The sequence below is a fragment of the Streptomyces resistomycificus genome (assembly GCF_001514265.1).
In the GTDB taxonomy this organism is placed as follows: Bacteria; Actinomycetota; Actinomycetes; order Streptomycetales; family Streptomycetaceae; genus Streptomyces; species Streptomyces resistomycificus.
The window spans coordinates 57672-114418 of record NZ_KQ948994.1 but is presented as its reverse complement, the minus strand read 5'-3'; the positions used below and the strand labels follow the sequence as shown (position 1 = coordinate 114418).

Below are 56747 nucleotides of genomic sequence, written 5' to 3'. Positions count from 1 at the left end.
TTGGCGTCGACCGCCATGCCGATGGCCAGGACGAACCCGGCGAGGCCGGGCAGGGTGAGGGTGGCGCCGAGGGCCGCGAGGGCCGCGTAGGAGATGAGGCCGTAGCAGGCCAGGGCCACGGTGGCCAGGGCGCCCACGAGCCGGTAGACGGCGATGATGAACAGCGAGGTCACAGCGGTGCCGATGACGGCGGCCCAGGCACTGGCGGTGATGGCCTCAGCGCCCAGGGTGGGGCCGACGGTCCGCTGCTCGATGGTCTCGACCGGCACCGGCAGGGCGCCGCCGTTGACGAGCAGGGCCAACTCCTTGGCTTCGCTGCTGTCGAAGGTTCCGGTGATCTGGGTGGAGCCGCCGCTGATGCCCGACCGGCATGCGACGGACGGGTCGACCTGCGGCGAGGAGACGATCTTGTCGTCCAGGACGATCGCCACCCGGCGGGCCGGGTCCCCGGCCGGGTGGCAGGCCGCCTCACCGGTCAGGCGGGCCCATCCGTCCCCTCCTGATCCCTTGAAGTCGACGGTGACGTGCCATCCGGTGCCGCTCTGCTGGTCGAGGCGGGCGGCCGCCTTCTCGACGTCCTTTCCGGTCATGGAGGCCGCCTCGAGGCGCAGAAGTCGGCCTGATTCGTCGGCCATCACCTGCTGGTGGGATCGTTCGGGCAGCGGGTCGTCGGCGCCGGCCGCGGTGCCGAGTACCTGGTGGAAGGTGAGCTGGGCGGTGCGGCCGAGTACGTCGGCCGCCTCCCGGGGGTCCTGCAGGCCGGGCAGTTCGACGACGATCCGGTCGGTGCCGGAGCGGGCGATGGTGGGTTCGGCGACGCCGAGCGCGTCGATACGGCCGCGCAGCACCTCCACGGTGCGGTCCGTGGTCTCGGCGCCGGCGTCGGTGTCGGCGGTGGGGCGGGTCTCCAGCACGATCTGGGTGCCACCCCGCAGATCGAGTCCGAGGTGGACGGGCACGGTGAGCGCGACGTACAGGGACAGGACGACAGCAGCGAGGGCGATCAGCCCTCTGATGGGCATGGATCGGTTCACGGTGGGCCTCCGGCAGGCACACCGCGGCCAGCACAGTGGCCGCGGTCAGGAAAGGAGAGAAGAGATGTGGGTGCCGGAGAGGGAAGGCGGGGCCCGCACGCCGTGACAGGCCGCCGGTTGCCGCGAGCGAGGCGGGCGGACCGCCGACAGCGGGGTTCGCGCGGACTGGAGGAGGCCGACCGCGGTGCGACTCGGCTCGTCGGGGGCGGGGACCGGCGGAACATGACGCTCGCCGGTGACGTCCCGTTGGATCAGGACGGCGGCGGTGCAGACCACTGGGTCCGCGTGCTTCACGAACGGCTTGCACGGTGCCGACGTGATCTCGGCGGCGGACACCGCGCCACTTGGCGCATGAGGGTGCGAACTGCCGAGCACAGGCGGGCTGAGCAAGGCGACGAGGACGGCGAGCAGGGAGAGGAGAGCCGCCACCGGACGCGGTCCGACCGCGCGCGGGACGGTGCGCGTGCAGCGTGCCATGCCACCGTCCCCCTTCCGTGTCGGCGGTCCGCCCTGAGCAGCCCGACGTTTCACAGCCCCGGGTGGCAGTATGCAGCCTGAGCCCGCGTCAGTCAGCCGGATCAGGCTTCGATGAGCCCGGCGCGGATCGCGTAGCGGGTGAGCTCCAGCCGGTCACGCAGGCCGAGTTTGTGCAGCAGGTTGGCCCGATGCCGGTGGACGGTCTTGATGCTGATGAAGAGTATCCGGGCGATCTCCTTGGAGGAGTGGCCCTCGGCCACGAGCTTGAGGACCTCCTCCTCACGCGCGGTCAGCACCTGGTCGGGCGGCTCCTCGCCGTGGCGGACACGGTCGAGGTAGTTGCGGATCAGCGCGGTGACCGCGCCGGGATACAGGAACGGCTCGTCGCGCATGGCGGCCCGGCATGCCGCCACCAGGTCGCGGTCGGCCACGGACTTCAGCACGTATCCGCTGGCGCCCGCCTTCAGCGCCTGGAAGAAGTACTGCTCGTTGTCATGCATCGTCAGCATCAGCACCCGCACTTCGGGCTTCAGCGCGACGAGTTCGCGGGTGGCCTGCAGGCCGGTCATCCGGGGCATGGCGATGTCCATCACCGCCAGGTCCACCTCATGGGTGCGGGCCAGGTCGATGGCCTGCGCGCCGTCCCCGGCCTCGGCGACGACCTCGAGGTCCGGCTCCCGGTCGAGGATGAGCCGCACCCCGCGACGTACCAGCGCGTGGTCGTCGGCGAGCAGGATGCGGATCGCGGGTGTGTCGGGCGTGGTCATGGCTGCTTCCTGAGGAGTGGCACGGTCAGCCGGACCGTCGTACCGGCCTGCGGCTGGGAGGTGACGTCCAGCGTGGCCCCGATCAGCAGAGCGCGCTCGCGCATGCCGCGAATTCCCGCTCCTTCGCGCGCGACGCCGGTTCCGCGGCCGTCGTCGACGACGGCCAGCACCACCGCTTCCCCGGCGTGCTGCAGGCTCACCTCGACCTGGCCGGCCTCGGCGTGGCGGGCCGCGTTGGTCAGGGCCTCCTGGGCGACGCGGTACAGCACCAGTTCCGTCTGCTGGTCGAGGACGGGCAGGCCGGTGTCGAAGCGGCGCACCACGCGCATGCCGACATGGGTGGCGAACTCGGTGGTCAGCGAGGTCAGGCCACTGACCAGACCGAGGTCCTCCAGCACGCCCGGCCGCAGCCGACGCACCAGCCGACGCACCTCGTCCAGGCTCCCCCGGGTGATCTCCTGGACCTGCCGCAGTTCACCGCGCAGGGGCTGGTCCGCCTCGTCGGCGGCCCGCTCCAGCGACAGCAGGATCGCGGTCATGCTCTGGCCGACCTCGTCGTGCAGTTCCTGGGCGATGCGGCGCCGCTCGGCTTCCTGGGCGAGCAGGACCCGGGCACTGCTGGAGGCCCGTTCGTGTTCGAGGCGCTCCAGCATGGCGTTGAACGTGCGGATCAGTTCGGCGGTCTCGGCGCGGCCGTGCTCCGGCAGTCGTTGCCCGGGCCGCAACAGGTCGACGGTGGCCATCAGCCGGGTGAGCCGGTCGAGCGGGGCCAGGCCGATCCGCAGCAGGGCCGCGTTGGCCACCAGCATGACGGCCAGGCCGGCCACGAGGATCACCGCCTCGGTCAGCACCACCGGCACGGAAACGGTCACCGGAGCCCACAGCAGCAGCGCGGTGGCGCTCCCCAGCACAACCGCGTTGAGCGCGAAGATCCGCCAGAACAGGGACACCGGGATGACGCCTTCCTCTGCGTGACACGGCTGTGTCTCTACTGTCGGTCACCGCGCACCCCGAGCGTGAGCTGCGGCCACTGGTCTCGACCGGCCTGCCGCCAGCGTGCCCGCTCCCGGCTCCACCGTCGATGGGCTCCAGTACCCATTTCCCGGACCTGGCCTGCCCACCCCGCGATGGGCTCCGGGTCACGCCGGAGATGGGTATCGCGCCCGATGGGTTTCGCGCTGCGTCGCGGCCACGGTGGAGACACGGACCGCCACCCGTGATTCCCGGCCCTCGTGCCCCTCTGCCCTGCCCGCCGCGACCCGACCAGTCGAAAGAAGGACCCGCCATGTCGCTCGACACGTCCCCGACCGAAACCCGCCCGGAGCGACTGACGGCACACGAGGCCCGCCGGCGCCTCGAACACGAACGTGCCACCCGCCTCACCCAACTCCAGGTCATCGACGAGAGCGGGCCTGACGCGGAGGAACAGGTGATGGCCGCGCAGAAAGACACCATCCAGCGGGTCCTCACGGAGGTCGAGGCCGCCTTCGCCCGCGTCCGGGACGGCAGCTACGGCGTCTGCCGGAACTGCTCCAAGCCCATCCCTGTCGAACGCCTGGAGATCCTGCCCTACACGCGTTTCTGCGTCCCCTGCCAGCGCGCCACCGCCTGACAGCCGTCCGTCCGACCTCCGTCTCCCGCCCTGCCCGAGGGGTGAACCGGTGAACCATCAGACCATCGACGACCGCCACACGACTCTGTCGATCGAGGACCTCGCCGCACTGCGCGAGAACCTGCACGAGCAACGCGTCTTCCGCAAGGAACAGCTGCAGCAGCTCTCAGCAGCCGCCACGCCCCGCACCGACGCGTTCCTCGACCGGCAGGCCACCTCGCAGATCGAGGTCCGCGTCAAGCTCGCCGCCTCCGCCCGCATGGTCCTCGCCGACGTCGAAGCCGCGCTCACCCGGATGGACCAGGGCCGCTACGGCACCTGCCATCTGTGCCGAAGGCCCGTCGGCCGCGAACGCCTGATGATCGTGCCGCAGGCCCGTTACTGCGCCCGCTGCCAACAGGTGAGGGAGGCCGGCCGGTGACCACCCCGCCCAGGCCCCGACCCCGTGCCCGCACCGGGCCTCGGCAAGCGCCCGGTGAGGCTGCCACGCGCCCTAGCGCCCACGCACATACGGAAGGAGAAGCACCGTGGTCCGCGCGACACCCCCGGCCCACCCTCCCGAAGGCCCCCCGCGCGTCCTGCTGTGGCGATGGCGGCGCAACCCCCTGCGCCGCCGAACGGATCTCGCGCAGGCATGGATCGCCGTCGCCCTGATCCTGGCCGTGCCGGCCGCCACCCTCACCGCCATGTTCCTGGTCGGCGACACCGCCTACCGCCACCACGAGGCGACCGCCCAGCACCAGGCCGCCACCCGGCACCACACGACCGCCGTACTGCTCGACGGCTCCCCCCGTCACCCGGAACCGGGATCGGACGAGGCGAAGAAGGCGCTGTACCCGGTCCCCGTCCGCTTCACCGACCCCCGGGGACTCACCCGCACCGCGGAAGCCGACGTCGAGCCCGCCCTGCCCGCCGGCAGCACCGTCCGCGTGTGGATCAGCACCGAAGGAAAGGTCACCGACCCTCCCCTGACCGCGGAACAGGTCCGCGACCGCGCCGTGGGCTACGCCGTCCTCGCCACCCTGGCCGTCCCCCTCCTCGGCGTCGCCGCGTACGGCTACGCCAACCGCAGACTGGAGCGGCACAACCTCGCGCGGTGGGAAGCGGCTTGGGCGGATACCGCGCCCCGGTGGACCACGTCTCGCTGAGCCGCCGGCCCGCCATCCTGACCCCCGGAACGGTGCTCCATGCGCAAGTCCTTGGTTCTGGCAGCCGACCCCGTCCACTCGATCGCGCCCCCCGACGATGTGAGCGGGTCACCCCGGTTCAGGGCTTGGCGAGGAAGTCCAGGAGCACTCCGTCGAGTTCGGCGGCTCGGGTGAACGGGATGCTGTGGTGCGATATGCCGGGGAGTACGGCGGTTTCGGCGTCTGGCAGGTCCCGTCGCGCCGCCGCCTCCACACGCCGAACGTCATGTGCCCTGCTGTCCCCCGCGAGCAGCACCAGCGTGGGGACCGTCGAGCCCCGCAGTCGCCGGGGCCGCGGGCGTCTGCCGACGACGACCTTCGTGTGCGGGAACTCGGCGGCCCGTGCGTACAGCTCCAGCCACGCGGGGTCGACATCGGCGCCGTCGGTCTCCCAGGCGATGAACGCGCGGGCCCGTCGGGCGGTGGGCCGGATGAGGGTGGGGAGGGCGCGCAGCAGGTACGTGGCCCTGAATCCGGCGAAGCACTGGGTGGGGTCGAGGAGAGCGAGCTTGCGGACCCGGTTCGGCGTACGCAGCGCACAGGTGAGGGCGATCCAGGCGCCGTAGGAGTGGCCGCACAGGTCGGTGCTGCGCAGGCCCAAGCCGTCGAGTACGCCGTCCAGCCAGTCGAGGAGGTCGTCGACGGACCGGACGGGACGGTCCCCCGGCCGGCTGCGGCCTGCCTCACCGATCCGGTCCACGGCGTAGACGCGTCGGGTGCGACTCAGGTCGCCCACGTTGGCGAACCACACCGCCGAGGTGGCCCCGCCACCGTGCAGCAGCACCAGCGGCTCGCCACCGGCGGGGCCGCACGCGGTGACCCGGGTCGTGCCGTACTCGGACGTCAGGTCCATCCGGTCGACGGGCACGGGCCATTGGTCCAGGACGGCGTCGTACGCCGCCAGGAAGTCGGTCAGGTCTTCTGCCATGGGACACCCTCGGAGAAATAGGTCGCTGAGCAAGTATCTCGCCGAGCGAGATACTATGTGGGTGGGATCGATCCCGGAAGGGCGGAGTGGAATGGTTGAAGGAGAACCCGGGCTGCGGGTCGTGCATCAGCTACGCGCCATCACCGTCGAACTCGACCTGCTCGGAGCCGAGTTCGCGCAACGCAACGGCCTGCACCCGACCGACGTCCGTGCCCTGATCTGCCTGCTGGACGCCGCTCGGGCGGACACACTCGCGACGCCCGGCTGGCTCGGGAGACAGCTCGGCCTGAACTCCGCGGGCACCACGGCCCTCGTCGACCGACTCGAGAGACTCGGTCACGTGCGGCGCACACGCGACAGCCGCGACCGACGCCGTGTGCTGCTCGAGGTCGACGATCAGGCAGTCGCGCTCGGCCAGTCGTTCTTCGGTCCGCTGATCACAGAGGTCGTCGCCGCGACACGGGCCTTCTCCGGCACCGAGCTGGCGACGGTCGAGCGCTTCCTCCAGAACGTGCGCGAAGCCGTGGCCGAGCAGCGAGACCCCTCGGCCTGACTCACCCGAACTCTCCTCAGCGCTCGCGGAGGTACGCCTCCAGCTCCGCGGCCCCGGTCAGCATCGCCCGCCCACGGGCGGACAGCCGACCGTGCCAGTCACGCAGTGCGGCCTCCAGCGGCTCCAGCCCGCCGGCCGCCCGTACCCGCGCGATCAGCGGGGCGATCTGCTCCAGCAGATAGCCACCCCGCCTGAGCTGGTGGGCCAGCCGGGCGTCCCGTACGTCGGCCTGGTCGTAGACGCGGTACCCGGTCCGCGGGTCGCGGCGCGGCCGTACCAGCCCCGCGCCCTCCCACTTGCGCAGCGTCGCGGGCCGGATTCCGAGCTTCTCGGCCAGCGGCCCGATGAACATGCCGCCCGGCCCGGACACCGCACCCGGCTTCACACCCGGCTCGGGTGCCGTGACGGGCTCCAGGTCGCTCAGGGCGCTCTCCACGGCCTGGAGGGTCCGCCGGTCGTCGAGGAGTTGGGCGTGGCTCTCGTCGATGAGACGGAACGCCTCCTCGACCGCGCCCTGGTTCACGGCCCGCATGATCTCCGTCGCCGTCCGGTGGCCATGGCCGGGCAGCAGGGCGAGGAACGCGCGCAGGGCCCCCGCGTGCAGCGAGGTGTAGGTGCGGTAGCCGTGGGGCGTGCGACCAGCGGCCGGAAGAATGCCGGCCTCCTCGTAGTTCCTGATCGCCTGTGTGGACAGACCGTGCCCTCGCGCCAGGTCGACCGGCCTCAGCCGCTCACTGCTTTGAAGGTTTTGACCCATGCGATCCACGCTATCGCGGCGATGTCGGGAAAAAGTTTCAACCGAAAGTTCAACGATACCGTTGAAGGCATGGATGTTACCGACATCAAGGACACCGCTCGTGCCGTCGATGCTGCCGCCGTCATGAGGCTGCTCCCGGCCCGGCCTCGGCTGCTCGCCCTGGGCGAGCCCACCCACGGCGAGGACACTCTGCTCGACCTGCGCAACGACCTCTTCCGGCAGCTCGTCGAGCAGGAGGGTTACCGGACGATCACCATCGAGAGCGACTGCATGATGGGCCTGACCGTGGACGACTACGTCACTTCGGGCACGGGCACCCTCGACGACGTCATGGACAGCGGATTCAGCCACGGGTGGGGCGCGTCCGCGGCCAACCGCGAACTCGTGCGTTGGATCCGGGCCTTCAACGAAGGCCGCCCCGCGTCCGAGCGGCTCCGCTTCGCCGGATTCGACGGCCCGTTGGAGATCACCGGCGCCGCGAGCCCCCGGCAGGCCCTCACCGCACTCCACGACTACCTCTCGGCACGGGTGGGCGCGGACCTTCTCCCCTGCACCGCGGACACGCTCGACGGCCTGCTCGGTACCGACGACCGGTGGACCAACCCCGCCGCGATGACGGACCCTGCCCAGTCCGTGGGGCAGTCCGCCGAGGCCGGGAAGCTGCGGTTGCTCGCCGACGATCTGGTGGCGGTGCTCGACACGCAGACACCGCACCTGATCGCGGCGACCTCGCGGGACGACTGGGACCGGGCCCGCCTGTACGGGCGCACCGCGACCGGCCTGCTGCGCTACCACTACTGGATGGCCGACACCTCGCCGGTCCGCATGAGCCGGCTGGTGGGTGTGCGGGACCAGATCATGGCCCACAACCTCCTCGCCGTCGCCGAACAGGGCCCCGCACTCGTCCACGCCCACAACTCCCACCTCCAGCGGGAGAAGAGCTCGATGCGGATGGGCGGTACGGCGCTGGAGTGGTGGAGCGCCGGCGCGCTGGTGAGCGCCCGACTCGGCGAGGCGTACGCCTTCGTGGCCACGGCGCTCGGCACCATCCGGCACCAGGGAGTGGACACACCGCCGCCGGACACGGTCGAAGGTCTCCTGTACGCACTCCCGGAGGACCGCTGCGTCATCGACGCCGGGCGGCTGGCCACCGCCCTCGGCCCCACGCGGCCGTCCCACCGGGTATCCCCCTGGTTCGGCTACGCCCCGTTCGACCCGGCCCACTTGGCGGACAGCGACGGCCTCGTGTTCGTCAAGGACGTCTCGCGGAGTTAGTGCCCCGTCAGCGGTTGCGCGGGGCCACCAGCCCGGACTCGTAGGCGTGGATGACGAGTTGGGCGCGGTCACGGGCTCGGAGCTTCGTCATGGCCCGGTTGATGTGCGTTTTCGCGGTGAGCGCGCTGATCACCATGCGGGCGGCGATCTGGTCGTTGGAAAGGCCCTGCGCGACCAGGGCGACGGCTTCGCGTTCCCGGTTGGTCAGCTCTTCCAGCCCTGCGCTCGGGCCGGTGTGGAGTGGCTGGTCGACGTACCGGTTGATCAGCTTGCGGGTGATCGACGGCGCGAGCAGGACGTCGCCGCGCGCGGCGACGCGGACGGCGTGGAGGAAGTCTTCCGGCACGATGTCCTTGACGAGGAATCCGGCCGCGCCGGCGCGCAGCGCGTCGAACACGTACTGGTCGAAGCCGTAGTTGGTCAGGATGACGACGTGAACCCCGCTCAGGTCCGGGTCCGCGGCGATGCGCCGGGTCGTCTCGATGCCGTCGACGACGGGCATCCGGATGTCGATGAGAGCGACGTCGGGCAGGTGTTCCCTGGCGAGGGAGAGGCCCTCCTCCCCGTCGCCGGCCTCGGCCACCACCTCGATGTCGTCCTCCAGGTCGAGGAGCGCGCGGAATCCGCTGCGTATGAGTGGCTGGTCGTCGACCAGCAGGACACGGATCATGACGTCTGTTCCACGGGCAGTTCGACCTGGACGGTGAAGCCGCCCGTCTCGCGCGGCTCCGCTCGCAGCCGGCCGCCGAGGGCGGTGACACGTTCGCGCATCCCGAGCAGCCCCACGCCGGGCTCCGGGGCGGTGTCCGGTGTGGCCTTTCCGTCGTCGTCGACGCGTATCGCGAGAGCGTCCGGACGGCAGTCGATCCGGACCGATGCCGTTGCGGCGGAGGCGTGCCGGGCGATGTTGGTGAGCGACTCCTGAACGATCCGGTAGACGGTCCGGTCCACCGCGGCCGGCACGTCCTGTCGGTCTCCCTCGATCGTCAGTGTCGCGTCCAGGCCGGACGCACGGGCCCGTTCCACCAGTTCCACGAGGTGATCGAGTCCGCGAGGCGGAGCCGTGCTGTCGTCGCGCAGCGCCTCCAGTGTGGCGCGCAGTTCCCGGGAGGCCTCACGTCCGGCCTGCTGGATGGCCAGCAGCGCCTCCGGCACCTGCTCGCCCCGCCTGCGGGCCACGTGGACGGCGACTTCGGACTGCACCTTGATCACCGAGATCTGGTGGGTGAGGGAATCATGCAGTTCCCTGGCGATGTGCAGCCGTTCCTCGTCGGCACGGCGCCGCGCGGTCTCCTCCCGGGTGCGCTCGGCCTCGTCGGCCCTCCGCTCGGCCTGCCGCAACGCTTCCCCCGCGGCGCCCGCCGCGATCAGCCAGGCCAGCTCGAGGGCGCCCCGGGCCTGTGCGAAGGCCGCGCCCGTGTCGTGCGGCCCCGAAGCCAGGGCCGCGAGAGGCAGAACGGCCACCATGGTCACGCTCGCCACCACCGTGATGGTGCGGCGTCCCGCCCGTACGGCCGCGTACACCGCGAACAGGTACGCGACTGCGGGCACGTCGAAACCCACCGCCTGGTAGCCCACCGCACACAGACCGGTGACGGCCAGGACGGCGACCGGAGCACGGCGCCGCGCTGCGAGCCCCAGGCCACCGGCCGCCAGGAGACCGTAGCCGAGCAGGTCGCGGCCCGGGTCGGAGTGATCCCCTGACACCCCGGCGACCGCCAGAGTCGCCGCCACACCGACGGCGATAACCCAGTCCATGGCTCCTGCCGGGACACCGGACCGTCCTGTAGTCATGCGCGCACCCTAGCCAGATGCCGCCGCGGGCGAGTCCCACTCGCGGAGGAGCGGCCGACTACCGCGCCCGCAGTAGCTTCTGGGCGCCTGCCGCCGCTGCGGCAACCGCGGGTGTCCTCCGCGGCAGCGCGAAGTGCCTCCGGCTGCGGGACGACGAGGGGTGGGCCCGGCGGCCATGATCGGACGACATCCCGGTCGGAGAGAACGAGGAGCCCTCATGTCGGTCCGAACTGTGTTTGCCGCGACGTCAGCCGCCCTGCTCGGAGTGTTCCTGCTTGCCGCGCCGGCGGCCGCCGACGTCTCCGTCCAGCCGACCGCCGCCGACGCCTACGAGATGAGCGCCGGGCGGCTCGGGGCCGGCGCGGCCGCCGTGCTGGGGCTGATCGGCGCGGTCGTCGGCTGGCTCGCTCTGACCCGTCCCGCCGGGCGTTTCGGCACCGGCTCCGGGCGACTCGGAGTGATCGTGGCCATGGCGGCCGGAGCGGCCGGCATGGCCCTCGGCGGGCTGGTCACGGCCACCGCGTCCGGTGGTCTCGGTACGGGTAACGGGCTGGGCGGGGCTCTGGTGGCCCTGGTCGTCGGACTGGTCGCCTTGGTCCTCGGAGGGCTGGCGCTGACCCGCTCCCGCCACACCGGCTGACCGCCACACCGGCTGCCCGGCTGACCGCCACACCGGCTGCCCGGCTGCCCGGCTGCCCGGCTGCCCGGCTGCCGCAGCGTACGCGCCCCGCAGTCACCAACCCCCACGGCGAGGCACCTACTGTCGGCCCCGCCACCGAAACCCACAGCACCGCGCCGCACGGTTGTCATCCAACTGCCCTACGACAGAACCCCGTTCGGTCACAGCTACGGCCGCCACACGTTCACCGTCGGTGTCTTCCCCCCCGGCGGGCCAAGAGGAGAGGGGCCCCAACGTCAACCGGCCATGACCCCGTCCGCCCAGGTCCGGATGAGCCCGACCGTGCGCTCCATCCGCTCCTCGGGCAGGTAGTGGCCGGTGCGGGGCCAGTACTCGACGCGTGAGCGCGGTACTCGTAGCGTGCCGCGCTCCCACTCGGCGGCCTTCTCGGACGTCCATACCGTCAGCGCGGGCTGCGGGCGGCGGCGCAGGTACGCCTCGCTGTGCGGGCGGACGCCCACCGCGCCGGGGTCGGTGTACATGCCCGCGTTGGCCTGCGCGATGACGTGGTCCGGGGTGCCGAGCACGGTGCGGATGTGCGCGGTGCGAAGGCGGCCGGGCGGAGCCTGCGGTGAGGACGCGCCGGCCACGAACGCGGCGGCGGCCCGGGCGCCGTGCCGGCGGTACTCGGCGAGGCGGGCGGGGACCGTCGCGGCCTCGGCTTCGTCCGCGCCGCGCGCGGGGTCGAGAGCGATGACCGATCGTACGGTGGACTTCGGCAACGATGCCGGTAATCTCCTCGCGTTCAGGCGAGGGTGACCTCGACGGGCAGCTTCTTGATGCCGTTGACGAAGTTCGAGCGCACTCGGGGCACGTCGCCGGCCAGGCGGATGCCTGCCAGGCGCGGGATGAGCTCCTCGAACATGATGCGGATCTCGGTGCGGGCGAGCAGGTTGCCCAGGCACAGGTGCGGGCCGCCCTTGCCGAAGGTGACGTGGTCGTTGTGCTGCCGGGCGACGTCGAAGTCGTAAGGGTTGCCGAAGACCTCCTCGTCGCGGTTGCCGGAGGCGAACCACATGACGACCTTGTCGCCCTCCTTGACCCGCTTGCCGCCGAGTTCGACGTCCCGGGTCGCGGTGCGGCGGAAGTGGTAGACGGGCGAGGCCCAGCGCAGGAACTCCTCGACCGCCGTGGGGATCAGGGAGGGGTCCTCCTGGAGGCGGGCGAGCTGCTCGGGGTGCTGGAGGAGGGCCAGCATCGAGTGGGTGATGGTGTGCCGGGTGGTCTCGTTGCCGGCCACGACCAATAGCAGGAAGTAGTTGTCGAAGTCCTGGGCGGAGAGCGGGACTCCGTCTCGTGGGGTGGTGTTGACGAGTTTGGAGACGAGGTCGTTCCCGTCGCCGCCGCGTCGCTGCCGGGCCAGCTCCCGTCCGTACTCGAAGACTTCGAGGGAGGCCGGCGAGCGGAACGGGAGGTCGCGGTACTTCTCGCTCTCCACACTGTGCAGCAGCACGTCGGCGTAGTCGGGGTCGGTGTTGCCGATGATCCGGTTGCCCCAGTCGATGAGCTGCTGGTTGTCCTCGGCCGGTACGTCGAGGAGTCGGGCGAGGACGTTGATGGGGAAGTCGGCGGAGACCTCCTCGACGAAGTCGAAGCTGCCCTTGGCTAGGGCCGCGTCCAGGGTCCTGGCCGTCAGACCGCGCAGGAAGTCGCCGTAGCTGTTGATGACGGCCGCCCCGAACTGCCTTTGGATCACGCTGCGCAGCGCGCGATGGCGGACGCCGTCCAGCTCCAGGATGGAGGCCCGCTTCTTGATCTGGTCGTCGTCGACCTCTTCGAGGTTGACGAACCGGGTGGAGGTGAAGGTCTCGGCGTCGCGGTCGACACGGGCGATGTCGGCGTGCCGGGTCACGGCCCAGAAACCGGAGTTGGGGGCCTCCTCGGGCTGCCAGTGGACGGGGTCCTGGTGGCGCAGGGTGTGGAACATGCGCCACGGCGTGGTGCCGTCCGCGAAGTGGTCGAGGTCGGTGAGGTTCACCTGGTCGAGCGGGAGCGGCTCGGCGAGGGCGGCGCGCAGCTCGGCGCCCGTGCTGGGAGTCGTGGACGTGGTGGCGGGCGTGGCGGGGCTGGTCATGGGTGGGAACTCCTGGGCGGGCTCGGGCCTTGGGGAACTGGCTGGGCGGTCGAAGGGGGCGTCCGGCCTACAGGTGGTGGGCGTACTCGGTGAACTCCCAGTCGGTGACGTGTCGCCCGAAGCGCTCGACCTCGTCCCGCTTGTAGGTGAGGAAGGACGTGGTGAAGGCCTTGCCGAGGAGGCCGGTCAGGGCGGTGTCCGCCTCCAGCGCGTCGAGCGCTGCGGACAGGCTCATCGGCAGTACGGCCGACTTGCCGGTGTCGTAGCCGTAGCCCTCCAGCGGGGCCGGCGGCTCCTCGCCCGCCTCGATGCCGAGCAGCGCCGCGGCGAGGGTTCCGGCGATCAGCAGGTAGGGGTTGGCGCTCGCGTCCCCCAGCCTGAGTTCCAGCCGGGAGCCGGAGCCGCGCTCGGGCGGGATGCGGACCATGGCGCTGCGGTTGTCCAGGCCCCAGTCGACCAGCCAGGGGGCGAGGGTGTCGGGGCCGAAGCGTTTGTACGAGTTGACCGTCGGGTTGGCCAGCGCGGCGAGGGCGGGTGCGTGCGCGAGGATGCCGGCGACGGCGTGCCGGGCCTCGGCCGAGAGGCCGTAGGCGCCCGCGGGGTCGTCGAAGGCGTTGCGGCCTTCGGCGTCCTCGCACGAGAGATGGAGGTGGAAGCCGGAGCCGCCGGCGTCGTTGAAGGGCTTGGCCATGAAGGTGGCGAGACGGCCCTCCCCGCGGGCCAGCTCCTTGACGGCGGCCTTGAAGCGGAAGGCCCGGTCGGCGGCCGACAGCGCCTGGGAGTGCCGCAGGTTGATCTCGAACTGTCCGCCGTCGAACTCGTGGTTGCCGCTGAGCACACCGAGGTTGAGGTCCCGGACGTGCCGCAGTGTGCGCAGGAGGTGGTTGTCGGGGTCGGCGCGCAGCCCTGCCGTGTAGACGACACCCGTCTCCCGTCCGTACCGGCGCCAGCCTCCGGCGGGGTCCGGCTCGCACAGGAAGTACTCCAGCTCGGGTCCGACGACCGGCCGCAGGTCCAGTTCCCGGCACCGGGCGAGGACGCCCCGCAGGAGGTCGCGCGGTGACTCGGGGGCCGGCGATCCGGTGGCCGGGTCGACGACGTCCGCGAGACACGTGGCGACGCCCGGCTCCCACGGCAGTGCGGCCAGCGTGTCGAGATCGGGTCGCACGGTGATGTCCGGCAGTCCGGCGTCCAGGCCGCCGCCGACCGGGACGACGTCGCCCTGCGGGCTGGTGTGATAGACGGCCCGGCAGAAGGCGAGCCCGTGGTCCATGGCGCGGGGCAGCTCCTCGAGCAGGACGTCACGGGCGCGCTCGGTGCCGAGGAGGTCGGGGTAGGTCACCCGGACCACGTCGATGCCGTCGGCGGCGAGCCGCTCCATGTGCCGGCGGATGTCTGGGCTGTCGTGAGCGCTCACCGATTCTCCTCGGGCGGATGGGGTGGGTGGCGGGAGGACGACGCGAGAGCCGGAGTGCGGGGGCGGGAAGTAACTCCGAGCCAGTCGTTTGACTCCGAACGGTATGGAGGGTGCTCGCCGTACCGCAAGAGGGTGCTCCAGAAAATTTATCCACCTGGACAGGTATTGACCAGGGCCCTGCCGCTTCCTATGTTGTTTGAAGCCAAACGAGCTAGGGGTGCAGCTCCACCGCACCCCTTTGGCCGAGGGGCCCGGTCGCTTTGGCCGGGCCCCTCCCCACCCCCTTCGCCCTGCTCCGACGCCCTCACCCTCTGGAGGAACGGCCATGAAGGTCGTCGTCGACATGAACAAGTGCCAGGACCACGGTCAGTGCGTCTTCGCGGCCCCGGACGTCTTCTCGATGGACGACGACGGCCACCTCGCCTACGTCCCCGACCCGGACGACGCCCTGCGCGAGGAGGTCGAGGAGGCCGCCGACGTGTGCCCGCTCCAGGCCATCCGGATCGAGGACTGAACACCGTGACCGCACGCATTCTGGTCGCCGGAGCCTCTCTGGGCGGCCTGCGGGCCGCGGAACAACTACGCGCGGCGGGCTGGACCGGCGCCGTCACGGTCGTCGGGGACGAACCCCACATGCCGTACAACCGGCCACCGCTGTCCAAGGAGGTACTCGCCGGAAAGGCGCCGTTCGCGTCGCTGGCCTTCACACCCAAGGCGGCCGCGCAGGACGTGGAGTGGCGCCTGGGCACGAAGGTCGTCGCGGCCCGGCTCACCGAGCGGACGGTCACACTCGACGACGGCTCGACGGTCGCCTACGACGGTCTGGTCGTCGCCACCGGTGTACGGCCCCGGCGGCTGCGCTGCCCGGGCCCCCTGGACGGCCGTCATATGGTCCGCACGCTCGCCCAGGCCCGGAACCTGCGGGACGAACTGACCCGGCCCGGTGCCCGCGTGGTCGTGGTCGGCGCCGGCTTCATCGGCTGCGAGGTCGCCGCCACCGCCGTCGGGCTCGGCGTCGCCGAGGTGACGGTCGTCGACCCGCTACCGCTGCCCATGGTCGGGCCGCTCGGTCCGCTCCTCGCCCGCGCCCTCCTGCGGCGGCACGAGGAGCGCGGGGTGCGGTTCGCGCTCGGCGTCGGCGTGACCGGCTTCGAGGGCGAGGACCGGGTCACCGGCGTGCGCCTCGCCGACGGAGCCGTGCTGCCCGCCGACGTCGTGGTCGAGTCCGTCGGCTCGGTCGCCAACGTCGAGTGGCTGGAGGACAACGGGCTCGACCTGTCCGACGGCGTACTCACGGACGAGCAGCTGCGGGTCGGGGGGCGGCCGGAGGTGATCGCGGTCGGTGACGTGGCGCGTTTCCCCAACGCCCGCTACGACGGCGTACCGCGCCGGGTCGAGCACTGGTCGATCCCGACCGACACCGCCAAGCATGCCGCGAAGGCCCTCGTCGCCCATCTCGGCGGGAGCGACAAGGAGTTGGCTCCCTTCACCCCGCTGCCCACCTTCTGGAGCGACCAGCACGGCTTCCGGCTGCAGTCCTTCGGGGCACCCGTCCTCGGCCTGGACGACGTCCGCGTCCTCGACGGTGATCCGGAGGGTGACGTCCTGGTCGGCTACCACGTCGACGGACGGCTGACCGGGGTCGTCGCGCTCGGCGGCCACGCCGTCGCCACGAGCGCCGCCCGTTACCGCGCCCAGCTGCTGAAGCAGCCCGCCCCCACCTCGTAAGGAGTCGCGCCATGACCACCGTCCGCGGTTACCTCCACCCCAAGACGGCGACGGGCACCTCGTCGCTGATTCCCTCGCCGCCGTGGCACTACTCCGGCGACCTGCTCACCGTCGAGTACCGCACGGATCCCGCGCGGGTGCGTGAACTGCTGCCGGAGCCACTTGAGTTGGCCGAGGAGGACCCCGGTGCGGTGGCGTTGATCTGGGCCGACTGGCAGTCCTGCTCGGGGTCCGGCAAGGAGCTGCTGGATCCGGTGCGCTCCCAGTACAAGGAGGCCTTCGCCGTCGTGCGCTGCTCGTTCCGGGGGCAGACCTACTCGCGCTGTGTGTACATCTGGGTCGACAAGGACTTCGCGATCGCGCGCGGGCTGCACCAGGGCTATCCGAAGAAGCTCGGGTCGATCCATCAGACCCGTCCGCACCCCTACGGACCCGCTCCGCGGATCGCGGCGGGGGCTCGTTTCGGGGCCACGCTGGCCGCGGCCGACCGGCGTCTCGCCCAGGCCGTGGTGACGCTGCGGGAGCCGTCGGAGACGAACGGGTTCGTCAACGCCCATCCCATGGCGCATCACCGGTGGCTGCCGTCCGTCGAGAAGGGCAAGGGGCTTGCCCTGGACGAGCTGATCGAGACGGGGGCGGCGGCCTTCGAGGCCGGGCAGGCGTGGGTCGGTGATGCCGAGCTGGAGCTTTTCGAGGCACCCACCGAGGAGTTGGCCAGGCTGGAGATCCGGGAGCCGATCGCCGCGTACTACCGGCAGGTCGGGGTGGTGTGGGACGGCGGCCGCCTGCTGGAGACCGGTACCTCCGGCGCGGCTGCCGAGTGAGGCCGGTGGTCGGCCGCGCCTTCGTCGTGCCGGCTCGCGCCCGCGCGGCGAAGCCGCAGATCTGATCCGGCCCCGCGCCTCCGGGCGGGTCGTCCTTCCCTCGTACAAAAGGAACTCTTCTGATGCCTGACAAGATCACCGTCGCCGGAGTCCCCGTCGACACCCGGCACTGGATCGGTGGCCGGCGGGTCGCCTCCGGGGACACCTTCACGGACGTCTCACCGATCGACGGCAGCGTCCTCGGTGAGATCTCCCGGGGTACCCCGGCCGAGGCCGCCGCCGCGGTCGCCGCCGCCAAGGCCGCCTTCCCCGCCTGGGCCGCCACCTCCCGGGCCGAACGCGCCCGCATCCTGCACGCCGTCGCCGACGGCGTCGACAAGCGTCTCGAAGAACTCGCCGTCGTCGAGACCACCGACAACGGCGCCCTGCTCCGCTCCCACCGCCGCGGCGTCATGCCCCGCGTCGCCCACAACTTCCGGTTCTTCGCCGACTGGCTGCTCACGCTGGAGCACGAGGACTTCGAGACCCGCGGTCACCGCAACCACGTCAGCTGGGACCCGGCGGGCCCGTCCGTACTGATCACCCCGTGGAACGCCCCGCTGATGCTGGCCACCTGGAAGGTCGCGCCCGCCCTCGCCGCCGGCAACACCGTGGTCCTCAAGCCCGCCGAGTGGTCTCCGCTCACCGCCTCGCTGCTCGCCGACATCGCGGCGGCGGCCGGGCTGCCGGCCGGTGTCCTCAACGTCGTCCAGGGCTACGGCTCGGAGATCGGCGACGCGCTCACCTCCCACCCGGACGTACGCCGGATCAGCTTCACCGGTTCCGTGCCGACGGCGCGGCGGATCGCCGCGTCGGCCGCCACCCAACTCACCCCGCTGAGCCTCGAACTCGGCGGCAAGTCACCCCTGTTGGTCTTCGCCGACGCGGACCTCGACCTGGCCGTCGATCTCGCCGTCGAGCAGTACGACAACGCCGGGCAGGTCTGCCTCGCCGCGACCCGTCTCCTGGTCCAGGAGTCGATCGCCGAGGAGTTCACCCGCCGCTTCGTCGAGAAGGCCTCCCGGCTCACCCAGGGCGACCCACGCGACGAGGCCACCGACATCGGCCCCACCATCCACCCCCGCCAGCTGGAGAAGATCGACGGCTTCGTGCGGCGGGCGACCGCGGCCGGAGCCCGCGCGGTCATCGGCGGCCACGCCGAGGACGGCCGGTACTACGCGCCGACACTCCTCACCGATGTCGCCCAGGACAGCGAGATCGTGCAGGAGGAGGTCTTCGGCCCGGTGCTCACCCTCCAGACCTTCACCACCGAGGAGGAGGGCGTCCGGCTCGCCAACGACACCCGCTTCGGCCTGGCCGCCACCGTCGCCACCGGCGACCGCGCCCGCGCCGACCGCGTCACCGACCGGCTCGTCGCCGGCACCGTCTGGGTCAACTGCTTCTTCGTACGTGACCTCCAGGCACCCTTCGGCGGCTCCCGCCTCTCCGGCGTCGGCCGCGAGGGCGGCACCTGGAGCTTCGACTTCTACTGCGACCTGAAGAACACCGTCACCGCGCCGGAGGGATGGCAGGACCATGGGTGAAATCGTCGGGGCGGGCCTGCTCGCCCACGTCCCCACCATCGTGCTGCCCGAGGCGGACCGCCTGGAGCTCAACGAGGGCAAGGAGATCACCCTCGTCACCGGCCTCCGACAGCTCCGCAGGGAGGTCTTCGAACGCGACGCCGCCGACGACTACGACACCGTCGTCGTCCTCGACTCCCACTGGGCCACCACCGTCGAGTTCGTCGTCACCGCGCAGACGCGCCGCGCCGGCCTGTTCACCTCGGAGGAGCTGCCGCGCGGCATGTGCCGCATGCCGTACGACTTTCCCGGCGACCCCGAACTCGCCCACAACATCGCCTCGTTCGCCGACCGGCACGGCACCTGGATCACCCCGATCGAGGACGACTACCTGCCCGTCTACTACGCCACCATCAACCTCTGGAAGTTCCTCGGCGAGGGACTGCCCGACAAGCGGTGGGTCACCATCGGGGTCTGCCAGACCGGCGACATGGAGGACCACCTGCGCCTCGGCCGCGCGCTGGCCGACGGCATCGCCGCCACACCCGGCCGCCGCGTGCTGGTGATCGCCTCCGGCGCGCTCTCGCACACCTTCTGGCCCCTGCGGGAGATCCGCGACCACGAGGCCAGCGACCCCGTCCACATCCGCACGCCCGAGGCCCGCGAGGCCGACTACGAACGCATCGCCTGGTTCAAGGAAGGGCGGCACGACAAGGTGCTCGCCACCATGGACGAGTTCTGGAAGTACAAGCCCGAGGCGAAGTTCTTCCACTACCTGATGCTGGCCGGCGCCCTCGGAGAGCAGGCGTGCACCGCGCGGGCCCGGCAGTACGGCGAGTACGAGAACTCCGTCGGCACCGGCCAGGTGCACCTCTGGTTCGACCGCCCCACGGACGGCTGGACCGGCACCGGTGTGCCCGCGCCCTCCTCACCCCACACCCCGCACAGCCGCGACTAGACGCCCCCGAAAGAGGCCAGCCATGCCCGAGTACCGCCGCATCCTCCTGGACGGCGCCGTCGTCCAGGTCACCGTCGAGGGCGAGGAGCTCGTCGCCGGCGACGGCCGCCGTGTGAAGATCGAGGAGGCGCACCACCTGCCTCCGGTCGTCCCCTCCAAGGTGATCGCCGTCCACCTCAACCACCGCAGCCGTGTCGACGAGTTCCGCATCGACCTCCCCGACACACCCACCTACTTCCACAAGCCGACCTCCGCCCTCAACGCCCACCAGGGCGCCGTCGTACGCCCCGAGGGCTGCAAGTGGCTCAACTACGAGGGCGAGGTCGCCATCGTCATCGGGAGGACCGCCCGCAACATCTCCCCGGCCGAGGCAGGCGAGTACATCGCCGGCTACACCGTGGCCAACGACTACGGCCTGCACGACTTCCGCGACACCGACGCCGGCTCCATGCTCCGCGTCAAGGGTTCCGACACCCTCTGCCCGCTGGGCCCCGGCCTGGTCACGGACTGGGACTTCCACGGCAAGCGGCTGCGGACCTACGTCAACGGCGAGGTCGTGCAGGACGGGTCGACCGACGAGATGAAGTGGGACATGCACTACCTCGTCGCCGACATCGCCCGCACCATCACCCTGTATCCCGGCGACGTACTGCTGTCCGGCACGCCGGCCAACTCGCGGCCCGTGCGGCCCGGTGACGTCGTCGAGGTCGAGGTCGAGGGCCTCGGCAGGCTCACCAACCACGTCGTCACCGGCCCCACCTCCGTCCGTACCGACGTCGGCGCCCAGCCCACCGAGTCCGAGGAGGTGCTGTCCACGGCGCTCGGCGGCGACTGGGAGTTCCGTGGCGTCCGCCCGCCCCGGCGGTGAGCGGACGCGGCGCGGCGGCGCGGCGACGCGCGTTGGGGAGACAGGCCGGGGCGGTGCCGCGGCGCCGCCCTCGGCGCGCGGAAGGCCAGGTAGGGTCGCAGCCATGACCGAGTCCGCGCCGCTGCCCGAAGGCCGACAGCCACGCCGGCGCATGGGCTACGGCGAGGGCCGGGAGGCCCTCCTCAACGCCGCCGTGCGGGTCGTGGCCCGGGGCGGGCTGCGCAAGCTCACCTACCGGGCCGTCGCGCAGGAGGCGGGAACCACGCACGGACTGGTGGTCCACCACTTCGGCTCACGGGACGCGCTGATCGAGGAGGCGCTCGCGCACGCGATCCGCACCTCGCTGAACACCAGCGCGCTCGAACCCGAGACCGGCGAGGTAGCCGACTTCTCGGTCGGACTGTCCGAGATGGTCACCACCGATCCCGACATACAGGCCTTCCAGTACGAGCTCCTGCTGGAGTCGCGTCGCCGACCCGAACTGCTGCCGCAGATCCGGGCGTTGTACGACGGCTACTTCGACGCCACGAAGCGGGAGCTGTCCCGGATCCTCCCCCGCGACGCGGGTCATCCCCTGACCCGACTGGTCTTCGCCGCCCTGGACGGGCTCGTGCTGCACCAGCTCGTCTTCGGCGAGCCCGAGGTCACGGACGCGGCCGTCGAGGAGCTGCGCCACCTGATCCGGCTGCTCCAAGCCCCCGAGTCCACCCGCCGGGAAGCCGGCCCGCAGAGCGACGACTGACCCACCGGCCGGGTCCTGACGCGAGACAGGACGCCTGCCTGCCGTCCAGGGCTTCTCGCGCCCCGCCTCCGGTGCCCCGCCGTCCCGCCCCCAGGACCGGGGCACGTCTTCGGACGCCGCCTCGGCGACAGCGCCGCAGGGGACCGGCATCCGGCAGGGAATCCCCACCCGACCCCTTGCCAAACGGATAGTTCCCGCCCACCATGAGGCAACTCGTTTGGCCCTAAACGACCCTCCCCCTCCCTGGCAGGTGATCCGAGTGGACAGTCAGACAGCGGTCGACAGCCAGACCGCGGCCGGCGCCTCCACCACAGGCAAGCTCAAGCCCAACTCCCTCGGCGTTCTGGGCATCCTCTTCTTCGTCCTCTCCGCCCAGGCGCCGCTCACCGGCATCGCGGGCTCCGTCCCGATATCCGTCGCCATCGGCAACGGCCCCGGCGCCCCCGCCGCCTACGCGGCGGCCGGCGTCGTCACCCTGCTGTTCTCGGTCGGTTTCGTGGCCATGGGCCGCCACGTGGTGAACGCCGGCGCCTTCTACACGTACATCGGCAAGGGCCTCGGCCGTCCTCTCGGCACCGGAAGCGCCGGGATCGCGCTGTTCGCCTACTGCGCGATCCAGGCCGCCATGTACGGCCTGTACGGGGCGACCGTGAGCGGCCTGCTGGCGGATTACACGGGGGCGGACGTGCCCTGGTGGGTGTGCGCGGTGGTCACGATGGCGGCCGTCCAGGCCCTGGGGGCTGCGGGGATCGAGATGGGCGCCAAGGTGCTGGCGGTCCTCGTGCTGGCCGAGTTCAGCATCCTGGCCGTCTTCGCACTGGTCACCTTCTTCAAGGGCGGCGGACCCGAGGGGCTCGGACTCGCCCGGTCCTTCTCACCGGAAGCAGCCCTGGAAGGGGCACCGGGCGTGGCGCTGATGTTCGCCGTGGCGTCGATGGTCGGCTTCGAGGCCACCGCGATCTACGGCGAGGAGGCGCGCGAGCCGCGCAGGACGGTGCCGCGGGCCACCTACCTGGCCGTCGCCCTCGTCACCGGCTTCTTCGCCTTCACCTCCTGGATGCTGATCTCCGCCCACGGCGCCTCGAACGCGACCGCGGCCGCCGGCCGGGCACTGGAGAGCGGCGACTCGACGGGCTTCGTCTTCGCGCCGATCGCGGACCTGTTCGGCCCCTGGGTGAACGACGTCCTGCCCTTCCTGCTGGCCACCTCCCTCTTCGCGGGCGTCCTCGCCTTCCACAACTCCGCCAACCGCTACCTGTTCTCCCTCAGCCGCGACGGGCTGCTGCCCCGCCGGCTGACGTCCCTCAACCGCCACCACTCCCCCGGTGTGGCGGGCTGGGTCCAGACCGCCGTCGCCGTCCTCCTCGTCGCGCCCTTCGCGCTGGCCGGCAAGGACCCGGTACTGACCCTGTTCTCGTGGGGCAGCGGCGTGGCCGTCCTGGGGATCATGCTCCTGTACTTCCTGACCTCGGTCTCCGTGCTCGTCTTCTTCCGCCGCGAACGCCTGGACACCCGGCCCTGGAACACCCTCGTCGCCCCCGCCCTGGGCGCCCTCGGCATCGTCGGAGCGATCTGGCTCGTCGTCGAGAACTTCACGACGCTCATCGGCGGGGAACAGAGCACGGCCACCTGGCTGGAACTGACCGTCCCGGCGGTCCTGCTCGCGGGGGTGATCGCGGCCCGGCTCACCCGCGACAGGCTGGCGCCCACGGCTGACGGCTGACCGGCATCGTCCGCCGCGCCCGGAGCGGGGACCGGTCGCGGCGGACGAGGTCACGGCGGCCGGCGTCACGGCCAGCGCGCGGCGGCGGCCCCACAGGCCCTCAGTCGGCCGCGTATGCCACCCGGTCCAGGAAGCCGTCGACGAGGTGGCGGGCGTTCGCGCGGGCAGCCGGTTCCATCGCGCGGCTGCGGGCGAGCAGTTCGTCGGGGTCCAGACCCTGCCGCACGCACTGCTCCGCACCGCCCAGCGCGAGCCAGCCGCTCACCATCCGCGTGGTGATCTCCGGATGGAACTGCACGCCCAGACTCCGTCCGGCCCGGAACGCCTGCACACACACCTCGCTGCGGGCGACGACCTCGGCGTCGGGCGGCAGGACGCAGCGGTCGTAGTGCCACTGGAGCCAGGGCCCGCGGACCACCAGGGAGGGATCGTGCGTGTCGACCTCCGTCCAGCCGATCTCGGGGCGCGGGGAGGCCTCGACCGACCCGCCGAGGGCGGTGGTGAGCGCCTGGGCGCCGAAACAGACGCCGAGCACGGGGACGCGGAGGTGCTGTGCCTTGCGCAACAACGCCAACTCGCCCCCGATCCAGCCGCCCACCGCCGTCTCGTCGTAGACCGACCAGGGAGCGCCGAGCGACACGATCAGATCCCAGTCCGCGGCATCGGGGAAGTCGAAGGTCACGTCCGTCGCGTGGTGACGCTCCTCGGGCACGACCGTCACGGCGGTGAGGTCGTATCCGCGCTCCGCGAGCCGGGCACCGACCAGCCCCGGCTCCGTCACGTGGTCGTGCTGAATGACGAGTGCGCGCACGGCGGGCACTCCCTCCCGGTCCCGTGGACCTGCTGAACGGCTCCCCATGGCCCCTTGTGGCGGCCTCACCATCGATCATATCGTTTGACTTCAAATGTCTTTCTGGAGGCCACGACATGCTGGACATCGCCCATGACGAGTGGCTGCGCCGGGCCAAGGCCCTGGAGGTGTCCGGCGCCCACCACATCGACGGCGACGACGAACCCGGCGCAGGAGCGACCTTTCCGGCCGTCTCGCCCCGGGACGGCCGCGTACTGGCGCAGATCGCCGACGGGGGCGCCCCCGAGGTGGACGCGGCGGTGGCGGCCGCCCGCCGGGCCTTCGACTCAGGGCCGTGGCCACGCCTGGCGCCCGCCGAACGGGGCCGGGCCCTCGTACGGGTCGCCGAGCTGCTGGAGGAGCGGCGGGAGGAACTCGCCCTCACCGTCAGCCTGGAGATGGGCAAGCCCGTCACGGACGCGTACGAGATCGAACTGCGCGCGGCCATCACCACGTTCCGCTGGTACGGGCAGCTGGCCGACAAGCTCACCGACGAGTCCCCGCACACCGCCCCCGACGCCCTCGCGCTCGTCACGCGTGAGCCGGCCGGCGTGGTCGGCGCGGTGGTGCCCTGGAACTTCCCGCTGACGCTGGCGGGGTGGAAGGTGGCCCCGGCCCTGGCGGCCGGGTGCACCGTCGTCCTGAAGCCGTCGGAGAACTCGCCGCTGTCCGCGCTGCTGCTGGCGCGGATCGCGACCGAGGCCGGGCTGCCACCGGGCGTGCTGAACGTGGTCAACGGCAAGGGTCCGGTGGCCGGACGGGCGATCGGACTGCACCCCGGCGTCGACGTGCTGGCCTTCACCGGCTCCACCGCCGTAGGCCGCCACTTCCTGCACTACGCCGCCGACTCCAACCTCAAGCGCGTCTGGCTGGAGCTCGGCGGCAAGTCGCCCAACATCGTCCTTCCAGACGCGCCCGACCTGGACCGGGCCGCCGCCACCGCCGCCTGGGGCATCTTCTTCAACCAGGGCGAGATGTGCACGGCTCCCTCCCGGCTGCTGGTGCACTCGTCGATCGCCGAACGCGTCACCGAGGCCGTGGTCACCAGGGCGCGCGAACTGCGCGTGGGCGACCCCCTCGACCCCGCCACCGAGATGGGCGCGCTGGTCGGCGAGGACCACCTCGGCCGGGTTCTGGACCACATCGGCACGGGCCGGGACGAAGGCGCCCGGCTGCGGACCGGCGGCGAGCGCGTCCTCACCGGTACGGGAGGCACGTACCTGGAACCGACCGTCTTCGACGGCGTCGGTCCCGGCATGCGGCTGGCCCGCGAGGAGATCTTCGGCCCCGTCCTGTCCGTGCTCACCTTCGACGACCTGGACGAGGCGGTACAGCTAGCCAACGCCACCGAGTACGGCCTCGCCGCCGGGCTGTGGACGTCCGACCTCTCCACCGCGCACAGGGTCTCGCGGGCGTTGAAGGCGGGCACGGTCTGGGTCAACTGCTACGAGGAGGGCGACCTGACCGTCCCCTTCGGCGGCGTGAAGCAGTCCGGAAACGGCCGGGACAAGTCCGTCCACGCCATCGAGAAGTACACCGAGCTCAAGACCACCTGGATCCAGCTGTGACCGGCGCCGCCACCCGACCCCTGATCGCGGTACCCGCCCGCTTCTCCGCCACGACCTCCGCCCTGCGGTACGCCGCCGAGGTCAACGCCCGCGCCCTGATCGAGGCGGTGTGGCGGGCCGGCGGCGAACCGGCGAGCATCCACCCGGCGGACAGCGAGGTCGCCGCCAGACTCGCCCGCTTCGACGGGGTCCTGCTCCCCGGCGGCGGAGACCTCGCCCCCCACCGGTACGGCGCCGCCGACACCCACGCCAGCGTCTACGACGTCGACGACCTCCAGGACTCCTTCGACCTCCAAGTCGCCCGCCACAGTGTGGAGTCGGGCCTGCCCATGCTGGCGATCTGCCGTGGCCTGCAGGTGGTGAACGTCGCCCTCGGCGGCACCCTCGACCAGGACATGGGCGGACCCGGGCGCGAACACCGGCACGTCGTGCACCCGGTGGCGATCCGACGCGGCACGTTCCTGGAACAGGCCACCGGCGCGGAGAAGACGGAGGTCTCCTGCTACCACCACCAGCGGGTCGACCGCCCCGGCACGGGCCTGGAGGCCACCGCGCGCGCCGCCGACGGCACGGTCGAGGGCCTCGAACTCCCCGGCGGCCGCGGGTGGTTCACGGCCGTGCAGTGGCACCCCGAGGACACCGCCCACGAGGATCCCGCCCAGCAGGGGCTCTTCGACGCCCTCGTACGGGCCGCCCGCGACAGACGCTGACGGCGGCGTCCTTCTCGTCCGGCCTGGCGCCGAGCGAGCCCGCAGTCGCTGGAGCGATTCCCGGACCGGTCGGACCGGTCGAGACTCGGCTTGAGCTCATCGACGAGGACAGGCTCGGCACGGAGGTCACCCCGCTCACCGCGCCCCCGGTCCCTCCCGAGGACCGGGCGCGTGTGCAGGCGACACTCCAGGCAGGCGCGACCGACACGCTTTCAGGCCAGGCTGCTCGCGCTCAGGTCCGTCCGGAGGGCGGCCGCCACATCCGCAGCCAGCCGTGGGATCTCGTCGAGCCCCAGCGTGGAAACGGTCACACGCAGGCCAGGCCGTGATCCCAAGCGGAAGCGAGCACCGGGCGCGACCGCCCACCCCCGCCTCATCAGCCCCACCACCGCCACAGTTTCGTCCGGCACCGGAATCCACACGTTGAAGCCGCTGCGCCCGTACGCCCTGACTCCCTGCTCGGCCAGGGCAAGGATCAGCGCCGCGCGGCGCTCTCCATAGAATCCGGCCACCCGCGTGCGGTCGACCGCCTCGCCCTTCCACAGCTGCGCGACAGCCCGCTGAAGCACGTGACTCACCCAGCCGGCCCCGAGGCGCTGCCGGCCTCGGATCCGGTCCACCGTGTCGGAGTCGCCCGTCAGCACCGCCAGCCGCATGTCGGGCCCGAAGATCTTGGTCACCGAACGGATCACCGTCCAGTGTTCCGTGACCGGGCGCCCATCCTCGGCGCAGAGCGGGTGGTAAGGCGCGTCGGCGATGGCATGGCCGAAGTCGTCCTCGATCACCAGGACGCCGGGGCTGGGCCGCAGCACCTCCCGCAGTTCAGCCGCCCGGTGAGCCCCCAGCGCCGCCCCGGTGGGGTTCTGCGCACGTGAGGTGACGACGAGCGCGGCGGCCCCGGACGCCAGCGCACGAGCGACACCGTCGGGCCGGGGTCCGTCGTCGTCGATCCCGACACCCACGGCCCGCAGCCCCAGCGCCGGCAGGAGATCCAGCAGGCTGCCCCAGCCCGGGTCCTCCACGGCCACCAGGTCACCGGGCCGTAGCCGGGCCTGCAGGACGCGTTCGAGGGCGTCGAGCGCACCGGACGTTACGGCGATCGGCCCGGGCGGCACACCGTCCGCGAGGAACTCGCGCCGGACCAGGCCCCACAGCTGTTCGTCCACGGACGCCCGGCCGTAGAGGACGGGGTCGCGCAGCTGCTCCGCGGCCGCATGGTGAAGTGCCTCGGTCAGCGGGGGCAGTTGCTCAGCCGAGGGATTGCCGTGCGACAGGTCACGCGCGTCGTGGGGAATGTCGAGCTGGATCTGGTGGCGTGGAGTATGGGCAGTCCGGGGCCGCACATGGCTGCCGCGTCGGCCGCCGGTCTCGATGACACCCCGCTCCCGCAGCAGACGGTACGCGGAGGCGACCGTGTTGGGGTTGACGCCGAGTTCGGCGGCGAGGTCCCGCAGCGGAGGAAGGGCACTGCCCGGAGCAAGTACACCCGCCGTCACGGCCTTCTCAACGCTGCTCGCGATCTCGGCGGCCCGCCGGCCTCGAATACGGTAGACCTCTGACATGATGAGCATTCTGCACGACTGCGGCCCGCCCGACCGCGTCCCGCGCGGCCGTCGGCTCGCCGACGGACCCGGGTCCGCGCGGCAGGGCTCTTCGCGCCAACACGTGGAGTGAATCAGATGCGCAACGCGCAGGTTCTCGTTTTCGACGCCGATGACACCCTGTGGGAGAACAACGTCCTCTTCGAGCGGGTCATCGACCTCTTCCTGGACTGGGTCTGCGCGCCGTCCGAGCGCGTCCGTGTGCGAGCCGCACTGGACCGGATCGAGGCCGCGAACGCGCTCACCCTGGGCTACGGTGCGAACATGTTCCGGCAGAGCCTTCACGACTGCCGTCAGCAGCTGCTCGGTTGTGCGCTGACCGCCGACGACATCGCCCGGATCGAGGAACTCGTCACGCCGTTGATGCACCGGACCGTCGAGCTCATCAGCGGAGTCCCCGAAACGCTCGCCGAGTTGTCGGATCGGCACGACCTGCTGCTGCTCACCAAGGGCGATCCGGCGGAGCAGCAGCGCAAGGTGAACGCCTCGCAGTTGGCCCACCACTTCCGCAGCATCCACATCGTCGAAGAGAAGAACGTCGACACGTACCGCGGGCTGGTGAACCAGCTGGGTGTGACGCCCTCGGAGACCTGGATGATCGGCAACTCTCCCAAGTCGGACATCATCCCGGCCCGTCGCGCCGGTCTGAACGCCGTCCACATCCCGCACGAGCACACATGGGTGCTCGAACACGAGGAGTTCTTGGACGACAAGGCGACGCTGGTGCTGCACAGCTTCCCGGAGTTGCTGAAACACTTCTGATGTGCGGCGCGGTGCACGGGGGGGTGCCGTCGGCCCGCCCCGCGCGGGGGTGCCGGGACTCGGCTGGAAGAAGACCACATCGTGTGACGCGTCGGCAGTGGCGTGGGCGGACAACAGTAGGATGCTGATGATCTTCAACTGGTTCGGTTACGGCATCTTCGGCACGGAGGCCCGTTATGTCTGATAAGCCCGCTGGGCAGTGCACGGTGGACGTGGTCCTGGTCAAGGCAGGCCGCACCAAGATCCGCTACCCGGCGCAGTTGCTCGCGGACGACGGCGCACGGATCACGGTCCGCGCGGACTGGGCCGCTCCGGGCGTAAGGGATTTCGGCTTCGTACGCTTCGAACCGGGCGATGTCTTCGTGGAGCGCTACTGGCGCGATCGCTGGTACGCCATCAAGGAGGTGCGCGCGGCGGACGGTGCCCTCAAGGGCTGGTACTGCGACATCACCCGGCCGAGCGTCCTGGACGGCGGTGAGCTCCTCGTCGAGGACCTCGATCTGGACCTGTGGGTGTCCGCGGACGGAGCCACCGTACTGCGGCTCGACGAGGACGAGTTCGCGTCGAGCGGTCTGAGCGAGCGTGACCCGCAGGCAGCGCGCAGTGCCGTGGACGCGCTGGACGAGCTGGAACAGGCAGCGAAGAGTGGGCGGTTGACCGCACTGCTCAACTGATCCGAGGCAGGGCCGGCTCACGCCGGGACTCAGGTGTCGGCCGTGTCCTGGCTCAGGCTGGCGTGCAGGTACAGCGACTGGTCGGCGCACAGACGGATGGCGACGGCCGCCGCGGCGATGAGTCGGCGGTACGGCAGCCCGGGGCGGAGCAGGGTCCAGACCCAGCCGGAATCGGGGTCGGCGTGCCACTGCGCCATGCTCGTCGTGGACAGGGTGCTCCACGGGTAGCGGTGCCGCTGCTGCTGTGGCAGGCCGCGGGTCAGCGGGAGCGGGGCGCCGGGCAGGTCCACGGCCATGACCTGGTCGTACGCGTCGAATGTGAGCCAGACCTTGCCCTGGTAGGTGATGTGCGTGGCGGTGTCGGGCGGCTGCTCGTGGTCGAGCGGCTCGACGCTGAGCAGACGGTTCTCCGGGTCCCAGCGCGCGCCCGCCCCGGCCCTGAGGGGCCGGGGCGGGCGCGGCCCGTGGGAAGCGGTCACGCCTGCGCGCCGAAGAGGGCGCTCACCGAGGCGTCGTACGCGGCACTGATCTCGAAGGCCTTCTCGGCAAGGCGGAGGCGGTGGCTCATGGGTACGGCCGAGGCGGCGCCGCCCTCCTGTCCGAGGAGGCCCAGGACCTGTTCGTAGTCGTCGGGATCGCTCAGCGGGATGACGTGTTCGCAGTTCTTCGCCGCGCCACGCAACATCGCCGGGCCGCCGATGTCGACCCGCTCGCGGAACGCGGTCAGGTCCATGCCGTCGACGAGTTCCGGCAGGATGTAGTAGTTGCAGCACACGAGATCGACGCGGGGGATGCCGTACTCGGCGATCTCCTTGAGGTCGGTCTCGGTGTCGCGGGCGAGGATGCCGCCCATGACCGACAGGGTCAGTGTCTTGACCCGGCCGCCGAGGAGCGTGGGCACCCCGGCGAGGTCGGCGACGCGGCCGACGTCGTGGCCCTCATTCCGCAGCAGCCTGTGGGTGCCTTCGGTCGCCACCACGTCCCAGCCGAGGCGCAGCAGTCCGCCGGCCAGGGTTGCAATGTTCCGCTTGTCGCTCACAGCGAGGATGGCCAGCATGTCAGTTCCCCTTCCCGACGTGGGTGACAGCGGTGTCGATCAGTGCGTCCCGGTGGGAGCCCACCGAGACGTAGCGCACGGGTACGCCGAGGAGTTCCTCGACGGCCGCCACGTACTGCCGGGCGGCGGGCGGTAGTTCGCCGAGGGTGCGGGCGTGGGAGATGTCCTCTTCCCAGCCAGCCAAGGTCTCGTACACCGGCTTGGTGCGGTCGAGTTCGGCCGGGTGGGGGCTGAAATCGCTGGTGATGCGGCCGTTGTGTTCGTAGGCCGTACAGATCTGGAGCTCTCCGACGCCTGTGAGCTGGTCCAGGTTCGTGAGGGCGATCTCGTCGGCGCCCTGGATGCGGGCGCCATAGCGGGTCGCGACCGCGTCGAAGGCGCCGAGGCGGCGGGGGCGGTTGGTCGTGGCCCCGTACTCGCCCCACTGGCGGCGCAGCAGGTCGGCGCGTTCCTCCTCGAACTCGGTGACGAAGGGACCGGTGCCGACGCACGAGGAGAACGCCTTGGTGACGCCGACAGTGCGGTCCAGGCGGGCCCAGGGCACGCCGGAGCCGACCGGTGCGTGGCCGGCGAGGCAGTTGGTGGAGGTGGTGAAGGGATAGATGCCGTAGTACAGGTCGCGCAGGGCGCCGAGTTGTCCTTCGGCGAGCACGGTGGCGTCCTCGTTCAGCGCTTCAGTGAGCAGACCGCTCACGTCGGCGACGTACGGCTCGAGCCGGGCCGCCGTCTCCTCGATCCAGCGTTCGATGTCGGCAAGGACGAGTGGCCTGCCTCGGTAGATCTTCTCGATCCGTTCGTTGGCCCAGGCCACGACACCGGCGAGGCGATCGGCGAGGGTCTCCTTGTCGAAGAGTTCGCGCACGAGGAGCGTCTTCTTCATGACGCGGTCGCCGTAGGCGGGGGCGATGCCCTTGCGGGTGGAGCCGTAGCGGCCGGATCCGAGACGTTCCTCCTCGGCGCCGTCGAGGGCGCGGTGGAAGGGGAAGTTGACGGAGGCCTGGTGGGAGACGACAACACGACCGGTGGTGTGCTCGGCGAGGTCCGTCAGTTCCTGGAGAACTCCCTCGACGTCGATCGTCATGCCGGGGCCGAGCACACTGGTCACACCCGGTCGCAGCACGCTGCTGGGCAGACTGTGCAGTTTGAACCTGCCCGCGTCGGTGTGCACTGTGTGCCCGGCGTTGCCGCCGCCGTGGTAGCGGACCACCACGTCGGCGTCAGCGGCCAGGTTGTCGACCATCCTTCCTTTGCCCTCGTCACCCCAGTTGAGGCCCACGACCGCCATGAACACGTTGGAACTCCTCTGTATCAGCCTGCTGAGTGCCCTGGGCGGTCCGGCGGCTGAGTGGCCGCCGGGTCGACAGGGCTACGACGATCGCCGGCGGGGCGCCTGCGATCGTCAGAAGAAATGCGGTGTGCGACGACCGGGCGTCGATCAAGGGCACGGGTCGAGGGAGAGCAGCCGCGGCACCGGCGCCGCCCGACGAACGGTGACATCGGCCGGGATCCGTGCGGCAGGCCCATGAGAACGAAGACCTGGTCGCCTGCAGATGCCCGAGAACGCCGCGCCACCGCTTGATCATGTCCTGATCTCTCCTGTCGTGGTGGCGGTCAGCCGAGCATGGCCTGTCGACGCTCGGCGACGCGGGCCCAGACCTCCGGGTTGAGCGCGGCCGACGGTTGCTTGCCGTTCAGGGCGGTGAGTAGCTGATTGGCGGCGGACAGCGCGAGCGCCCGCTTGGTCTCGACGGTGAAGTCGGCGATGTGAGCGCTCAGTACGACGTTGTCGAGCTCCAGCAAGGGGCTGTCCTTGGCCAGCGGCTCGTCCTCGTACACGTCCAGGGCGGCACCCGCCAGGTGGCCCGAGCGCACGGCTTCGACCAGGGCGCCGGTGTCGACAACGCGTCCCCTGGAAGTGTTCATGAAGTAGGCCCCGGGCTTCATCTGGGCAAAGGTCGTCCTATTGAACATCTGCTCGGTCTCGTCGTTGAGTTCGGGGTGCGCGGTGACGAAGTCGGCCTGGGCCAGGAGGTCTTCGAGTCGCTCGACCTTGATCGCGCCCACCTCGGCCATCTTCTCGGCCGAGACGTAGGGGTCGTAGGCAAGGACGCGCATGAGGAAGCCGCCGTGAGCGCGCCGGGCCATCCAGCCGCCCACGTTGCCGAGGCCGACGATGCCGAGGACCTTTCCGGTGAGCTCGACGCGGTGGGTGGTCAGGCGGGCGTCCCAGGCGGCCTCCAGGCCGAGGCGGTTTACGGCCGTGAGGCCGCGGGTGGCCATCAGGAGCAGTCCGAGCGCGTGCTCGGAGACGGGCTTGCCACCCAGGCCGGGGTTGTTGGCGACGACCACGCCTGCCTCGCTCGCCGCCTCGATGTCGATGTTGTCGACGCCGCGGCCGCTCGACAGGACGGCGAGCAGGTGCGGCGCGGCGGCGAGGAGTTCGCGGTCGACCGGGGCCGGGTAGCGGGCCACCAGGCCGTGGGCGTCGGCGAGGGCGGCGAGCACGGCCTGCCGGTCCTGCTCGTCGACGCGCCGGACGTCGGCGTGCTGTTCCAGGAGCTCCTCGGCTTCGGCGGCGTACATCGAACCGATGAGGACTACGTTCGGACGCATGGGGTTGGGCCTCCTGTGAGAAGGAAAGAAGGGGCGTCGCCAGGGCCTGTCCGGCGGAGCGCCTCGGTCTCGTGGGCCGGACGCCGTCGGACAGATCGGACCACGGGGTGCCTCAGACCGCGGTGGGCCGCGGCCGGAACGCATCGGGCAGGGACGGGGATCGGGTCAGGCCGCCATGCTGGCCACCAACAGGGTTTCCAGTGGCTTGAGTTCACCGCCACGGCTGGCGGCGAGCAGGCGTTGGGTGAGTTCGGCGTGCTCCACCGGGGCGGCCGTGAAGCGGCGTCGCCCGTCTGCCAGGCGAGCGGTCGCGCGGCTGTACAGCTTGCGGCAGTACGGTTCACTGATGTTCAGCACTTCGGCGATCTCCCGGTAGCTGTACTCGAAGGCCCCGCGCAGCACCAGGACGGCGCGCTCGGCCGGGCCCAGCGTCTCCATCAGCCAGGCGACTCCGCGGCGGAGTTCGTCCGCGCGCTCCACGTGGTGGGCCGGCTCCTCGGTCCCGCTGGTGGGCCAGAGTGCGGCTTCCTCCACCAGGACGCCGACGTAGGAGACCCGCTGCGTGCGGGCGGACTTGCGGTAGTCCGCGCACAGCCGGATCACCACGGTGGCGAGCAACGCTCCGTGGTTCTGCACGTCCGTGGCCATGACCCAGCGCAGCCACGCCTCGGAAACGATGTCCTCGGCCTCCTCGGCGGAGCCGGTCCGCCGGTAGGCGAGGGCCAAGAGGCTCGCCCGGCGGCGATGGAACTCGTCTTGATCAGCTGTGAACATTGGTGTCGCCTCCAGGCCGACCCGGGCGCAGCCCGAGTCTCCGCTCAGGCCCGGCCCTCGGCGAGCATCTGGCGCAGACTCTTGTCGAAGGCCTCGGCGTACTCGGTGATCTCCGCGTCGCCCATCGGCGTGGAGACGCAGCCGAGGCCGCTGTCGCCGATGTGGACGCCGTTGTCGAGCAGAACCCAGTAGAGGCGCTTCATCGCCGCGGCCCCGCTGGCGTAGCCCTCGGGCGCGCTGGTGGCGATCACGCGGAACAGCGAGCCGAGGCCGTTGACCTCCCAGTCCAGGCCGGCCTCGGCGATGCCGGCGCGCATCGACTGCCGGATCCGCTCGCCGAGTTCACCGATGCGCTCCATGACCTCGGGGGTGAGCAGCCGCAGCGAGGCGACGCCGGAGCTCATGCTGACGGGGTTGGCGTTGTAGGAACCGGAGTGCGGCAGGGCGGGGGCGCCCTGGCTCGGATCGAAGACACTCATGTACCTGCGGCGGCCGGCGACGGCACCGATCGGCATGCCGCCGCCGATGACCTTGCCGAGGACCGTCAGGTCGGCCTCGCTGCCCAGGACGTGCAGGGCGCCTTGGTACCCGACGCGGAACGAGCCGACCTCGTCGGAGATGAGCAGGGCGCCACTGTCGTCGCAGAACTCGCGCAGGGCGTCCAGGTACTCCTTGTCGGCGGGCACCAGGCCGATGCGCCACGGCACCGGGTCGATCAGCACGCAGGCGAGGTCCGCGGCGTGCTCGCGCAGGACGGCCAGCGCGCCCTCGGCGTCGTTGAAGGGTATGACCACCGTGTTGGCCACCACGCCCTCGGGGTTTCCGGTCACCGCGTGGCTGATGAGCGAGCCGGACCCGTCGTTGTTGACGGCGACGGCGTCGTAGGCGCCGTGGTAGGCACCGGCGATCTTGGCGATCTTCGGGCGCCCGGTGTAGGCGCGGGCGGCCTGCACCGCCATCATCACGGCCTCGGTGCCGGAACTGGTGAAGCGCACATGCTCGAAGGTCGCGTTGCGGGCGGTCAGCGCCTCGGCGTACTCGATCTCGACCGGGGTGGGCATGCCGAAGCTGGTGCCGCGCCCGACCGCGGCGGTGACGGCCGCGACCATCTCCGGGTGGGCGTGGCCGTGGATCAGAGTCGTGCTGTTGTTGAGGAAGTCCAGGCGCTCCACGCCATCGGCGTCGGTGACCCGGGCGCCGCTGCCCGACTGGATGTAGATCGGGTACGGGGAGCTGTAGACGGCGGTACGGCTGTTGCCGCCGGGCAGCACCTCGACCGCGCGAGCGTACAGTTCGGCAGACTTCTCGGAGTTCACAGTGTGGCCTTTCAGGAGGAGGAGGAGCCGGAGGGAAGACACCACATCGCGCTTCTTCAGCGAGCGGTCTTGATGGACACGTCAGGGGTGAAATAGGGGCCGGTCAGCGTGACTTCACGCCCGACCGGCACCCATTGGGGGGCGTCGCCGACGGCCCCGTCGATCCCGAGCTGTGTGGCGAGCCGGGCGGCGAGGACCGGCAGCAGGGGCTCGGCGGTCTCCGCGAGGGCGCGTACGGCCATGAGTTCCAGGGCCATGCAGGTGCGCGCGTCGCCCGTGGGGGGCTCTGCGGTCAGCACGTCCTCCGAGACCTCGGCGAAGCGGCGGGCCCGGTCGACGAAGGTGTGCAGTGTCTGTGCCGCGGCCCGGGCGTCGAACCGTTCGGGTGCGAGGTTCCCCGGCAGCTGGGTGCACAGCTCGCGGATGTGGCCGTAGAACCGCTCGGCCTCGGTGTTCCAGCTGCCCGCCTCGGGAACAGCGCCCCCGAAGTGCTTGCGCAGCCGGGTGTCGACGGACTGCAGCCAGGTCTCCCAGCCGCCGAGCAGCTCGGCGCGCACGAACCGGGCGTACTCGTCGACGACGAAGTCGCGGCGGCGGATGTCGGGGCGGGTGCCGGCCAGGTACAGCCGGAGCTGGTCACGGCTGTCCTCGGTGAAGGCGTCGCGGCCCCAGATCGCGTGCTGCCGTCCGGTGGAGAACTTCTGCCCGTCGAGTGTGTAGAACTCGTTGCAGATCATGGTGTCGGGCAGCGCCACCGAGTCGGTGAAGGAGGCGAGGACCGCGGGGAAGACGATGGTGCGCAGGAAGGCGTTGTCGAAGCCGAAGAACAGCACCGTGCGCGGGTTGTGCGCACGCGCGTACTCCTCCCAGCCCGTAAGGCCCTGATCCCGGGCGAGCCGGTCGAGGGCCGTGATGTAGCGGGCGGCCAGCTCGAAGGCGGAGTACATGCGCTGGCCGTCGGTGTCACCGCCGGCGTCGGCGGGGATCAGGATGCCGTCGGGGGCGACGGTACTCACCGGCAGGTCGGGCAGCGGACCGGCCAGGACCCGGTCGACGTAGGAGCGTAGCCGGGCACTCATGTGGGAGGTCCGCAGGTGGGTGGTGAGTTTCTCGCGCAGCGGCTCCAGCGGCAGGTAGTAGCGGGTGAGTTCGCGCCGCTCGGCGGGGGTGCCGCAGGTGGCGCAGCTGGGGTCGCGCAGGTCCTCGTCCGCGAAGGGCAGGGCACACGCCTCGCATTCGATGCCGGCGGTGTCGTGGGAGCCGCAGTGCGGGCAGGCACCCGCGACGAACGCCTCGAACAGGAAGGTCCCGCAGGGGGCGCAGTGGTTGGCCGTGACCGTCTTCTTGATGACGTGGCCGCTCCGCCGGAGCCGTTCGAAGACATCGAGAGCGATGTGCGGGTACTCGGGGGCCGACGGGCGGATGAACACGTCCCAGCGGATACCGGCCGCGGTGAGGGCTTCCTGGATGGCGTCGGTGTTGCATTCGGCGAGCTCGTAGAAGGAGAGGCCTTCCTTGATGGCGGCGGCAGCCACCTGGCTCTGGTGGCCCACGGTGCCCAGCAGCAGGTGGGCCTCGGTGCCCTGCCGGGCCAGGCCGCGACGGACCAGGTCGGCGCCGAGGAACGGCCCGACGAGGTGGCCGAGGTGCAGTTCGCCGTTGGGGGTGGGGAACGAGGGCAGCAGCAGGACCGGCCGGTCGCCGGGGGCCGCGGTGGCCGTGCGCTCCTGATGTTCCTGTTCCAGCGCGGCCATGTCCTCCCACCAGGTGGTGAGGAACGACAGCGGCTGCTCGGCGGAGGTGTTGCGCAGGGTGTGGACACCGAGGGGCGGCAGCCGGACGGTGTCGCCGCCGGTGACGGTCGCGGTGGTGTCGTCCGAGGTGACCTCGCCCTCGCCGGCGAGGATCACCCACACCTCGGTGTCGTGGTGGTTGTGGGGTGCCGTCGTCTCGCCGGGGCGCAGGGTGACTCGACGCAGGTTGAAGGGGAGCCTGCCCTCCATCGCCCAGGAAGGTTCGACGCTGCGTACGAAGTCGGGCAGTTCGAGCTCGCCGACCGTACGGGGGATGCGGATGACGTGCATGACGTGGCACGGGGCGGCACGCGGCGGGAAGCCGTGCGCGCTCCGTTGCTCCTCTCGTGGATGTGAGGGTGCTGGGGGGTCAGGCCTGGCCGACCGCGCTCAGGGGCTCCCAGTCCAAGGCGGTACTGACCGCTCCGGTGTCGTAACGCTCGTAGCCGAGCACGCTGTTGGCGATGACGGCGCTGCGCCAGGCGAGCAGGCTCAGGTTGGGGTCGGCGACGCCGAACTCGCGCCGGGCGGCGTTCTGGACATAGATCCGGTTCTGGGCGGGGCCGTCCCAGTCGAGGCTGAAGTCGGGGCGGACGAGGGGGGTGCCGTGCTGGAGGGTGAGCCGGTCTTTCAGACCGAGGAGGAGTTCGGACATGCCGTGCTCGTAGCCGGTGGCGCACACGACCAGGTCGACCTCTTCACGCAGGGGTGTGCCACCGCGGGCGGGCTGCCAGGTGGCGAGCAGTGCGCCGTCGGTCTGCTCCAGGGTGGCCAGGTACTGGTCGAGCAGGATGCGGCAGGGGCGCTCCCCCTCCAGCAGTTCCAGGTCGTACAGCCGCCGGTACAGGTCCTGGAGCAGGGAGAGCGAGATGCCGTCGCTCGCCATGCGCAAGCGCCCCACGACCTCTTCGCGCTCGGCCTCGGGCAGGGTGTAGAAGTAGCGGCTGAAGTCGGGCAGGAACAGTTCGTCGATGAACGGGCTGTCGTCGAGCGGCAGCAGATTGGTCCGCCGGGTGCCCCAGATGATCTTCGCGGGCCGCTGGGCCTGCGAACTCAGCAGATAGTGCACGACCTCGGCTCCGCTCTGGCCGCCGCCCACCACGGCCACCCGCTTGCCGGCGAAGTCCTGGGGCCGCTTGAGCAGTTGCTCGGAGTGGAAGACCCGCTCGGGGTCGTGACCGGTGGCGCACTGCGGCAACTTGGCGGGCAGTCCGGTGCCCACGGACACGTTGCGGGCGCGCAGAACTCCGTCGGTGGTGTGGACGAGGAACGCGCCGCCGTCCCATTCGACGGACTCACTCGTGACGCCGAAGCGGAGGTTGTCCATGCGATCGGCGGCCCAGCGGCAGTACTGCTCGAACTCGCGACGCGGCACCTTGGAGCGGCCGGTCACGAGCAGCCGGTACAGGCGCTTGGTGTCGACGAGGAACGCCGGGAAGGAGTAGGGGTTGGTCGGGTCGACCGGGCTGACCAGGTCCTTGAGGAAGTGCACCTGCATCTCGGCGTCGGGCAGCATCAGGCCCGGATGCCAGTCGAAGGCGGGCTTGCGCTCCAGGAACACGGTGGACAGGTCGGGCTCCCGAGCCGTCAGCGCGGCGAGACTGAGGTTGGCCGGTCCCGTGCCGACGCCCACCAGGTCGTACGTCTTCGGCGTGGTACTCATCAATGATTCCCCTTACGGGCGCGGGTGATCGTTACGCAACGACGGGATGCGCCGGCGCCCAGTGCATTCCGCGCTCGGTCAGTGACCGCATCACCCGCTGCGTCTGCTCCTGGGACAGGGCGAGATGCGGCTTGAGCCAGCCGGTGCCGGTGATCGCGCGCCGGGCCACCAGCTCAGTGGCGGCGGCCAGCGTGAAACCGGTCGTGCGAGCCATGGCGGACAAGCCGGTGTCCTCGTCAGCGAGGTCCATCACGGTGGTGCGCAGGGAGGCGGGTCTGCCGTCGAGCAGACCGTGCGCGGTCAGTTGCAGGACCACCACGTCCCTGTCCCGGGCCACGGCGCGCATCTGCGGGGCGAGGACCCGCTCGACCAGCCGGCGGGGTGCGACCAGGACGCCGTCCACGTCGACGGCTTCCTCGGCGAGCAGGCCGAGCCGGGCCAGGTCGGTCACCACCTTGGCGAAGCCAGGCCAACGCAGCGTCTTCTGAACACAGTCGACGCCGCGCAGAGCCGGGTGTTCGCCGAGCCAGGGCGCCATGCCGTCGTGGTAGGCCTCCAGCCGGCCGACGCCCTCGATCTCGCGCTCCTCGAGCCCGGAGAACCGCGGGTGGGAGACCACCCGGCCCCCGCGCAGGGCGAGCGCCTCACGCTGGCCGATGGGCAGGTGGTGGCTGTTGTCGCCGCCGAAGAAGCTGGTGTGCTGGAGCGGTTCCCGGGGTGTGCTCGGGATTCCCCCGCAGGAGATGTCGAGGCTGTCGATGCTGTCGAGGCGTCCGGCGAGGTCCACGGCGAGCAGCTCGGTCAGACCGGGCTCCAGACCGAAGGGCAGGACCGCGGTGCCGCCGCCCGCCCGGACGTCGGCGTCCAGCTGGTCGAGCCGGTCGGTGGGCGGCCGGGTGATGGCGGTGACCGGGACCCCGGCCCGCACCGCCGCGCGGACGGCGGTCTCGGTGGCGTCCCACGGCATGGCCATCGCGACGGCGTCCCGGTCGACGAGGGCGTCGTCGAGCGTGGCGGCGATCCGGACGCTCGTGGAGGTGCGGGCCCTGAGCCAGGCCCGCAGCTCCGTGGCGAGCGCCGGGTCGCGGTCGAGAAGGACGAGGTCGCTGGTGTCCGCGTGGGTGGCCAGGGCGTACGCCGCGGCGCGGCCCATCTGCCCGCAGCCGAGTACGGCCGTCTTCATAAGCGCGTCCCCAGGGGGGTGTTGCCCCTGGTCATTCGGCGTGCCCGACGACGGGTGCCACCCGGGCCCTGACCTCGCCGGAGATCCGGCCGAGGAGGGCTTCCAGGCCACTGCGCTCGGGATGGCTGGCGATGACGGCCGCCACCCGCTGCTGCCCGAAGTTCTGCGGTGGCAGGGCCACTTCGGTACCCGCCGCCACCTCGTAGAAGACGTGGTCGAGGCCCGGGTCGCCGCAGACGGCGGGCAGGCCCTCGATCTCCTCGAAGCGTCCGGCCCGCTCGGCCAGGACGAACTTCAGGCCCACGTTCAGCTTGCGGTCGTGGTCCAGGCTCAGCGGCTCTCCGGTGGCTACCCGTACCACGTTCTCGAAGTAGTCGACGCCGGTGGCGAGCGGCACCAGGTGCGAGCCGATGTAGTCGCCGGCCGGGCGGGCGGCGACCTCGATGAAGCGCAGGCCTCGCTCGCCCCACTTGGCCTCCAGATGGAAGGCGCAGTTGTCGAACTCCAGGCCCGCGATGATGTCCTTGGTGGTGGCCTTGATCTCGCCCCAGGCCGTCTCCGGCAGGGCACTGGGCACCTTGTGCTCCAGCTCCAGGTGGAAGGGGACGCTGGTCACCTTGTCGGTGATGGTGACGACGTGGACCTCACCACCGGACACGAACCCCTCGACGCTCAGCTCGTCGCCTTCGAGGAATTCCTCGACGATGAATTCGGCGCCGAACTGGCGGAACACCGGGTCGAAGTCGGGCTGGGCGATCTGGGTGAGCCGCTCCATGGCTGCGTCCAGGTCATCGGGCTTGCGGAGCTCGAAGATACCTTTCGAGCCGGAGGCGCCGGTTGGCTTCACCACCGCGGGCAGGCCTATTTCTTCGACGGCTGCGCGTAGTTCGGCGAGATCCTGGACCTTGGCGAAGCGTGGGAGAACTCCGTCGAGGTGCCGCAGGGCGTCCTTCATGGCGTATTTGTTGCGGCCCCGGAGCGCAGCGGTCTCCGACATCCCAGGAAGTCCGAGATCAGCGGCTATCGCGGCGACCAACTGTACGTCGATTTCCGTGAAGTTCGCGACGCCCGCCAGGTCGTACTCGGCAGCGATTTCCCTGGCCGCGGCGAGGGAGGCTTCCCGGTCGTACGTGTCCACCTGCCGGAACTCATGCACGAGAGGTTTGGCGAACTCGGGAAGGGAACGCCCGAGAAGAACCGCCTTATAACCGAGCCGGCGGGCGGCGAGAAGAGATTCCCTACCCTCCCTCTGAATGCGACGGAGATTAACGAAAAGAATGGTGCGGACTGTCACAAAATGCCCTTCTCGCAATTGACGCACCTTTGGCGGTAACCAGCCCCGACGGTATTAATCCAAGCACAGGGCCACCCGCATTGGGAAGGGTGTCTTGCTTAACAAGACACCAACTGACCCTCAGCGAGAACGGTCGGCAAAAGGTCCGATTGACGACTTCGAGTGGACGTACCGATCCCCGCTATAAACGCGGGAGCGCAGAGAAATCCATTCAGGTTTTTCCGGTGAGGAGGACAACGGACTCGGAGCGGGCCGCTACGAGACGACCGCGGGCGTACGGGTGTCGAGGACGTCCGAGAACCGGACGGCCAGCCGCTCGATCGCCTGCGCGGACTTCTCGGCGAGGACCGCGCCGCCACCGGCGTCCAGTGCAATGTCCTTGTCGAGCGTGAACCAGCCCGGGGCGATGTGCGCCGCGCCCATGGAGGCGAGCACCGGTCGCAGCGCGTAGTCGATGGCCAGCACATGGGCGGTGGTGCCGCCGGTGGCCAACGGCAGGACAGCCTTGCCGTCGAGCGCGTGCTGGGGCAGCACGTCCAGGAGAACCTTCAGCAGCCCGGAGTACGCCGCCTTGTACACCGGCGTACCGACGACGACGGCGTCGGACCGTTCCACGAGGCCGATCACCTCCGCGATCGCCGGGTGGAGGGTGTCGGCGCGGAGCAGCGCCTCGGCCGGCAGGCCGCGTGCCTCCAGCGGGACGACCTCGTGTCCACGGGCCACGAGCAGGCCGTCGACGTGCCGCAGCAGCGCGGTGGTCCGGGAGACGCTCGACGGACTTCCGGAGAGGGACACAACAGTTGCCATGGGGACGTGGGTTCTCTCTCTGCGCGAAAGCGGGGACGGACCCTAGGAGACGGCGGTGCGCCAGTCCTCGCCGGCGGGCACGACGACCGCGGCCGAGCGGACCGTGCCGTAGTCCACGTCGAGGCCGAGGCCCGGCGGGGTCTCTCCGTCGGCGTGCGCCTTGAGCGCGTCGAGGAGGAAGCGGCGGGCTCGGACGATGCCGCGGTCGCTCTTGCCCGGGTTCTCGATGGTCCGGTCGACGATCGGGCCCATGCTCTCCTGCACGGCCACGTCCTGCAGGACCAAGCCGCGGATGCCGGAGAAGCTTCGCCCGTCCACCATGGCACTGCGGTCCTGGCCCCAGAGGTTCTCCGGGCCATACCCCGCACGGATGTTGTCGGGGTTGAGATGGTCCAGGTCGAGGCCGAACTGCTCGCTGAAATAGGCCGGATCGACCGGCTGGTCGTCGTTCCACCACAGGTACCACATGATCGTCTGGTGGTCGTTGACCGGAACCCACGCATGCCACAGCCGGTCCCCGTTGGGCAGTTCGGGCACCACGGTGTACCAGGGCATGGCAAAAGGCTTGACGCGCGCCAGGGTGTCTCCCGAGGACAGGCTGCGCAGCGCCGCGTACCGGAGCCCGTACGGCTGCGGGTCGATCTCGTCCCGTGGGGCGGTGTCGTCGAGGAGGTCCTTCAGCGGGCCGTTGCGGGCCTCCGTCTCGTGCAGCAGCGAGACGTGCGCGGAGTCGATGTCCGCCTCGACGCCTTGGAGCCAGTTGCAGTCGACCAGGGCGATGGTGGCGAAGATGTTCTCGGCCGGGACCTTGGTGAAGGGGAACTCGGGGAACGGCCGGGCCTCCCGTCCGGTGCCGCCGAGCCACACCCAGATGACGCCTCCGGCCTCGCGCACCGGGTGGTGCGGCAGCTTCACCCGGCTCGCGAACCTGCCGCCGTCCTCCGGCTCCGAGGGGGTTTCGAGGACCTCGCCCGAGACGTGGAACTTCCACCCGTGGTAGACGCAGCGCAGCGAGCAGTCCTCGTTGCGGGCGAGCGCCAGGGACGCGCCCCGGTGCGGACAGGCCTCGTCGAAGCAGCCCACCGTGCCGTCGGCCCCACGGAAGAGGACGTACTTCTCACCCAGCAGCTCCACCGGCACCGGCGCCCCACCCGGCTCGGCGAGACGCTCGGACCGCATGACGGGCAGCCAGTACTCGCGCAGCAGCTGTCCCATGGGGGTGCCTGGACCGACTCGGGTCAGGGTTTCGTTCACCTTCTGCGTGGTCACTTCTGGGCCTCCGTTTCAGCCGGTGGGACAAGACGCTCGGGATCCGGCCCCACTCTTGAAGACGATCGTGTGTCGACGGGCGTGACAACTGCGGGCGCGGGGGCCGCAGATGTGATGCGGACCTCCAGGGCGCGGTGTGCCGGTCAGGGACTCAGGACGTCGTACGGGGAGGCCCCGTCGCCTCCTGCCGCCAGGAACCCGGTGGTCAGCTCGCTCGCCTGTTTCAGAGCCGGTGCCCATTCCAGGCCCGCGAGTCGGCCGGCCAGCAGACAGCCGAAGAGCACGTCGCCCGCCCCGACGGTGACGACCTCGCCTGGGCCGGCGACAGCGGGCTGCACCACCACCTCGGAGCCGTCGGCCGGGACCAGCAGCGAGCCCAACTCCCCCAACGTGACCAGGCAATGACCCCCGGGGGCGGGCAACCGACGCGCAGCCTTGACCAGTTCGTCCCGTCCGGTCAGCTCCTCCTCGGCCCACAGGGCGAGTTCATGCCGGTTCAGTGCCACGAGATCGGCGCTACGACCGTCCGGCCGGAGCTGTGCCACCGTGTTGGGGTCGGCCGACAGCAGCCAGAACGGCACGCCAAGCGCATGGGCGGTGTCGGCGAGCCATGCCAGCGTCCCCGCCTCGCTGTCCGTGCCGGCGACGATGACGCTCGCGTCCTCGAACGCGCCGCGGAACCGGTCGAGCAGCGCCGGGCTGAGCAGGCTCTGGGCCTGCGCGGCGAAGAATCTCTTGTCCGCGACCGACCCATCCACCAACTGGGCGTGGAACACGGGGAGGTTGGAGCGCACTGGAAGCCGCAGCCAGCCGACCCGGTTGTGGGCCAGGTGCCCCCCGACGGCGGCGCCGAGTTCACCGGCGTACTCCGCGGTGACGAAGGTGGGCCGGGCGCCCCGCGCCCCCAGCGCGCAGGCGGCGTTGTGCGCGACCCCGCCCCAGCGCAGGACGGCCGGATCCCTGCCGTCCCCGAGCGGGCCCTCGTGCAGGAAATCCAAGGTCACCGTGCCGAGAAGAATCGGCCGGCGCCTGGAAGAGCCACCGGGCATCGGAGTTCTTTCGTCGTTGACTGACATCACTCGCTGCTGCCGGGCTCGACATCGTAGAAACCCGTTCCGTCCAGATGGCGCGCGGTCATGAGGTCATGCATGACCGTGCTGGCCGTCTCGTGCACCAGATAGACGCGCATGGAATAACTCCAGTCGTCCACCGTCGCGCGAATCCGCCCGCCGGGGACAACCGCCATCGCCACGTCGTGAAAGCTGTCGAGATCACGCAGATCAGCCAGCTTCGGATAGCTGCGAAGCACACCGCTTTCTGGCGAGATCATATTCACAAGACCGGCGTGCTTGACCAGTTCGTAGCCACTGTCGGCACGCTCCATGAACCCGTCGGGATCCACGTATGAATCCACGGTCCATTCCATTTGACTCTTCCCGATCGCGGCCCTCACCGGGACATGGAGGTCCGCGCCGCACACTCGAGCTGCGGTCTCGATGAGGCGCGGCCCCTTCGGGGTCAGCTTGAGTTCGGTGTGCGCGGCGCCGTCGAGCACACCGAGTGCGTCCAGGACCTGCGATGTGTAGGTGGCCAGCTCGTCCTGGGGGTCGCCGTGCCGGGGCAGCAGGAGAGCGCTGGCTCCCAGGTCCCTTACCCCGTTGGCACTGATGTGGTGCATGCTCCAGATGTCTGTGACATGGTGCCGGCCTCGGCAGCTCACCGTGTTGACGATGTACTCGCCGCCTTCGAGGTATTCCTGGGCGAGGACGGCCCGGTTCCTGTCACCGAGGGCGCTGCCGGCACCGATCAGCCGGTCGAAGGCCGCGCGCACCTGTTCCGCGTCCGCGCAGAAGGAGACGCCGTCGTTGCCGGCGCTCCGCACCGGTTTCAGGACCACCGGGCCCTCGGCCCGGGAGTACCAGTCGAGCAGGCCATCGATATCCGTTGCGAGCAGCTGCTCGGCGGTCGCCACCCCCGATGCGCGCACCGTTTCCAACATCTGGTACTTGTCCCGGCGGGCGCCGCTCAGTCTCGTCCCGTTGGTCCGGACCCCCAGAGCCTCACTGAGGATGTCCGCCAGCTCGACACCGCTCTCCATGCCCGGGACAACGAATTCCGGGGCATGGCGCGCGACGGCTTCGACGGTTTCAGCGACGTCTCCCGCATGCAGAATTTCGGCCTTGAAGTCGTCCGGAGTGAAACTGCGTTCGTAGGTGGGATTGACGACTTTCGCACTCCGCACGTGCACACAGTCGAATCCCTGCTCTCTGAAGACCGGTGCCAGGCAGCGGCCGCTGGAGAAGGCGTCGACGATCACGACGACACGGCGTTCTGGCGATGTGCCAGGCATACGAACCTCACTGTCGGTACTCGGCACTGCTGGTGAACTCACTTGGACCACAGGGATTCTGCTTCACGGCAGGTCCAGGCCGGTATGCCGGGCAAGGAACGCGAGAGTGTCCCCGGCCAGCCCGGCGACTCGGCTCAAGGACCTTCCCTTGTGCCCGACATCGGATTCACTGCGCAACAGGACGGGCGCCTCACTGCTGGTGGCCCGCTGCAGGGCGGCGCACATCTTCCGGGCGTGCATCGGATCGACCCGGGCGTCGTTCTCGGACACCGTGAAGAGAACGGCCGGATAGGCGGTCCCCTCACGCACGTGGTGATAGGGGGAGTAGTCGAGCAGCCAGCCGAGCTCTTCCGGGAACTGCGCGGATCCGTACTCGGCGGACCAGAGCCGGCCCTGCCCGAACAGCTCGTACCTGACCATGTCGAGCAACGGAGCCTCACACACCACGGCCCGGTAGAGCTCGGGCCGCTGAGTGAGCGCGGCACCCACGAGCAGGCCGCCGTTGGAGCCTCCGTGGATCCCGAGCTGGGCCGAGGTGGTCCAGCCACCGTCGATCAGGGCTTCCGCGGCCGCGTGGAAGTCGTCGAACACCCGCTGTTTGTTCTCCCGCATTCCGGCCCGGTGCCACTCCTCCCCCTCTTCGCCACCACCCCGTAGCCCGGCCACGGCGTATACGCCGCCGGCCTCCACCCAGGCGAGGACGGACGGATCGTATTCAGGGACCATGGACGCGCCGAAGCCCCCGTAGCCGAAGAGGATCGTCGGGCTCGGACCCGTCCGGTGAAGGGGCTCGATCACTCGCATGTGAACGGTGGTCCCGTCGCCGGAGCAGTAGCCGACCTGGGAACTCTGCACCGCGGGGAGGTCCACCGCCCCGGGAGCGTCCGCCCACGTGTCCGTGGTCCCGAGTCGCGCGTCGTATCGGAGAATCACGCCCGGCGAGGTGCTGTCGGCGTAGGAGAACCACGCCTCGTGACCGCCTTCGGGCCTCTCGAACAGGCCCCCCAGGGTGCCGACACCCGGGGTGGGCACTTCTCCGATCCGGCCGCCGGTCTCCAGGTCGTGCACCGTCACCTCGTTGGCGGAGTGCCGTGTCCAGCAGACCAGCAGAACCGAACGGTCCACGCCGGGCCCGTCCAGGATGGCGAAGTCGGTCAGAACCGCCTCGGGGTCCTCCGGCACCAGATCACGCCAGGCACCGTAGGACAGGTCGGAGAACGGGGCGACGCACAGCCGTGAGCGCGGGGCGTCCCGGTCCGTGAAGATGTAGGCACGGCCGTCCCGCCACATGTAGATACCGCTGTCGGCATCGACGCCTACCTGGACCGCACGGAACACAGGAGCCTCGGGGCTCCCCTCTGTCAGGTCACCGACCCAGAGGTCACTGCGGTTCTCGGTGCCCTGCGATGCTCCAAGACTCAGCCATCGCCCGTCCGGGCTGACGAGCATCCCGTAGTCATAGGTGTCGGGCAGGTCTTCTCCGAAGATCAGGACGTCGTCCGCGTCGGGATCGGTACCGACCCGGTGCAGGTACACCCGTCGCCCGGGCCCGGTTTCGGTCACCGGCCCGTCGCCGACGGGGAGTTGCCGGACGTAGTAGTAGGCACGGCCGCCGGGGAGCCAGGCTATGGCCGAATGACGGACGCGTGGAAAAGGTCCTTCCAGGAGTTCGCCGGTGGCGACGTCCATCACCTGGAGACTGGACTCCTCGGTGCCTCCGCGAGAGGTCTTGTAGGCGAGCCGGCGGCCCTCCATGTCCGGTTGCCACGAATCCAGGGTGGTGCTGCCGGTGGGGTCCAACCGTAAGGGGTCGAGAAGGACGCGTTCTTGTCCTGTGGCATCCACCGTGAGCAGAACCGCACGCTCCTGGTCGGGCCGGCGGCGGGTGAAGAACTGACGCTCGCCTCTCCAGACAGGAGCGCTGATCGTCCCGGCGCCCATGAGTTCGGTGATGCGTGCGCGCAGCTTGGCGCGACCGGGCAGTCGGCCGAGCGCCCGGTCGCACAGGTCACGCTGTGCAGCCGACCATTTCCGGGTTTCCTCGCTGTCCGCGTTCTCCAGCCATCGGTAGGGATCTTCCACCGTGCGCCCGTGCAGGATCCGGGGCTCCAGGTCCTGGTGGGCGAAGGGGTACTCAATGTTCATGGTCCGGCTCCTGGGATCCGACCTGTACTGCGACGGCTGATGCGATCGGCTCGCCCCGGGTGGTGAAGTCCCCTCCGTGGAAGACCAAGGGGTCTGTCCCGCACTTTTCCGAGGCGGTGAAGGACACGGGTCGGGCAAGGACGACCGAGTGGTCTCCGGCCTCGACCACGGTCTGTACGACGCACTCGATCCACGCCGAGCCGCCTTCCAGCAAGGGGGCGCCCGTGTATGTGCCTGGTTCCCAGGGATGTCCCTCGAACTGTTCCTTACCCGGCGGACGGTCGGTCTCGGCGAAATGTACGGCTGCGTCGCGCTGTTGGGCCGCGAGGACGGTGATACCCAGCGGGGAACCCTCGGTGATCAGGGATTCGAGTCGTGAGCCGCGTTTGACGGACACCATGACGAGCGCCGGATCCAGCGAGACCGTGGCGAAGGAATTGATGGTGGTCGCGTGCGGAGTTCCGTCCACGATCGTCGACGTGACGGTCACACCCGTCGCGAACGACCGCCCGGCCTGCCGCAGGAGCAGCGCGGCCGCCTCTGCCTCCTCGGCCCGCGGCGGTTCGGCCTCGGCCGGGAGGACCTTGTCGCCGTAGCGGCGCAGGGCGGCACCGCCGATCAGGGCCGAACCCAGGACGACGAAGGCAGCGGCGATCAGCAGGGCGGGAAAGGCGCCGCGCACGGAGCCGATGCTGGTGACCCCCAGGAACAGTCCGACACTGACAGCAACACCGGCGAAGGTCGCCAGGGTGAAGAGGCCGGAGACCCGCCCGGCCACATCGACCGGTTCGTTCTCCAGAATCCGGGACTGGAACGCCACCGCGAACACCTGACCGCCCAGGAGCATGACGGAGCTGGCGAGCATCGCGGCCCACGCATGGTCCATGAACGCCATGCCGGCCAGTGCCGCGGCAACGACGAACGCGGCGAGCACTCCCGGCCGCAGCCCACGCTCCTTGGCCAGCCGCCCGGCGAGGGTGGCGCCGATCAGTGCGCCGACGCCGTTGGCCAGGTTGATCGCGCTCAGCCATGCGGCGCTGCTTCCGAGGAAATCCCTGGCCACCACGTTCGGGTACACGTTGATGAGTCCGGCACCGACGTTCAATGCGAACACGGTGACCAGGAGCAATCTGCTGCCGGCCGTCAGGCCGGACCTTCTGGAACCGTCCGATCCGGTCCGGGTCCCGGCGTCGGTCGGCGTGGGTGCCGGTGTCAACCGGATCAGCAGCAGACCCGACACGCCGAACGTGACGATGTCCAGTGCGATCAGCACGGGGAGATTCGCCGCCTGCAGGACAAGGGGCCCGGCAGCGGTGCCCAGGATGAACATCGACCAGTCGATCCTGGACACCGCGGCCAGAGCCTGGGGGATTCGCTCGGCCGACAGGGACCTTCGCAGATAAGCGGTCTGCGCGGCGGTGAAGAGCGGAGTCAACAGGCTGAGAATCGCCATGACTCCCACCGTGGCCGCAGAGGTGAACCCCGCCCCGCCCCCTACGGCCGCCAGGAGCACGACAAGCACCACAGCGCGCAGTACATCCAGCCCGATCAGTGTGCGCCGGGTGTCCCCGCGGTCGGCCAGAGGGGCCAGCAGCCTCGAACCGAGCAGGATCGGCAAGTACACCAGGATGATCGCTGTGGCCAGCGTCGCGGTGGAGCCGTGGCTCTGGTTGTACGCGTAGTAGACAACCCCGGTACGAAACAGCCAGTTGCCGAACTGGCTGACCCCGTAGGCCGACAACAGGGTCCACAGCGAACGCCGTTCCAGGCGTTCCCGGTGCGCGACCGATGACATGCGGTGCTCCTTTGCGTACGCCGAAACCGTCAGTCGGACGCGGAGGCCGCGGCCTGTGCCAGACGGGTGCGCAGATCGGCGAGATCGTCGGCGGCGGCACCACGCTCGTCGGCGAGCTCGGTGTCTGCCTGTGCGCCGGCTTCGTCTCCCTGTTCGAGACGCAGCAGGGCACGGTTGTACACGTAGTCCGGGTCACGGGAAAGCTCGACCGCGCTGTCGAGACACGTCAATGCCTCCTGGGTGCGCCCGCTCTCGTGGAGCACATGAGCCAGGTTGTTCCATGCCTCGGCATGCTTGGGATTGCACGCCAGCGCGTTCCGCAGGCTTTCCTCCGCCTCGTCCGGGTGCCCGAGTTCCAGGTGGGCGACGCCGCGGTTGCTCCAAGCCTGGACGTTCTTCGGGTCGTGATAGACCGCGGCGTCCAGACTGGTCAGCGCCTTGGCCGGTTCCCCCTGCTTGAGATGCAGGACACCGAGTCCGAGATGCGCCTTCGCCTCGTCCGGCTTGAGTTCCAGCACGCGCCGGAAATCACGCTCGGCCGCTTCCGGGTTTCCTGTCTGCACATGGAGCCGAGCACGGTTGAGGTGGGCTTCGTAGTAGGGCGGGCACAGCTTGATGGCCTGGTCGTAGTACTCCAGAGCCTCTTCGAACTGCCCGGTCCGCTGCAGCATATTGGCCAGGTCATTGGCGTACTCGCCATAATTCGGGTCGAGGCTGATGGTCCGCTGGTAGACCTCGTACGCCTTCGGGAAGTCCTTGACCATCTCGTAGATCTGCGCGGTGTTGTACACGAGGATCGACTGGTGCAGCGTGTACTTCTCGTCACCGTAGATGCTCTGCATCCGCTCCATGCCTTCGGTGCAGAGCCTGAGCGCCTCGTCCATCCGGCCCTGCCGAGCGCGAATATAGGCCAGCGCGTTTTCCGCGAACACCTTGATGTACTCGTGCTTCGGATGGTCCTGGAAGTCGTTCTCTATCCGCTCCAGGTTGAGCAGGGCGAAACGCTCCGCGGTCTCGAGGTCCGGCGGAGACTGGTACCTTCCGTGCGCCATGCTCTGCGAGTAGAGAACCGTGGGCGTGTAAAGACTCTGCGGGAAGTGCTGGTAGAAGGTGTCCAGATAGGGAATGGACACATGCGCCAACCCGAGCGAGTACAGCACGAAGGACATGCGGAGGTAGACGAGATTGTGCATCTGTCCGCCGCCGGGAAGAGTGCGCAGCTGGGGGTCGGCCCAGAAACGGGAGAAGAGATCGAACCAGGTGTCGTAGAGCCCGATTTCCTGAAGCGAGATCGAGAGCGGAGCGAGCGCGACCACCTGGTCGGATACGTCCCGGAGGCCGAGGTGGTGTACCGGATGGAAAACTTCTTCGGGCTTTCCACCGAATTCGGCGAGGAACTCCCGGTGCACCCGCTCCCGGGTGCCGGGGTCGTACGTCTCGTAGTTGCGAACCACGACCGGGTCGTCGTCCGAGCAGTGCCCTTGCACGTACTGTTCGAGCAGGTCGTACCTGGACCGCTCGCCGAGCAGGCTCAGATGCAGGTCGAGGTGCGTCTCGAACGAGAGGTAGTCGGGCAACGAGACCTTCGTGTCGAGGCAGCGCATGAGCGCCGAAAGCCGGGCGGGCCTGCCCCGCGAGAGCCTCCACAGACTGTCGAGCTGCTTGGCGGCCGGCGGCTCGAATCCCCAGGACCGGATCAGGTCCTTGGCCTCTGCCTTGGCGAGCGGCGGCAGCGTGACCTGCGCCGCGCACTCGGCCAGCGCCAGGTCCGGTTCTCCGTTGACCAGCAGGACCACGGTCAGCCGCCGGCCCAAGGACCTGCGGCGGGCCACTGTGCCGAGGAACTTCAGGACCGTGGGCGACAGGCGCTCGGCGTTGTCGATGACCAGGGTGTACGGCTGATCGGCCCAGGCCAGAAAGGCGTCCAAGAACTCATGGACCCCGTTGAGCAGCTTGTTCTGGTACTCGTGGAAGTAGAAACGGGTGCGCTCGTCCCGGCTGGCGATTCCGGTGAGGTCCTTCGGCACCTGGTACGCCGGGGAATCACGATGCGGGAAGAGCCTCTTGAGTGACTGTTCCGCATCCGCGATCAGTTCGGGCGCTTTGTCTTCCGCGATGGCGACGGCGTGGTCGACCAATGGCTGCAGCCCTGCGAAATAGCCGTGGGTCAGCTTGTCTCCGTCGCCGGCCACCACGACGCCGGCCGGGTGCTCGCTTTCGCCCCCGTCGAGCCAGGCGTGAACAGTGTCGGCCTTCCCGCTGCCGTCCGGCGCGTTGACCATGAGGAAGAGCGGACTGTCCGGGTCGGCATAGTCCAGGCGCCTCCTTGCGTTACTCAGCTCCACAAAGAAGGCCGGGCGTACGCGCGAATGAACAACGGACATTCCAGAAATCTCCCCACGGCTCACAACGTACCGGCTCAAGAAAGTGGGGGGCCGATTCAAGGCCCCCCACTAAGAACGCCTCACATTCGCCTTAGCCGGCGACGTACGGCGTGGTGGTGCGGACGGTGTCCTGCTTCTCGGAGACCTTGACCTTCATGTAGTTCACCCCCCAATAAAGCTTGTTCTTGACGCCAGCGGCGTCTGACCCGAGCAACCCTGACACTTTGAACAACAACGCGTCAACAGTTGAATTCCGGCCATGAACTGCGCACCTGAATGAGCCGGATACACGGAACGCAAAACAGCCTTCCCTGATTCAAGAAATTCAAGGGAAGGGTGCGGCACCCTCGGCACTGCGGGGAAAGGCCAAGGAGTGGGGAGCCCTCGCCGTTGAGGGCTGCACGGGTGCATCTAGGCAAGCAGAGTCGCGCCAGTGAACATGCACCGATGGCCATCATACGTGGATCCACCAACGAGTCCAGGGTCCTCGAGTCGTAGAATCCCACAACTTCTCTTGTGCAGTTAGATGTTTGAGAGCCCGTCAGCCCCAATTGCCCGGCACCTCAGACGAGTTCAGTGAGCGTTCATCGGAGTCCCTTGATGCCGGGTTCAAGATCGTGTTAGCTTCTCCGGCAGAACTGACGGGACGCTTGGGCGCCGGCCTTCATCGGCTCAGCCGCTGATACGCGTCTTCTCCCGCAGCCGGCCACCCGAGCCGCGAACGCGACAACTCAGCCTCACCCCAGACGACTTCCCAGTCCGGCCCATGTGGATCCTTCCTCCGGCGAGTCGAGGGACGCGCACTCTCCATCCCTCACCTCATACGCGGACGACTCATGCGGGACGACGCACTCGAGGGGAAACACCAGCATGATCCTCGGATACGAACTTCCAGGAACGGGGTTCAGGGACCCCGTTCGATCACTCGTCACAGCGGCCGGAGCAGCCGAGGCGGGTGGGGTCGACTACCTCGTCCTCGACGACCGTCCCGCCGCTCGGCCGGCCGGCACCGGCGCCCCGTGGTCGATGGTCACGGCGGCGCTGCTGGCGGCGAAGACGACGCGGGTCGGCCTGGTCACCAATGCGGCGATCGCCTACTGCGAGCCGTACCACCTGGCGCGTACTGTCGCCTCGCTCGACCACATCAGCCACGGCCGGTCGGGCTGGCAGGTGATCAGCGAGCCCGACCCGGCGGCCGACGCCAACCACCGCAGGGAAGGCGTGGATCCGGCCGTCGACCGCGACGCCCGGGCCGCCGAGTTCATCCCCCTCGTCCAGGACCTCTGGGACACCTGGGAGGACGGGGCGTTCATCCACGACAAGGCAACGGGCCGGTTCATCGACCCCGCCCGCATCCATACGCTGACCTCCGAGGGCCAGGTCTTCAAGGTGCGCGGGCCGCTCAACGTGGTTCGCCCGCCCCAGGGACACCCGGTCGTGTTCGCGCCCGCGGCCGACCGGCAGCTCGCGCCCGCGGCCGACGTCCTGACCGTCGGGGATCCGGAGTCGGCGGCCACGGCTCGCCAAGCGGCCGGATCGCGCCCGGTGGTGGCCGTCGTCAGCCCCTTCGTCGCCGAGACCGAGGCGTACGCCCACGAACTCCACGCGCGCGCGGGGGCACCCGCCTCCGACGCGACCCGGGGCGTTGTCGTGGGCGACGAACTGCAGGTCGCCGAGCGCCTCGCGGGCTGGATCGAGCGGGGTCTGGTCGACGGGTTCACCCTGCGCTTCCCGCCGTCCGTCCCCCTGGAGACCTTCACCGACCTGGTCCTGCCCAGGCTGCGGGCCGACGAGCGGTTGCGCAACGAGTTCGCGGCCGCCGACACGCTGCGCGGGCGTTTCGGCCTGAGCAGGCCCGCGAACCGGATCGTCGAACGCTCGGCCGCGGCCGGCACCACGAGAGGCTGATGAACATGCCCACTGAGCGAACGCTGCATCTCGGCCTGATGTTCTGGGCGACCGGCACCCACGCCGCGGGCTGGCGCCACCCGGAGGCCCAGGCCGACGCCGCCTACGACATCGCCCTCATCCAGGAGGTCAGCGCGGAGGCGGAACGGGCCAAGTTGGACTTCGTGTTCCTGGGCGACCGGCTGGCCTGCGATCCCTCCCTGCAGCACAGCAACCCGGCGCAGATCTCGCGCCTGGAGCCCTACACCACGGCCACCGCGATCGCCGCCGCCACGACGCACATCGGCATCGTGGTCACCGCCAACCCCACCTACTCCGACCCCTATTCCATCGCCCGCCACCTGGCCTCGCTCGACCTGGTCAGCGAGGGCCGGGCGGCGTGGAACCTGGTCACGGGCGCCGATGCCGCCGCCGCCCTCAACTTCAGCCGCGACGCCCACTGGGACACGGGCAAGCGTTACGAGTGGGCCGAGGAGTGCCTCCAGGTGGTGCGCGCCCTGTGGGACGGCGCGGCGGAACTGGAGGGGCAGGAGCCGCTCCCCATCGGCCACCGCGGACCGTTCTTCTCCGTGGACGGCCCGCTGGACGTGGCGCGGCCGCCGCAGGGGCATGTCGTGCTGTTCAACGCCGGCACCTCCGACCAGGCGCGGGAGCTGGCCGCCCGGGCCTCCGACATCGTCTTCGCCGGACCACAGGCGACGTTCGCCGATCGCAAGGCGTACTACGCGGACATCCGCGCCCGCGCGGCCCGTTACGGCCGCGCCGACCAGGTCAAGGTGCTGCCCGGTCTCACTCCTATCGTCGCGCCGACCACCGAGGAGGCGGTCGCGCTCCACGACCGGCTCAACGACCTGTACGTGCTCGACCCGGAGCAGGAGGTCGGCGAGCTGATCCGCAAGGGCGGCATCGGAGAGGGGTACCGGCGCAACCTCAGCTCCGCGAGCCAGGCCTTCGGCGTGGACGTGCGCGGCCACGACCTCGCAGCCGAGGTCCCCGCCGACACCCTGGCCCAGGTCTCCGAGGAGGGCGCCCGCAGGCTGGCCGAGATCACCCGGCTGACCCGGCGCACCGCGAACGGGCCGCAGCGGATCACCTACGGCGACCTGGTGCACGCCACCCCCACCCAGCTCTCGCACGTCGTGGTCGGCAACCCGGAGGAGGTCGCCGACATGATCCAGGAGTGGTGCGAGGACGGCGCCGCCGACGGTTTCAACATCTACCCCGCCTATGTGCCCGGTTCCGTCACCGCCTTCACCGAACTGGTCGTGCCGGTGCTGCAGCACCGTGGGCTGTTTCGCAAGGAGTACGCCGGGCGCACGCTGCGCGAGCAACTCGGCCTGCCGGTGCCGCCGTCCGCGCGGGCAGAGAGCGAGGGATGACGCGATGGGCACGCTCGCCGTCACCGGCGCCGGATGCCTGTTCTCGGGCGACCTCGCCGACCCGCGGATCGAGGGAGCCGACACGGTCCTGAGCACGGACGGGATCATCACCGCGGTAGGGCGGGCGGCCGAGCTGCTGGAGCCGCTCGCCGCAGCCGACGAGGTGCTCGACGCGGCAGGCGCCACCGTGGCTCCCGGCCTCATCGACTCGCACGGGCACGTCACCTTCGGCGACTACTCGCCGCGACAGCGGGCCGTGGACTACCTGGCGGGGTACGTCCACGGCGGGATCACGCGGACCATCTCGGCGGGTGAGGTGCATGTGCCGGGCCGACCCCGGGACCGGGCCGGGGTGAAGGCGCTGGCCGTGGCCGCGCACGCGAGCTTCGAACGGTTCCGGCCCGGCGGGATGCGGGTGCACGCCGGGAACGTACTGCTCGAACCCACCCTGACCGAGGCCGACTTCGATGAGCTGGCACAGTGCGGTGTGTGGCTGGCCAAGTTCGGGTTCGGCGCGTACGAGAAGGCCCGGGACGGAGTGGAGCAGATCCGCTGGGCCAAGGACCGCGGCATCCTCGTCATGTGCCATGCGGGGGGCGCCAGCGCGGCGGGCTCCGCGTCGCTGGGCGCCGATGATCTGCTGGCACTCGACCCGGACGTGTGCGGGCACGCCAACGGCGGCCCGACCGCGCTGCCCGACCACGACGTGGACCGGCTGTTCGCCGAGAGCGGCATGGCTCTCCAGCTCGTCCAGGCCGGCAACGTGCGTGCCGCCCTGCGCATCGTCGAGCGCGCCCACGCGGAGAACGCGCTGGGCCGGATCGTGCTGGGCTCCGACACCCCGTCAGGCTTCGGTGTGATCCCGCTGGCCGTGCTGAAGACGGTCGTGGAGCTCTCCGCGCTGTCCCCGCTCGCACCCGCGGAGGCCTGGGCCCTGGCCACGGGCAATGTCGCGGACGTCTGGGGACTGCCCGCCGGCCGCCTGCGGGTGGGGGCGGAGGCCGATCTCGTCGTCCTCGACGCTCCCCGCGGCTCCACCGCCACGACCGCCGCGGACGCCATGACCCTCGGCAACATCCCCGGCATCTCCGCGGTCGTCACCGACGGCGTGCCGCGCTTCCTGGCCAGCAGCAACACCCCCCGGGCCGCCCGCCCGGCCGAACTGACCCGCCGCCTCACCGCCTGACTCGACGCCGCCGCCCCGGTCTTCCCGTACGGGAGCACGGGGCGGCGGCGTCGTATGCGGGCTGTTGTCCATGACTGCCGTAGTCACGCACGGGCCGGCGCACATGCGGGCCAGGGGGCCTCCGCAACGCCTCAAGCCCCCGTGCCCAAGGGATTCCTCGGGCACGGGGGCTTCGTGCTTCGCGTCAGTACTGCCCTGGGGTGGCGAAACGCTCGGGGCGGAACGCCTTGGCCAGTGAGGACCGCTCGCCGCGGACCTCCTGGGCGACGATCTCCCCCAGCAGGGGTGCGAGGGTGAGGCCGCTGTGCGTGACCACCACGTACAGCGAGGGCACGTCGGGGACCCAGCCGAGGACGCTCATCCCATCGGCCGGCATCGGCCGGACACCGGTGTACGCCGACTCCACCTCGACTCCGCGCTCGGCGCCGGGGAGTACGTCACCGAGCCGGCCGAGCACCCGCCGCGCCGCCCGGCGGCCCTGCGCGGCCAGCTCCTCGTGCGTCCCGGGGACCAACTCGTGGTCCACGTCGTGGCAGTGCAGGACGAGTCGGCCGTCGCTGTGCGGCCGCACGCTCAACTCCGGTGCGTGCAGGATGCGTTCCACGCGTACCGGAACCGGCGAAGTCCGCACCAGCAGGCCCAGCGTCAGGGCCCGCGAGTCCCCCGGCTCCACGAGCGGAACATGCGCGCCGACCTGCCGCAGCAGC

The 56747-nt window shown here is 70.4% G+C and carries 52 protein-coding genes (2 of these 52 cut by a window edge); 21 read left to right on the top strand and 31 right to left on the bottom strand.

Annotated features, from left to right (window positions below; translation table 11 throughout):
* The 4 genes from secD to AQJ84_RS23405 form a co-directional block, all read right to left on the bottom strand.
* A protein-coding gene (gene secD, locus AQJ84_RS23420; protein WP_225889138.1) for a protein translocase subunit SecD crosses the window boundary here: on the bottom strand, nucleotides 1-1022 show its 5' end (the start). Its footprint begins 1204 nt before the window's first position; 1022 of the gene's 2226 nt are visible here — the first part of the coding sequence; the start codon lies at nucleotides 1020-1022; its stop codon lies beyond the left edge, outside the window.
* A 57-nt stretch (nucleotides 1023-1079) separates the two neighbouring features.
* On the bottom strand, nucleotides 1080-1511 hold the full coding sequence (locus AQJ84_RS23415; protein ID WP_030038084.1) for a hypothetical protein: 432 nt from the start codon (nucleotides 1509-1511) through the stop codon (nucleotides 1080-1082).
* A gap of 101 nt (nucleotides 1512-1612) precedes the next feature.
* Nucleotides 1613-2278, bottom strand: a complete 666-nt coding sequence (locus tag AQJ84_RS23410; protein WP_030038085.1) for a response regulator transcription factor — start codon at nucleotides 2276-2278, stop codon at nucleotides 1613-1615.
* Complete coding sequence (locus tag AQJ84_RS23405; protein ID WP_030038086.1) at nucleotides 2275-3228, bottom strand: HAMP domain-containing sensor histidine kinase; 954 nt, start codon at nucleotides 3226-3228, stop codon at nucleotides 2275-2277. Before AQJ84_RS23405 ends, AQJ84_RS23410 begins: the two co-directional genes overlap by 4 nt.
* 335 nt (nucleotides 3229-3563) lie before the next feature.
* Here AQJ84_RS23405 and AQJ84_RS23400 point away from each other — a divergent pair, with 335 nt between their 5' ends.
* From AQJ84_RS23400 to AQJ84_RS23390, 3 genes are all read left to right on the top strand, one after another.
* Nucleotides 3564-3890: a TraR/DksA family transcriptional regulator gene (locus AQJ84_RS23400; RefSeq protein ID WP_030038087.1), complete on the top strand. Its 327-nt coding sequence runs from the start codon at nucleotides 3564-3566 to the stop codon at nucleotides 3888-3890.
* Nucleotides 3891-3939: 49 nt separating this feature from the next.
* Nucleotides 3940-4311: a TraR/DksA family transcriptional regulator gene (locus AQJ84_RS23395; protein WP_030038088.1), complete on the top strand. Its 372-nt coding sequence runs from the start codon at nucleotides 3940-3942 to the stop codon at nucleotides 4309-4311.
* A 106-nt stretch (nucleotides 4312-4417) separates the two neighbouring features.
* Complete coding sequence (locus tag AQJ84_RS23390; protein WP_030038089.1) at nucleotides 4418-5038, top strand: Rv1733c family protein; 621 nt, start codon at nucleotides 4418-4420, stop codon at nucleotides 5036-5038.
* A gap of 118 nt (nucleotides 5039-5156) precedes the next feature.
* On the opposite strand, the gene AQJ84_RS23385 is transcribed toward AQJ84_RS23390, so the two are convergent.
* The gene (locus tag AQJ84_RS23385) at nucleotides 5157-6005 is read right to left on the bottom strand and encodes an alpha/beta fold hydrolase (protein WP_030038090.1); all 849 of its coding nucleotides are present in this window, start codon (nucleotides 6003-6005) and stop codon (nucleotides 5157-5159) included.
* 91 nt (nucleotides 6006-6096) lie between these two features.
* Here AQJ84_RS23385 and AQJ84_RS23380 point away from each other — a divergent pair, with 91 nt between their 5' ends.
* Complete coding sequence (locus AQJ84_RS23380) at nucleotides 6097-6558, top strand: MarR family transcriptional regulator (protein ID WP_030038091.1); 462 nt, start codon at nucleotides 6097-6099, stop codon at nucleotides 6556-6558.
* 16 nt (nucleotides 6559-6574) lie between these two features.
* Here AQJ84_RS23380 and AQJ84_RS23375 read toward each other — a convergent pair whose 3' ends face one another.
* Nucleotides 6575-7315, bottom strand: a complete 741-nt coding sequence (locus AQJ84_RS23375; protein ID WP_053190980.1) for a TioE family transcriptional regulator — start codon at nucleotides 7313-7315, stop codon at nucleotides 6575-6577.
* 69 nt (nucleotides 7316-7384) lie between these two features.
* On the opposite strand from AQJ84_RS23375, the gene AQJ84_RS23370 reads away from it, so the two are divergent.
* Nucleotides 7385-8590, top strand: a complete 1206-nt coding sequence (locus tag AQJ84_RS23370; RefSeq protein WP_030038092.1) for an erythromycin esterase family protein — start codon at nucleotides 7385-7387, stop codon at nucleotides 8588-8590.
* 7 nt (nucleotides 8591-8597) lie between these two features.
* Here the strand turns inward: AQJ84_RS23370 and AQJ84_RS23365 are convergent, their stop codons facing one another.
* Both AQJ84_RS23365 and AQJ84_RS23360 read right to left on the bottom strand, forming a co-directional pair.
* Nucleotides 8598-9260 carry a response regulator gene (locus tag AQJ84_RS23365; protein WP_030038093.1) on the bottom strand — a complete coding sequence of 221 codons (663 nt, stop codon included), beginning with the start codon at nucleotides 9258-9260 and terminating at the stop codon, nucleotides 8598-8600.
* Nucleotides 9257-10384 carry a sensor histidine kinase gene (locus tag AQJ84_RS23360; RefSeq protein ID WP_030038094.1) on the bottom strand — a complete coding sequence of 376 codons (1128 nt, stop codon included), beginning with the start codon at nucleotides 10382-10384 and terminating at the stop codon, nucleotides 9257-9259. Before AQJ84_RS23360 ends, AQJ84_RS23365 begins: the two co-directional genes overlap by 4 nt.
* 217 nt (nucleotides 10385-10601) lie before the next feature.
* Here AQJ84_RS23360 and AQJ84_RS23355 point away from each other — a divergent pair, with 217 nt between their 5' ends.
* Entirely contained in the window at nucleotides 10602-11024 is a 423-nt protein-coding gene (locus tag AQJ84_RS23355) for a DUF6223 family protein (RefSeq protein WP_053190978.1), read from the top strand.
* A 275-nt stretch (nucleotides 11025-11299) separates the two neighbouring features.
* Here AQJ84_RS23355 and AQJ84_RS23350 read toward each other — a convergent pair whose 3' ends face one another.
* The 3 genes from AQJ84_RS23350 to AQJ84_RS23340 all read right to left on the bottom strand — a co-directional run bounded on the left by AQJ84_RS23350 (nucleotide 11300) and on the right by AQJ84_RS23340 (nucleotide 14518).
* Entirely contained in the window at nucleotides 11300-11785 is a 486-nt protein-coding gene (locus AQJ84_RS23350) for a hypothetical protein (protein ID WP_225877113.1), read from the bottom strand.
* 23 nt (nucleotides 11786-11808) lie between these two features.
* On the bottom strand, nucleotides 11809-13137 hold the full coding sequence (locus tag AQJ84_RS23345; protein WP_225877114.1) for a cytochrome P450: 1329 nt from the start codon (nucleotides 13135-13137) through the stop codon (nucleotides 11809-11811).
* Nucleotides 13138-13204: 67 nt separating this feature from the next.
* Nucleotides 13205-14518 (bottom strand): glutamine synthetase family protein, encoded by a 1314-nt coding sequence (locus AQJ84_RS23340; RefSeq protein ID WP_374935365.1) that lies wholly within the window; start codon nucleotides 14516-14518, stop codon nucleotides 13205-13207.
* Nucleotides 14519-14879: 361 nt separating this feature from the next.
* Between AQJ84_RS23340 and AQJ84_RS23335 the strand changes: the two genes are divergently transcribed.
* From AQJ84_RS23335 to AQJ84_RS23300, 8 genes are all read left to right on the top strand, one after another.
* Complete coding sequence (locus AQJ84_RS23335) at nucleotides 14880-15068, top strand: ferredoxin (protein WP_030038098.1); 189 nt, start codon at nucleotides 14880-14882, stop codon at nucleotides 15066-15068.
* A gap of 5 nt (nucleotides 15069-15073) precedes the next feature.
* Nucleotides 15074-16282: an NAD(P)/FAD-dependent oxidoreductase gene (locus tag AQJ84_RS23330; RefSeq protein WP_030038099.1), complete on the top strand. Its 1209-nt coding sequence runs from the start codon at nucleotides 15074-15076 to the stop codon at nucleotides 16280-16282.
* An 11-nt stretch (nucleotides 16283-16293) separates the two neighbouring features.
* Nucleotides 16294-17106, top strand: a complete 813-nt coding sequence (locus AQJ84_RS23325; RefSeq protein WP_030038100.1) for an acetoacetate decarboxylase family protein — start codon at nucleotides 16294-16296, stop codon at nucleotides 17104-17106.
* Between the two features lie 122 nt (nucleotides 17107-17228).
* A complete protein-coding gene (locus AQJ84_RS23320; RefSeq protein WP_053190974.1) occupies nucleotides 17229-18689 on the top strand; it encodes an aldehyde dehydrogenase in 1461 nt (486 codons plus the stop codon).
* Nucleotides 18682-19626 (top strand): 3,4-dihydroxyphenylacetate 2,3-dioxygenase, encoded by a 945-nt coding sequence (locus tag AQJ84_RS23315; RefSeq protein WP_030038102.1) that lies wholly within the window; start codon nucleotides 18682-18684, stop codon nucleotides 19624-19626. The genes AQJ84_RS23320 and AQJ84_RS23315 overlap by 8 nt, the downstream gene beginning before the upstream one ends.
* 22 nt (nucleotides 19627-19648) lie before the next feature.
* The gene (locus AQJ84_RS23310) at nucleotides 19649-20494 is read left to right on the top strand and encodes a fumarylacetoacetate hydrolase family protein (RefSeq protein WP_030038103.1); all 846 of its coding nucleotides are present in this window, start codon (nucleotides 19649-19651) and stop codon (nucleotides 20492-20494) included.
* A gap of 103 nt (nucleotides 20495-20597) precedes the next feature.
* Nucleotides 20598-21236 (top strand): TetR/AcrR family transcriptional regulator, encoded by a 639-nt coding sequence (locus tag AQJ84_RS23305; protein ID WP_037802080.1) that lies wholly within the window; start codon nucleotides 20598-20600, stop codon nucleotides 21234-21236.
* Nucleotides 21237-21495: 259 nt separating this feature from the next.
* On the top strand, nucleotides 21496-22959 hold the full coding sequence (locus tag AQJ84_RS23300; protein WP_053190973.1) for an APC family permease: 1464 nt from the start codon (nucleotides 21496-21498) through the stop codon (nucleotides 22957-22959).
* 100 nt (nucleotides 22960-23059) lie between these two features.
* Here AQJ84_RS23300 and AQJ84_RS23295 read toward each other — a convergent pair whose 3' ends face one another.
* A complete protein-coding gene (locus AQJ84_RS23295; protein ID WP_037802183.1) occupies nucleotides 23060-23770 on the bottom strand; it encodes a type 1 glutamine amidotransferase in 711 nt (236 codons plus the stop codon).
* Between the two features lie 116 nt (nucleotides 23771-23886).
* On the opposite strand from AQJ84_RS23295, the gene AQJ84_RS23290 reads away from it, so the two are divergent.
* Both AQJ84_RS23290 and AQJ84_RS23285 read left to right on the top strand, forming a co-directional pair.
* Nucleotides 23887-25377, top strand: coding sequence for an aldehyde dehydrogenase (locus AQJ84_RS23290; protein WP_053190971.1), 1491 nt, complete (start codon nucleotides 23887-23889; stop codon nucleotides 25375-25377).
* Nucleotides 25374-26087, top strand: a complete 714-nt coding sequence (locus AQJ84_RS23285) for a gamma-glutamyl-gamma-aminobutyrate hydrolase family protein (RefSeq protein ID WP_030038108.1) — start codon at nucleotides 25374-25376, stop codon at nucleotides 26085-26087. The genes AQJ84_RS23290 and AQJ84_RS23285 overlap by 4 nt, the downstream gene beginning before the upstream one ends.
* A 212-nt stretch (nucleotides 26088-26299) precedes the next feature.
* On the opposite strand, the gene AQJ84_RS23280 is transcribed toward AQJ84_RS23285, so the two are convergent.
* Nucleotides 26300-27658 carry an aminotransferase class I/II-fold pyridoxal phosphate-dependent enzyme gene (locus AQJ84_RS23280; protein ID WP_030038109.1) on the bottom strand — a complete coding sequence of 453 codons (1359 nt, stop codon included), beginning with the start codon at nucleotides 27656-27658 and terminating at the stop codon, nucleotides 26300-26302.
* 108 nt (nucleotides 27659-27766) lie between these two features.
* Between AQJ84_RS23280 and AQJ84_RS23275 the strand changes: the two genes are divergently transcribed.
* Both AQJ84_RS23275 and AQJ84_RS23270 read left to right on the top strand, forming a co-directional pair.
* Nucleotides 27767-28450 carry an HAD family hydrolase gene (locus AQJ84_RS23275; protein ID WP_030038110.1) on the top strand — a complete coding sequence of 228 codons (684 nt, stop codon included), beginning with the start codon at nucleotides 27767-27769 and terminating at the stop codon, nucleotides 28448-28450.
* Nucleotides 28451-28626: 176 nt separating this feature from the next.
* A complete protein-coding gene (locus AQJ84_RS23270) occupies nucleotides 28627-29124 on the top strand; it encodes a DUF402 domain-containing protein (RefSeq protein ID WP_030038111.1) in 498 nt (165 codons plus the stop codon).
* A gap of 29 nt (nucleotides 29125-29153) precedes the next feature.
* Here the strand turns inward: AQJ84_RS23270 and AQJ84_RS23265 are convergent, their stop codons facing one another.
* From AQJ84_RS23265 to AQJ84_RS23185, 17 genes are all read right to left on the bottom strand, one after another.
* On the bottom strand, nucleotides 29154-29603 hold the full coding sequence (locus AQJ84_RS23265) for a hypothetical protein (protein ID WP_030038112.1): 450 nt from the start codon (nucleotides 29601-29603) through the stop codon (nucleotides 29154-29156).
* Nucleotides 29600-30181 (bottom strand): phosphoribosylaminoimidazolecarboxamide formyltransferase, encoded by a 582-nt coding sequence (locus AQJ84_RS23260; protein WP_030038113.1) that lies wholly within the window; start codon nucleotides 30179-30181, stop codon nucleotides 29600-29602. Before AQJ84_RS23260 ends, AQJ84_RS23265 begins: the two co-directional genes overlap by 4 nt.
* 1 nt (nucleotide 30182) lies before the next feature.
* Nucleotides 30183-31466 (bottom strand): adenylosuccinate synthase, encoded by a 1284-nt coding sequence (locus AQJ84_RS23255; RefSeq protein WP_030038114.1) that lies wholly within the window; start codon nucleotides 31464-31466, stop codon nucleotides 30183-30185.
* 326 nt (nucleotides 31467-31792) lie between these two features.
* A complete protein-coding gene (locus AQJ84_RS23250; RefSeq protein WP_030038115.1) occupies nucleotides 31793-32794 on the bottom strand; it encodes an NAD(P)-dependent oxidoreductase in 1002 nt (333 codons plus the stop codon).
* Between the two features lie 165 nt (nucleotides 32795-32959).
* Complete coding sequence (locus AQJ84_RS23245) at nucleotides 32960-33568, bottom strand: sigma-70 family RNA polymerase sigma factor (RefSeq protein ID WP_051869535.1); 609 nt, start codon at nucleotides 33566-33568, stop codon at nucleotides 32960-32962.
* A gap of 44 nt (nucleotides 33569-33612) precedes the next feature.
* Nucleotides 33613-34884, bottom strand: coding sequence for an aspartate aminotransferase family protein (locus tag AQJ84_RS23240; protein ID WP_198536303.1), 1272 nt, complete (start codon nucleotides 34882-34884; stop codon nucleotides 33613-33615).
* Nucleotides 34885-34940: 56 nt separating this feature from the next.
* The gene (locus AQJ84_RS23235) at nucleotides 34941-36968 is read right to left on the bottom strand and encodes a class I tRNA ligase family protein (RefSeq protein ID WP_063785361.1); all 2028 of its coding nucleotides are present in this window, start codon (nucleotides 36966-36968) and stop codon (nucleotides 34941-34943) included.
* A gap of 79 nt (nucleotides 36969-37047) precedes the next feature.
* Nucleotides 37048-38340: a lysine N(6)-hydroxylase/L-ornithine N(5)-oxygenase family protein gene (locus tag AQJ84_RS23230; protein ID WP_030038120.1), complete on the bottom strand. Its 1293-nt coding sequence runs from the start codon at nucleotides 38338-38340 to the stop codon at nucleotides 37048-37050.
* A 31-nt stretch (nucleotides 38341-38371) separates the two neighbouring features.
* Entirely contained in the window at nucleotides 38372-39523 is a 1152-nt protein-coding gene (locus tag AQJ84_RS23225) for a saccharopine dehydrogenase family protein (protein WP_053190969.1), read from the bottom strand.
* A gap of 31 nt (nucleotides 39524-39554) precedes the next feature.
* Nucleotides 39555-40817 (bottom strand): ATP-grasp domain-containing protein, encoded by a 1263-nt coding sequence (locus AQJ84_RS23220; RefSeq protein WP_030038122.1) that lies wholly within the window; start codon nucleotides 40815-40817, stop codon nucleotides 39555-39557.
* Nucleotides 40818-41072: 255 nt separating this feature from the next.
* On the bottom strand, nucleotides 41073-41624 hold the full coding sequence (gene ssuE / locus AQJ84_RS23215; protein ID WP_030038123.1) for an NADPH-dependent FMN reductase: 552 nt from the start codon (nucleotides 41622-41624) through the stop codon (nucleotides 41073-41075).
* Nucleotides 41625-41666: 42 nt separating this feature from the next.
* A complete protein-coding gene (locus AQJ84_RS23210) occupies nucleotides 41667-42893 on the bottom strand; it encodes a Rieske 2Fe-2S domain-containing protein (protein WP_053190967.1) in 1227 nt (408 codons plus the stop codon).
* Between the two features lie 143 nt (nucleotides 42894-43036).
* Nucleotides 43037-43897 (bottom strand): carbohydrate kinase family protein, encoded by an 861-nt coding sequence (locus AQJ84_RS23205; protein WP_198536302.1) that lies wholly within the window; start codon nucleotides 43895-43897, stop codon nucleotides 43037-43039.
* 71 nt (nucleotides 43898-43968) lie between these two features.
* Nucleotides 43969-45210 (bottom strand): ATP-grasp domain-containing protein, encoded by a 1242-nt coding sequence (locus AQJ84_RS23200; protein ID WP_259294296.1) that lies wholly within the window; start codon nucleotides 45208-45210, stop codon nucleotides 43969-43971.
* Nucleotides 45211-45306: 96 nt separating this feature from the next.
* Complete coding sequence (locus AQJ84_RS23195; protein WP_030038126.1) at nucleotides 45307-47388, bottom strand: prolyl oligopeptidase family serine peptidase; 2082 nt, start codon at nucleotides 47386-47388, stop codon at nucleotides 45307-45309.
* A complete protein-coding gene (locus AQJ84_RS41200) occupies nucleotides 47378-49183 on the bottom strand; it encodes an MFS transporter (protein WP_051869542.1) in 1806 nt (601 codons plus the stop codon). Before AQJ84_RS41200 ends, AQJ84_RS23195 begins: the two co-directional genes overlap by 11 nt.
* 29 nt (nucleotides 49184-49212) lie before the next feature.
* Nucleotides 49213-51567: a tetratricopeptide repeat protein gene (locus tag AQJ84_RS23185; protein WP_078631522.1), complete on the bottom strand. Its 2355-nt coding sequence runs from the start codon at nucleotides 51565-51567 to the stop codon at nucleotides 49213-49215.
* Nucleotides 51568-52437: 870 nt separating this feature from the next.
* Between AQJ84_RS23185 and AQJ84_RS23180 the strand changes: the two genes are divergently transcribed.
* Genes AQJ84_RS23180 through AQJ84_RS23170 form a run of 3 tightly spaced genes read left to right on the top strand, consistent with a single transcriptional unit; the run spans nucleotide 52438 to nucleotide 56040 of the window.
* Nucleotides 52438-53475 (top strand): LLM class flavin-dependent oxidoreductase, encoded by a 1038-nt coding sequence (locus AQJ84_RS23180; protein WP_051869545.1) that lies wholly within the window; start codon nucleotides 52438-52440, stop codon nucleotides 53473-53475.
* 5 nt (nucleotides 53476-53480) lie between these two features.
* Complete coding sequence (locus AQJ84_RS23175) at nucleotides 53481-54854, top strand: NtaA/DmoA family FMN-dependent monooxygenase (RefSeq protein WP_030038130.1); 1374 nt, start codon at nucleotides 53481-53483, stop codon at nucleotides 54852-54854.
* A gap of 4 nt (nucleotides 54855-54858) precedes the next feature.
* On the top strand, nucleotides 54859-56040 hold the full coding sequence (locus AQJ84_RS23170) for an amidohydrolase family protein (RefSeq protein WP_053190965.1): 1182 nt from the start codon (nucleotides 54859-54861) through the stop codon (nucleotides 56038-56040).
* Between the two features lie 184 nt (nucleotides 56041-56224).
* Here the strand turns inward: AQJ84_RS23170 and AQJ84_RS23165 are convergent, their stop codons facing one another.
* On the bottom strand, nucleotides 56225-56747 hold the final stretch of the coding sequence (locus AQJ84_RS23165) for an NAD(P)/FAD-dependent oxidoreductase (protein WP_030038132.1). Its footprint extends 620 nt past the window's final position; the window shows 523 of its 1143 coding nt (coding positions 621-1143); its start codon lies beyond the right edge, outside the window; the stop codon is at nucleotides 56225-56227.

Coding starts and splice junctions, on each gene's coding strand:
- AQJ84_RS23255 (WP_030038114.1), bottom strand. CDS start 31,466: ATGGCGGTCGTGGGCCTCAACTGGGGTGACGAGGGCAAAGGAAGGATG.
- AQJ84_RS23260 (WP_030038113.1), bottom strand. CDS start 30,181: ATGCTGGCCATCCTCGCTGTGAGCGACAAGCGGAACATTGCAACCCTG.
- AQJ84_RS23175 (WP_030038130.1), top strand. CDS start 53,481: ATGCCCACTGAGCGAACGCTGCATCTCGGCCTGATGTTCTGGGCGACC.
- AQJ84_RS23335 (WP_030038098.1), top strand. CDS start 14,880: ATGAAGGTCGTCGTCGACATGAACAAGTGCCAGGACCACGGTCAGTGC.
- AQJ84_RS23320 (WP_053190974.1), top strand. CDS start 17,229: ATGCCTGACAAGATCACCGTCGCCGGAGTCCCCGTCGACACCCGGCAC.
- AQJ84_RS23345 (WP_225877114.1), bottom strand. CDS start 13,137: ATGACCAGCCCCGCCACGCCCGCCACCACGTCCACGACTCCCAGCACG.
- AQJ84_RS23195 (WP_030038126.1), bottom strand. CDS start 47,388: ATGAACATTGAGTACCCCTTCGCCCACCAGGACCTGGAGCCCCGGATC.
- AQJ84_RS23280 (WP_030038109.1), bottom strand. CDS start 27,658: ATGCTCATCATGTCAGAGGTCTACCGTATTCGAGGCCGGCGGGCCGCC.
- AQJ84_RS23310 (WP_030038103.1), top strand. CDS start 19,649: ATGCCCGAGTACCGCCGCATCCTCCTGGACGGCGCCGTCGTCCAGGTC.
- AQJ84_RS23275 (WP_030038110.1), top strand. CDS start 27,767: ATGCGCAACGCGCAGGTTCTCGTTTTCGACGCCGATGACACCCTGTGG.
- AQJ84_RS23415 (WP_030038084.1), bottom strand. CDS start 1,511: ATGGCACGCTGCACGCGCACCGTCCCGCGCGCGGTCGGACCGCGTCCG.
- AQJ84_RS23355 (WP_053190978.1), top strand. CDS start 10,602: ATGTCGGTCCGAACTGTGTTTGCCGCGACGTCAGCCGCCCTGCTCGGA.
- AQJ84_RS23360 (WP_030038094.1), bottom strand. CDS start 10,384: ATGACTACAGGACGGTCCGGTGTCCCGGCAGGAGCCATGGACTGGGTT.
- AQJ84_RS23325 (WP_030038100.1), top strand. CDS start 16,294: ATGACCACCGTCCGCGGTTACCTCCACCCCAAGACGGCGACGGGCACC.
- AQJ84_RS23230 (WP_030038120.1), bottom strand. CDS start 38,340: ATGAGTACCACGCCGAAGACGTACGACCTGGTGGGCGTCGGCACGGGA.
- AQJ84_RS23315 (WP_030038102.1), top strand. CDS start 18,682: ATGGGTGAAATCGTCGGGGCGGGCCTGCTCGCCCACGTCCCCACCATC.
- AQJ84_RS23185 (WP_078631522.1), bottom strand. CDS start 51,567: ATGTCCGTTGTTCATTCGCGCGTACGCCCGGCCTTCTTTGTGGAGCTG.
- AQJ84_RS23235 (WP_063785361.1), bottom strand. CDS start 36,968: ATGCACGTCATCCGCATCCCCCGTACGGTCGGCGAGCTCGAACTGCCC.
- AQJ84_RS23250 (WP_030038115.1), bottom strand. CDS start 32,794: ATGCGTCCGAACGTAGTCCTCATCGGTTCGATGTACGCCGCCGAAGCC.
- AQJ84_RS23385 (WP_030038090.1), bottom strand. CDS start 6,005: ATGGCAGAAGACCTGACCGACTTCCTGGCGGCGTACGACGCCGTCCTG.
- AQJ84_RS23245 (WP_051869535.1), bottom strand. CDS start 33,568: ATGTTCACAGCTGATCAAGACGAGTTCCATCGCCGCCGGGCGAGCCTC.
- AQJ84_RS23225 (WP_053190969.1), bottom strand. CDS start 39,523: ATGAAGACGGCCGTACTCGGCTGCGGGCAGATGGGCCGCGCCGCGGCG.
- AQJ84_RS23365 (WP_030038093.1), bottom strand. CDS start 9,260: ATGATCCGTGTCCTGCTGGTCGACGACCAGCCACTCATACGCAGCGGA.
- AQJ84_RS23375 (WP_053190980.1), bottom strand. CDS start 7,315: ATGGGTCAAAACCTTCAAAGCAGTGAGCGGCTGAGGCCGGTCGACCTG.
- AQJ84_RS23170 (WP_053190965.1), top strand. CDS start 54,859: ATGGGCACGCTCGCCGTCACCGGCGCCGGATGCCTGTTCTCGGGCGAC.
- AQJ84_RS23380 (WP_030038091.1), top strand. CDS start 6,097: ATGGTTGAAGGAGAACCCGGGCTGCGGGTCGTGCATCAGCTACGCGCC.
- AQJ84_RS41200 (WP_051869542.1), bottom strand. CDS start 49,183: ATGTCATCGGTCGCGCACCGGGAACGCCTGGAACGGCGTTCGCTGTGG.
- ssuE (WP_030038123.1), bottom strand. CDS start 41,624: ATGGCAACTGTTGTGTCCCTCTCCGGAAGTCCGTCGAGCGTCTCCCGG.
- AQJ84_RS23270 (WP_030038111.1), top strand. CDS start 28,627: ATGTCTGATAAGCCCGCTGGGCAGTGCACGGTGGACGTGGTCCTGGTC.
- AQJ84_RS23340 (WP_374935365.1), bottom strand. CDS start 14,518: ATGGAGCGGCTCGCCGCCGACGGCATCGACGTGGTCCGGGTGACCTAC.
- AQJ84_RS23180 (WP_051869545.1), top strand. CDS start 52,438: ATGATCCTCGGATACGAACTTCCAGGAACGGGGTTCAGGGACCCCGTT.
- AQJ84_RS23290 (WP_053190971.1), top strand. CDS start 23,887: ATGCTGGACATCGCCCATGACGAGTGGCTGCGCCGGGCCAAGGCCCTG.
- AQJ84_RS23400 (WP_030038087.1), top strand. CDS start 3,564: ATGTCGCTCGACACGTCCCCGACCGAAACCCGCCCGGAGCGACTGACG.
- AQJ84_RS23305 (WP_037802080.1), top strand. CDS start 20,598: ATGACCGAGTCCGCGCCGCTGCCCGAAGGCCGACAGCCACGCCGGCGC.
- AQJ84_RS23410 (WP_030038085.1), bottom strand. CDS start 2,278: ATGACCACGCCCGACACACCCGCGATCCGCATCCTGCTCGCCGACGAC.
- AQJ84_RS23370 (WP_030038092.1), top strand. CDS start 7,385: ATGGATGTTACCGACATCAAGGACACCGCTCGTGCCGTCGATGCTGCC.